Genomic DNA, 56,012 nt, shown 5'->3' with positions numbered 1-56,012 from the left:
TTCAAGGGCTCGACCAGCGTGACGTCGATGGCCGGGTTGCGGCGCTTGATGTATTTCGCGGCGGTCGCGCCGCCGAATCCGCCGCCGATCACGACGACGCGGCCGGCGGACTGCCGTGCGTAGGCAGGCAGGGCGAGGAGGACCGCGCCGGCGGCGCCTGCCTTGCCGACCGTCTTCAGCCACTGGCGGCGGGATGCTTTTACGGAGCTGCTCATTTCGATGGGTCCTTTTTGTTCTCTTGCGCTTTGATTTCTGAAAAATACTTCGCCAAGGCATGGATCTGGGCTTCGGTATAGCCTTTCGACAGACGGTTCATGATGGTGGTGCCCGCCGGGGGGGCGTCGGACCGGAATGCGATGAGCTGTGAGCGCAGGATGCTTTCGGGGCGGCCGGCGATGGAAGGTATGCCGCCCGGCGAGCGGCCGTCGGTGCCATGGCAGTTGGCACAGGAGGCCGCGAGGATGGAGACGTCGAAGGTGGTCTGAGCCGCGGCGGCGGCCGGCGACAATGCGAGGCCGGCCAGCGCGGCGGCCCACAGCACGCTGGCGGACGCCAGCTTCTGAGCGATATGCATGATTCCCCTGTAACCTTATGTATGTTGGTGGACGAAATGGTAGCGGGCCGCTACATTTCTTCAAAAGACCTTTTTGGCTTTTGTTTATAACTTCAGGTTTTATGGGGTGAAGGCGGCCGTGGGAGGCGGTTTCTCGCGGGGCTTGCTTGCTGACCGCTGTGCCGTTGTTGTATTTTTGGCGGCCTGCTATGTGTGGTTGCCGTGCCGTTGTTTGATTTCTTTAGACGGCCTGCCAGGTGCCAAGCGGGTGCTGTTGCTCCCGTGACCCGGTCCCGCTGCGCTGGACTGCCCGGCCAAAGCCCGCCTGGCGGGGCGGTCGCAGAACTCGCCCGCCCGGCTAATCCTGAAAAGCGCCCAGCTTCGCCGCATTCAAGATGGTGATCTCCCGCCCATTGACCTGGATGAGCCCATGGGCCGCCAAATCATGCAGGATGCGGGAAAAATGCTCCGGGGTGAGATTCAGCCGCGAAGCGATGACCGTCTTGCTCGTCGACAACCGGAACTTGTGTCCGTCCTCGCACTGCTGGTCCTTCAGCAAATAACCGATGACGCGTTGCGTCCCCGAACGCAGGGAATACGCCTCGACGTCGCCCATCAGCGAATGCAGCCGCTGGCTCAGGCTGGCCAGCATCTTGCGCGCGAAGCCCGGCTGGCGTTCGATGCCGTTGAATATCACGTCCTTGCTCACGTGCAGCAGCATCGTGTCGGCCAGCGCCTGCGCCGAGACGATGTAGTTCCTTTCCATGAACATCAGCGCTTCGCCGAAGCTGTCGCCCGGGCCGATGATGCGCACCACTTTTTCATCGCCGCCGGGCGACACGAACATCAGCTTGATCTGCCCATAGACGACGGCATGCAGCCCGACGCAAGGCTCGCCCCGGCGGAACAGCACTTCACCGCGCGCGATCTGGACTTCCGTCGTGCCCGAGGCCAGGGTGTCGAGCTCCGACTCCGACAAACCCGAAAACAAAGGTAACCTTGCCAAAAAATCCTGAGTTCGTGCCTTGCCTGTCGTCATATTGCTAGAATCCTGTAACGGTATTGTTGCCATGCTATCGTGATCAAAATCCTGTTCAACATCGCTGGAACGCTGGCCTTGATCCTGGGCATACTGGGCATATTCCTGCCACTGCTGCCCACGACGCCCTTCCTGCTGCTTGCTTCGGCCTGCTACCTGCGCGGGTCCGAACGCCTGCACCGCTGGCTCCTGGGGAACCGGGTGCTGGGACAATACCTGTCAAACATCCAGACCGGCCAGGGTATCCCCATGCGGGCCAAGGTCTTTACCCTGATCCTGATGTGGCTTTCTCTGGCCGTCTCGGCCTGGTACGTGCCGCTGCCCTGGGTCCGCCCGCTGCTGCTGATTCCCGGCATAGGCGTCAGCTACTACCTGCTCCGGATGAAGACCCTGCCGCGCTCCCCGAAACAGCCTAGATGAGCTTGGAATAGGTCGACACCGTCGGCTGCCCCAGGTATTTGTCGAACACCATGCCGATGGCCCGCACGAACAGCCGTCCCTTTGCTGTAATGGCGATGCCTTCGGCGTCCAGTTTCATCAATCCGGCCTCCTGGAAGGGGGCGAGCTTTTCCAGCTCCGCCTCGAAGTACGAGTTGAATTCGATGCCATGCCGCGCGTTGAGATCGGAAAAATCCAGCGGCATGCTGCACATCAGCGTCATGATGACCTCGCGCCGCAGCAGATCGTCGGCGGAAAGGTCGCAGCCGCGCTCGATGGGCAGCTTGCCTTCGTCGAGATACTGGTAATAGGCGTTGATGCTGCGCACCGACTGGCTGTAGGACGCCCCTACCTTGCCGATGGCCGACACGCCGAATCCGATCATGTCGCACTCCGCCCGGGTCGTGTAGCCCTGGAAATTGCGGTGCAGGCTTTTTTCCAGGCGGGCCTTGTTCAGCTCGTCGTCCGGCTTGGCGAAGTGGTCCAGGCCGATATACACATAGCCGGCATCCAGCAGGCGCTGCGTCGACATCAGGAAGATCTGCAGGCGCTCTTCGGCGGAAGGCAGGTCCTCGGCCTTGATGAGCCGCTGGGCCTTGAACCGGCTGGGCAGGTGCGCATAGTTGTACAGCGCGATGCGATCGGGCGAAATCCGGATCACGTGGTCCAGGGTGCGCGCGAAACTGGACAGCGTCTGCTTGGGCAGGCCGTAGATCAGGTCGGCGTTGACCGATTCGAACCCGGCCTTGCGGCTGGCTTCCAGCGCCCGTTCGACCATGATGAGCGGCTGTATGCGGTTGACCGCCGCCTGGACGTCGGGGTCGAAGTCCTGGATGCCGAAGCTGGTCCGGTTGAAGCCCAGGCCGGCCAGCATGGACAGCGTGGCGTCGTTGACGGTGCGCGGGTCGATCTCGACGCCCAGTTCGGCGTCGTCGGTGAATTCGAAATGGCGCCGGATGGAAGCCATGAGCGAGGTCAGCTCGCTTGCGCTGAGGAAGGTCGGCGTGCCCCCGCCCAGGTGCAGCTGCGCGGTCTCGCGGTCGTCGCCCAGGCGGGCGCCCACGAGCTCCATTTCCTTGTCGAGGTATTGCAGATACTGGGCCGCCCTGCCGTGGTCCTGGGTGATCACCTTGTTACAGGCGCAGAAATAGCAAAGCTGCTCGCAGAACGGCAGATGGACGTAGACCGACAGCGGCGGCCGGGCCGGCGCGCGCGCCCGGACATCGAGATAGGCCAGGTAGTCTTGTTCGGTGAAGCCGGAACGGAAGCGGTCGGCGGTGGGGTAGGACGTATAGCGCGGCCCGGATTTGTCGAAGCGCCGGATCAGCCCTTCGGAAATTTCTATTTCAGGAAAAACGGCGGCATTCCCGCCGGCCAAGGGTTCGTAGGCATTCATTGCCTTTCTCCGATCGTGCCGGCCCGCCGCCCATGAGATGCGCATGGCGGACGAATGCCGGCTTGAATAGCACATTGTGCAAGCATGCCGGAAAATCGGTCTTGACGTAAGTCAAAGCCATACCCGGTATGGAAAACAATAGCTTTCGCGAGCCTTAACGAAACATATCGTATTATTGAGGCTAGATTCACGCAAACTCACACCATCCCGCCCTGATGCCGCTCGTATTCGTCCTTGCCCTGCCCTTCGCAGGCAGCATCATCGCTGCGCTGTTGCCGTCCAACGCGCGCAAACTCGAAGCATGGCTGGCCGGCGCGATCGCCCTGATCTGCCTGGCCATCGTATTTGCACAATTGCCGCAAATGTTCAACGGCCACGTCGTCAAGACGGTGCTGCCCTGGATGCCCGGTTCGGGCGTGGACTTCACCCTGCGCATGGACGGCTACGCCTGGCTGTTCTCGGTCATCATCACGGCCATGGGTGCGCTCATCGTTCTATATGCGCGCTATTACCTCTCTCCACAAGACCCCGTCCCGCGCTTTTTTTCGTTCTTCCTGGCCTTCATGGGTTCGATGCTGGGCGTGGTCCTGTCGGGCAACCTGATCCAGCTCGTCATCTTCTGGGAACTCACCAGCCTGTCGTCCTTCATGCTGATCGCCTATTGGCATCACCGCCTGGACGCCCGGCGCGGCGCGCGCATGTCGCTCACCATCACCGGCGCCGGGGGGCTGTGCCTGCTGGGGGGCGTGCTGATGATCGGCCACGTGGTGGGCAGCTATGACCTCGACAAGGTCCTGGCCGCCGGCGACGTCATCCGCACCCATCCCTGGTACATGGCCATACTCGTCCTGGTCGCGCTGGGCGCCCTCACCAAGAGCGCCCAGTTTCCCTTCCACGTCTGGCTGCCCAACGCCATGGCGGCGCCCACCCCGGTCTCGGCCTACCTGCACTCCGCCACCATGGTCAAGGCCGGCGTATTCCTGCTGGCGCGCTTCTGGCCCATTCTGGCGGGCACCGAGGAATGGACCTGGATCATCGGCGGCGCCGGGCTGTGCTCGCTGGTGCTGGGCGCCTACGCGGCCACCTTCCAGATGGACATGAAAGGCGTGCTCGCCTATTCCACCATCAGCCATCTCGGGCTCATCACCCTGCTGCTGGGCATGGACAGCAAGCTGGCCCTGGTGGCGGCGCTCTTCCACATGATGAACCATGCCACCTTCAAGGCATCGCTGTTCATGGCCGCCGGCATCGTCGACCATGAAACCGGCACGCGCGACCTCAGCCGGCTGTCGGGGCTGTATCGCAGCATGCCCCTCACCACCGCGCTGGCCCTGGTCGCGGCCGCCTCCATGGCCGGCGTGCCGCTGCTCAACGGCTTCATCTCCAAGGAAATGTTCTTCGCCGAGACGGTGTTCGTGACCGGCAACTGGTTCAGCCGCGTGGGCCTGCCCACCGCCGCCGTCATCGCCAGCGCGTTCAGCGTGGCCTATTCGCTGCGCTTCGTGATGCAGGTCTTCTTCGGGCCCATTCCGCGCGACCTGCCGCGCGCGCCCCACGAGCCGCCCAAGCTCATGCTGATCCCCAGCGCCGTCCTGGTGTTCACCTGCCTGGTCGTCGGCATATTCCCCAGCTACACCGTGGGCCTGTTCCTTCACAATGCCGCGCAGGCCATACTGGGGCCGGAAGTTCCCGTCTACGACTTGCGCGTCTGGCACGGCTTCAATCTGCCGCTGCTCATGAGCTTCATCGCCCTGCTGGGCGGCATCGTGCTGCTGTGGCTGCTGCGCCATCGGCACCGTTCCCGCCCCGGGATGGCGCCCTTCATCTACCGCTTCGACGGGCGCCGCGGCTTCGAGACCATACTCGAAGGCCTGGACACGCTGGCCGCCTTCCTGCTGGACCTGACCCGCTCCCCGCGCCTGCAGCCGCAGTTGCTGCTGATCGTCGTCGTCACCTTCGTCGTGGCCATGCTGCCGCTCACCGCCGGCGGCTGGCTCAAGCCCGAACTCCATACCCCGGTGAACCCCTTCTTCGCGCTCATGTGGGTGGCGGGCGCCGCCTGCGCCATCGGCGCCGCCCGGCAGGCCAAGTACCACCGGCCCGCCTCGCTGCTGCTGACCGGCGGTGCCGGCCTGATCACCGCGCTCACCTTCGCCTGGCTGTCCGCGCCCGACCTGGCCCTGACGCAGCTTGCGGTCGAGGTCGTCACCGTGGTGCTCATCCTGCTGGGGCTGCGCTGGCTGCCGCCCCGGGTGGAAGGCGACGACGAGCAGCCGCCGCCGCTCACCAGCTCGCTGCGCGCGTTCGTGCGGCGCTTCCGCGACCTCATCATCGCGATCATCAGCGGCGCCGGGCTGACCGCCATCGCCTACGCCGTGCTGACCCGGCCGCGCCCGCAAGGCATTTCATCCTTTCTGGTCGAACAGTCCCTCCCGCTGGGGGGCGGCGCCAACGTGGTCAACGTCATCCTGGTGGACTTCCGCGGCTTCGACACCTTCGGCGAGATCACCGTGCTGGGCATCGTGGCGCTGACCGTCTACGCCCTGCTGCGGCGCTTCCGCCCGCCCCTGGAAACCATGGCGCTGCCCAAGGCGCGGCAACGGCTGCCGGCCGGCGGCAGGCTGCTGGACGCCTTTGCCGACCCCGACCCCAGGACGCTGATCCCGGACGGGGTCATGAAGATACCGGCGGTGCTGGTCCGGCTGCTGCTGCCGATGGCGGCGCTGGTGTCGCTGTATTTCCTGATACGCGGCCACAACTTGCCGGGGGGCGGCTTCGTGGGCGGGCTGATCATGGCAACGGCCATCATCCTGCAGTACATGGCCGGCGGCGTGATCTGGGTGGAAGCGCGCCCGCGCATCCACCCGCAAACCTGGATCTCGCTGGGGCTGCTCGCGGCCGGGACGGCGGCCATGTCGGTCTGGTGGGCCGCCCGGCCCTTCCTGTCGGCCTACAGCGTCGACATCCTTCTGCCGCTCATCGGCCACATCCATCTTTCGACCGTGCTTCTTTTCGATATCGGGGTCTATATGCTCGTCGTGGGCGCCACGGTCTTGATGCTCGTCGCGCTGGCGCACCAGTCGCTGCGCCTGTATCGCAAGCCGGCGCACGGCCCGGCCGCCACCCTGTCCACCGACGAAGGAAACAGCTGATGGAACTCGTACTCGCCATGGCCATAGGCGTGCTCGCCGGATCGGGCATCTGGCTCTTGCTGCGGCCGCGCACCTTCCAGGTCATCATGGGCCTGTCCCTGATCTCCTATGCCGTGAACCTGTTCATCTTCGGCATGGGCCGCATCAAGCTGGCCGCGCCGCCCGTCATCAACACCGGCCTGGCGGCCGACGCCGGCCAATACGCCGACCCCTTGCCGCAGGCGCTGGTGCTCACCGCCATCGTCATCGCCTTCGCCACGACCGCGCTGTTCCTGGTCGTGCTGCTGGCCTCGCGCGGGCTGGCCGGCACCGATCACGTCGACGGCAGGGAGACGCCGCTGTGACTGAATGGTTGAAGCATCTGCCCATTCTTCCCGTCGCCGTGCCGCTCCTGGCGGGCGCGGCCATGCTGCTGCTCAATGATTCCCATCGCCGCGCGCGGCTGGCGCTCAGCTCGCTGTCCATCCTGGCGCAAATCGTCCTGGCCATCACCCTGCTGCGCATGACGGCGGGCTACATTCCCACCGACTGGCCCGACGGGGTCGGCGTCTACTTGCTGGGCGACTGGCCGGCGCCCTTCGGCATCGTGGCCGTCGTCGACCGCCTGTCCACCACCATGCTGCTGCTCACCGCCGTCCTCGGCGCGGCGACCTGGGTCTACGCCACCGCCCGCTGGGATCGGGCCGGCGTGCATTTCCATCCGCTGTTCCAGTTCCTGCTGATGGGGCTCAACGGCGCCTTCCTGACCGGCGACCTGTTCAACCTCTTCGTGTTCTTCGAAGTGCTGCTGGCGGCTTCCTACGGGCTGATGCTGCACGGCTCGGGGCGCGCCCGCGTCGCCGCCGGCCTGCACTACATCGTCGTGAACCTCGTGGCGTCCTTCCTGCTGCTCATCGCCATGGCGTTGATCTACGGCGTGACCGGCACGCTCAACATGGCCGACCTCGCGCAGCGCGCCGGCCTGCTCGCCGGTTCCGAACGCCTGCTGTTCGAAGCCGGCGCGGCCATACTGGGCATCGCCTTCCTGACCAAGGCCGCGGCCTGGCCCTTGAATTTCTGGCTGCCCGCCGCCTACGCCAACGCGGCCCCGCCCGTGGGCGCCGTGTTCGCCATCATGACCAAGGTCGGCATCTACGCCCTGCTGCGCATCGGCTCCCTGCTGCTGCCCAGCGGCGCGCCCGCCGCCTTCGGAGGCGAATGGATGTTCCCGCTGGGCATGGCCACGCTCATTTTCGGCACCATAGGGCTGCTGGCCGCACCCCAGGCGGAACGCCAGGCGGGCTACTGCATCATCATGTCCTCGGGCACGCTGCTGGCCGCGCTCGGCATGCCCGGCGTCACGCTGACCGGGCCCGCCCTGTTCTACCTGATCGTTTCCGTGCTGGCGCTGGGCGCGCTGTTCATGCTGCTGGAAATGGTCGAGCGCACCCAGGCCTTCGGCGCGGAACTGCTGGCCGTCAGTATCGAAGCCTTCGACCTGGAAGACCCGGAACCCTCCGACCGCTCCGACGACGTCATCGGCGTGGCCATTCCGGCGGCCATGGCCTTCCTGGGCATGTCCTTCATCGCCTGCGCGCTGCTCATCACCGGCCTGCCGCCGCTTTCCGGCTTCGTGGCCAAGTTCTCGCTGCTGTCCGCCGCCTTGCAGACCTCGGCCATCGACACCCCGTCGCTCTCGGCCTGGTCCCTGGTGGCCGCCGTGCTGCTTTCCGGCCTGGCCGGCATCATCGCCCTGGGGCGCACCGGCATCCGCCTGTTCTGGAGCTCCGAAGATTCCATCACGCCGCGCCTGCGCGTGACGGAAGCGGCCCCGGTCGCCGCCCTGATCCTGAGCTGCGTCGCGCTCTCGTTCTGGGCCGGCCCCACCATGACCTATCTGGAGCGCACCGCCAACTACCTGGACCGCCCCGCCATCTACATCAATGCCGTGCTGACCCAGAATTCGGGCAAGCCCGTCGACCCCGCGGGGGCCAGCCAATGAGCCGCCAACTGAAGAAACTGACCCTGCCGGCGCTGCTGCTGGCCTTGTGGCTGCTGCTGAACGATTCGCTTTCGCCCGGCAACCTGGCGCTGGGCGCGGCGCTCGCCGTGCTGCTGGCCTGGCTGGCGTCGGCCTTGCGCCCCTTGCGCGCCTATCCCAAGCATCCCGCCGCCATCCTGCGCCTGATCTGGCATGTGGCCGTGGACATCACCAAGTCCAACATCGCGGTGGCGCGCATCGTATGGCTGGGCCGCCGCGCGAACGCGACGCCCGGCTTCATCAAGATTCCCATCCGCATGCGCGACCCCCACGGCCTGGCCGCCCTGTCCTGCATCATCACGTACACGCCCGGAACGGTATGGAGCGATTTCTCCGAAGCCGACGGCCAATTGACCCTGCACGTGCTCGATCTTAAAGACGAAGCCGCCTGGATCGAACTCGTGCAGCAACGCTATGAACGCCCCCTGATGGAGATCTTCGAATGACCGGCCTCGTCTATTGGGCTGCCACCTTCGCCCTGGGCTGCTATGTGCTGGCCCTCGCCTTCGCCGCCCTGCGGCTCTTGAAAGGCCCGAACGCCGCCGACCGCGTCCTCGCGCTCGACACCATGTACATCAACGGCATGCTCATCCTGCTCGTGCTGGGCCTGATGTTCACCTCGGGCATCTACTTCGACATCGCGCTGATCATCGGGATTTTCGGCTTCGTCGGCTCGGTGGCCATGGCCAAGTTCCTGCTGCGCGGCGAGGTGATCGAGCCATGACCCACGCCCTGCCCCTCTGGGTCGCCATCCCCGTCGCGGCGCTGCTGGTCATCAGCGGCTTCATCACGCTGACCGGCACGATAGGCCTGCTGCGCCTGCCCACGTTCTTCAGCCGCATCCATGCGCCCACCCTGGGCAACACGCTGGGCGTCTTCTGCGTGCTGGTCGCGTCCATCCTCGCGGCCTCCTACATCGAACAGCGCATCGTCGTCCACCCGATCCTGATCACTTTCTTTCTCGTCATCACCTCGCCCGTGACGGCCATGCTGCTCATGCGCGCGGCCATCAAGCGCCAGGCCCGGGCCGACCTCGAGAAACAGCTGGACAGCGAGCGCGCGGGCGCCGGCCATGCCGCCCGGGACTCGAAAAGCTGATCCGTTTTTGATACATTTCGTTATGCCCGGACGGCCCCACACTTCTATACTGAACCAAAGCCTCCCTGCCAGGAAGGCGATCATCTAGAAAGGAGTACGTCAATGAGTCAAGCTCGAACAACGACACTTTCCCGGACCTTGTACGGCATGCTGGCGGCCGCCGCATGCCTTGCGGTCACCTTGCCCGCCGCGGCGCAGTCCGCTCCGTCCGCCGCCGACGCCCAGGCGCAGTACCGGCTCGACGTCGAGCGCTGCAACGCCGGCCAAACCAGCCAGGACAAGGCGACCTGCCTGCGCGAAGCCGGCGCCGCCCTCGAAGAGGCGCGCCGCAACCGCCTGATGCGCAACGACGCATCCTACACCGCCAACCAGACGGCGCGCTGCGAATCCCTGCCCGTCGGCCAGCGGGAAGACTGCCGCCTGCAGATGTCGGGTCAGAACACGCGCGTGCAGGGCAGCGTGGACGGCGGCGGCATATTGCGCGAAACCACCATCACCATCCCCGCCTCGCAATAGGCGGGCGGCGCAGGCGCATCGCCTGCGCCGCCCCGCCCTCACAATTCCATCTGCATGCCCATTTCCACCACCCGGTTCGGCGGTATCCGGTAGAACCGGGTGCTGCGGCTGGCGTTGCGCGCCATGAAGGCGAACAGGCGGCGGCGCCAGGCGCGGTGCAACGGCAGCTTGCGAACCACGATGATGGTCTGGCGCGACAAGAAATAAGACACCCGCATGGGGTCCAGATTCAATTCCGGGTGCTGCTGGCCGACATACTTCAGCAGCACGGGAACATTGGGCTCCTCTTTGAAGCCCCATCGCCCGATAGCCTGCCAGCTGGTCTCGCTCAAACGTGTCAAATTGCAACGTTCTGCAAGCGGGACGTACGGCACGTCCGCGCTTTGCACGGTCAGGAACAGGATCTGCTCGTGCAAGACTTTGTTGTGCTTCAGGTTGTGCAGCAGCGCCGGCGGCACCGTCCCCGCGATCATGCTCATGAAGACGGCGGTGCCCGGCACGCGCATGGGCGGGTTCGCCTCCAGCGCCTCCATGAAGGACGCCAGCGGCGGCTGGTCGGCCGCCAGCGCCTCGTGCAGGCTTTCCCGGCCCTGTTTCCAGGTCGCCATGAGCGTGAAGAGCGTGCCGCCTATCAGCAGCGGGACCCAGCCGCCGTCCAGCAGTTTCAGCATATTGGACGAAAACAGTACGATATCGATCAGCAGGAACATCACCAGCGGCGCCGTCCAGAGCACCCGGCCCCAGGGGCCGCGCCCGTGAGGCAGCACCGCGAAGGCCAGCAGCGAGGTCATCAGCATGGTGCCCGTCACCGCCAGCCCGTAGGCATGCGCCAGCTTGTCGGACGAGCCGAAAGACAGCACCAGGATCGTCACCGACACGAACAACAGCACATTGACGCGCGGCAGGTAGACCTGGCCTTCCTCCTGGGCCGAGGTATGCAAGATGGCCATGCGCGGCCAGAAGCCCAGCTGCACCGCCTGGCGCGTGACGGAGAACGCCCCCGAAATCACCGATTGCGAGGCGATGACGGTCGCCGCCGTGGCCAGCGCCACCAGCGGCGCAAGCGCCCAGGCCGGGGCCATCAGGAAGAAGGGATCGGCCATCGCGCCGGGCTGCGACAGAATCAGCGCGCCCTGGCCGAAATAGCACAGCAGCAAGGCCGGCAGCACGATGCCGAACCAGGCGCGGCGCACCGCGGAACGGCCGAAATGGCCCATGTCGGCGTACAGCGACTCCGCCCCCGTCACGGCCAGCACCAGCGCGCCCAGCAGCACGTAGGCGGTCCAGGGCGCCTTGGCGATGAAGCCGATCGCCCAGGCGGGGTTCACCGCCTGCAGTATCTGCGGCGCCTGGGCGATGTGCCAGGCGCCCAGGCCGCCCATCACCCCGAACCACAGCAGCATGACGGGCCCGAACAGCCTGCCCACCGCGCCCGTGCCGCGCGACTGGATCAGGAACAGCAGCGCCAGCACGGCCACCGATACGGGCACGATCCAGGCATCCAGCGTATGCGACACCAGGCGTATGCCCTCGATCGCGGAGAGCACCGAGATGGCCGGGGTGATGACGCTGTCCCCGTAGAACAGGCAGGCGCCGATCAGGCCCGGAACGATGAAGAGCCAGCGCCTGCGCCCCGTGACGCCGCGCAGGGCGAGCTCCAGCAAGGCCAGCGTACCGCCCTCGCCCCGGTTGTCCGCGCGCACGATGATCATGACGTATTTCAGCGACACGACGATCATCAGCATCCAGAACAGCAGCGACAGCAGGCCCAGCACGTCCGCCGGTCCGGGACGCTCGAGAAAGGTCAGCGAGGCCTTGATCGCGTACAGGGGGCTGGTGCCGATGTCCCCGTACACCACGCCCAACGCGCCCAGCAGCAATGTCCTGGATGAGGTCGCCACGGTGGCCTCGCGCCGGTTTTCAGATGCCATGTCCATGCCGCTCGCTTCAATCCTGCCGGCTCAGCCGGGCGCCTATGCGCGGCCCGGGAAAGACCACGGTGATGCGCGTTCCCGGGAAGTCCGGGCGACTCGCCAGGCTCCACCAGGCGCCGTGCGCCCGCGCGATCTCCCGCACGATGGCCAGCCCCAGGCCCGAACCCGCCGCGCCGGCGTTGGGCGAGCGGTAAAAGGCTTCGAAGACGCGCTCGGCGTCCTCCGGCACGATGCCCGGGCCGTCGTCCTCGACGGAAAGCGTCGGGGGATTCGCGCCCACCCGCAACGTGATCACCGAGGCGCCCACGCCGTAGCGCAAGGCGTTGTCGATCAGATTGCTGAGCATTTCCTCCAGCAGGACCGGATCGGCGTCGACCCAGACCGGGTGGTCCGGCGCCTGCAGCTGCAGCTCCACATTCCTGGCGCGGGCGGCGGGTATCCATTCGGCGCCGCTGCCCTGCACCCATTCGCACAGATCCAGGCGCTGGAAGCTGTCCCGCGGCCGGGTGGACGAGTCGGCCTTCGCCAGCACCAGCAGCTGCTGGCCCATGCGTATCATGCGGTCGGTGACCGACTTGATGCGTTCGGCCCGCTCGCGCACGTCGTCGGGCAGGCCGCTGCGCGTCAGCATGAGTTCGGATTCCAGCTTCAGGCCCGTCAGCGGCGTGCGCAGCTGGTGCGCGGCATGGCCGACGAAACGCCTTTGCGCCTGCATGGAATCATCCAGGCGCAGCAGCAAATCGTTGAAGTGCGCCACCAGCGGGGCGACTTCCGTGGGCAGGCCGGCGGTGTCCAGCGGCTGCAGGTCGTCGACCGAACGCTGGCTGATTTCCTGCGACAGGTGATTGATGGAGGCCAGGCCGGAGCGCACGCCGGACACCAGCATCCAGGCGAAAATGGACACCAGCAGCACCTGGCTGAGCACCATCATCCAGAAGATGTCGCGCAGCAGCCAGGCCTCCAGCGTCATCTTGCGGGTCATCAGCCAGGTGATGCTGATGTCGAGCAGGATCAGCACGACGACGGCCGGAAACAGCCGCAGCACCAGGTGCCGTGCCAGCGAGCCGCGCGGCATCAGCGTCTTATGAAGTCTGGGCAGCACTTTCTACGTCGAGCAGGTAGCCGAAGCCGCGCACCGTCTGGATGCCCGCCCCCGTGCCTTCGAGCCGCTTGCGCAGCCGGTACACATAGACTTCCACCGCGTTCTCGCTGAAGTCGGCATCCCAGGCCGACAGGGAATTGACGATCTGGCGCTTGGTCACGACGCGCCCCGCGCGGGCCATCAGCATTTCCAGGACCGAGAGTTCGCGCACGGACAAAGCCAGGCGCTCGCCGTTGACGCGGACTTCGCGCCCGACGGTGTCCAGCTGCAGCGGCCCCGCTTCGATGAGCGGCTGCTTCTGGCCGCTGCGGCGCCGCCCGAAGGCGCGCACGCGGGCGGCCAGTTCGGCGAGTTCGAAGGGCTTGGTGACGTAGTCGTCGGCGCCGGCATCCAGGCCGGCCACCCGGTCTTCGACGCCGTCGCGCGCGGTCAGGATGAGCACGGGAAGCTGTTCCTGGCTGGCGCGCAGGTCATGGAGGATTTCCAGCCCGCTCTTGCCCGGCAGGTTGAGGTCGAGCAGCAGGAGATCATAGCTTTGCCCCGCGATTGCGCTCAGGGCGGTTTCGCCATCGGCCAGCCAATCGACCGCATAGCCCTGCTGGGCCAGGAATTCCTGCAGGGCGTGGCCCAATGTGGTGTCGTCTTCGATAACTAGAACTCGCATCCGAAGATTCTATATCGAAGCGCGCGGGAATGGTTCCCGCCCCGCCGGGCGTGTTACAACCCTGACGGCTTGCTGTCTTGCGCAGTGGCGGGCTCCGCGCCCGGCGTGCCGCCTTGCGCCGCGGCCGGCGCGCCGGACGTGCCCGGCCGGGTGATGAAGCCGATGCGCTTGAGCCCGCCCGCTTTGGCGCTGCTCATGACTTGCGCCAGCGTCTCGTAGCGGGTGTTCAGGTCGGCGCGGATCCGCAGCTCGGGCTGGGGATCCAGGACGGCTTCGGCGGCAAAGCGCGCTTTGAGTTCGTCCGGGTTCACGGCGGTTTCGTTCCAGAACAAGGCGCCGTCCGCATTGATGGCCAGGTCGATGACGCGCGGCTCCTGCTCGACCGGCTGGGCGGTCGCCTGGGGCACGTTGATCTTGATGGAGTGGCTGAGCAAGGGAGCGGTGATGATGAAGATCACCAGCAGGACCAGCATCACGTCGATCAAGGGCACCATGTTGATCTCGGAGACCGTGCCGCCCGCGCCCTTGTTGTTGTCGAAACTGCCGAAAGCCATGGTTTATTCGCCCTTGGTGCTTGCTATGGTCACGCGTCGCACCCTGCCCGAGGATTCGAAGGCCTGCTGGCCGGTCGACAGGAAGGTGAACAGGTCGTGCGCGAAGGCGTCCAGGCGCGCCAGGTAGACGCGGTTGCTGCGCACGAAGCCGTTATAGGCCAGCACGGCGGGAATCGCGACCGCCAGGCCCAGGCCCGTCATGATGAGCGCTTCGCCCACCGGGCCGGCGATGCGGTTCACCGTCACGCCGTCGGACAGCCCGATGCCCACCAGCGCATGATAAACCCCCCACACCGTGCCGAACAAGCCGACGAAGGGAGCCGTGGAGCCGATGGAGGCCAGCACCGTCAGGCCGTTCTCGAGCCTGGCGGTTTCCTCGTCTATGACCTTGCGTATCGTGCGCGTGACGAAAGCGCCCGTCGAGCCTTTTTCCTCCAGCTTCATCGCCCCGTACTTCGCATGATGGTTCTGCGCGTGGATGGCGTGGCTGGCCAGGTGGGCGAAAGGTTCGGAGGCGCCATGGGTGGCGATCTCGTTCTCGACCTGCTCCAGCGAGCTGGCCGCCCAGAATTCGCGCAGGAAGTGATTGGAGCGCCGCCGGATCCGCATATTGGTGAACGACTTCACGAAAATGAGATACCAGCTGGTCAGGGACATGAGCACCAGGATGCCGAACAGGGTCTTGCCGACGATGTCGCTCTGCGAAATGAAGTGCAGCATGCCGCCCGCGTCGGCAACCTGCTGCGCCGTCATCGCGGCCGGCTGTACGGCGCCCGCGACGGCCGGCGCGGCGGGGGCGGCCGCCCCGGCTTCGCTCAGTTGCGCCAGCACGTGCAGGGCGCTATCCAGTAAATCGAACATTCATTTTGTCCTATAAAACGAAATCAAACGGTATGTCGGCCATGGCTTGATACGCGATGCCATTTTCGGTGTAGGGCTTGAAGCGCGCCGTGCGGGCCGCCTTGACCGCGGCTTCGTCCAGGCGCTCGTGCCCCGACGAAGAACGCACGCTGGCCTGAAGCACCGTGCCTTGCGGCGAAATGAGCACACGCACCACCACCCTGCCCTGCTCGCCGCGGCGCTCGGACGCCCGCGGGTAGACCGGCATGGGCCGCTTGCCCAGGTAATCGACCTTGCCGATCATGCGCGGCCGGTCGGGATCCACCGGTTTCGCGGGGGCCTGCGGCACGGCGGGCGCGGCCGCCTTGCCCGCGGGCGCCGCGGCTTCGACCTTGGGCGCCGGAGGCTGGGGCGCGGGTTTCGGTGCCGGCTTGGGAGCAGGCTTGGGTTTGGGCGGAGGCTCGGGTTTAGGCTTGGGCTTGGGCGGCGGCTCCGGCTTGGGGGGCGGAGGCGGCGGCGGGGGCGGCGGAGGCGGAGTGATGGCTTCCGGCTGCGGCTCCTCGATGACGGGCTCCGGTTCGGGCTCGGGCTCGACGACGGGCTCGGGCGGCGGCTCGACCACCGGCTCCGGTATCGGTTCGGGAATGGGTTCGGGAATGGGCTCTGGTTCCGGCTCCGGCTCGGGTTCCGGTTCGGGCTCCGGAATGGGCTCGGGTTCGGGAACGGGTTCGACGACCGGCTCCGGCTCCGGCGGAGCGGCCACCGCCACCTGTTCGGTTTCGGGCTCGGGATTTTCCGCCGCTTCGACCACGTCATCGGCGATTTCCACGAAACGGACTTCGACCGTTTCGGGCATTTCCAATTCAGGCTTGACTGGGGGCGCCGACAAGATGGCGCCAAGCACGGCTAGGTGCAGGCCCAAAGCCGTTGCCCCCGCCGCGACTCGGACGAGGGCGGCGCGATTGACGAACTGGACACGAGAACGCGGCATGAATCAGGCCAAAGATAAAGTTGCACAGCTGCACAGCGTTAGTATCGTGCACAAAAGGCTGCTGCTCCAAACGAGTTAAGCATATTAACAGTAATGCGAACTATTCGCAATAATTCAGGTATAAAGCTTGCTGCCTCGCCCGTGGATCATGCGTTGTTTCGCTTAACTCGGGAGATTCAAATGAACAAAATCCTAACCGCCGCAGCATGCTGCCTGCCCATGCTGCTGGCGCCCGCCAGCTGGGCGCAAGACGCCGGCAGTTCCGGCAAGGGGCCGGGGGCGGGCGCTTATCCCAACGCCGGCACGCAAGCCGGCCCGCGCGACGGCAGCCGCGACCGGCCGTCCCCCTACCACCCCGGGCGCTCCGGCGCGCGTCCCGAGCGCGACGCCTGCGTCGGCCCGGGCGCCCAGAACAACCCCCGCTGCGCGGACTCGCAAAGGCGCAGCAACCCCGGCGGCCGCTCTACCCCGCCCGGCAGCCCCGACTTCGATTCCGGACGGACTCCGGGGCCGCGCGCAGCGCCCGATGCCGGACAGCCTTCCAGGCCTGGGCAGGTTCGCGAACGCCGGCAGCCGTCCTGAAGCAATCCCGATGCCGGGAAAGGGTCGGGAAAGGGAAGGCCTCTTGGAACAGGCGCTTCCCTGCATCATCTCTTCTTCAGGATATTGATGGTGCCGTCCGCTTCGAGAATCACGCATTCCATTTCCTCGTAGCTGACGTCCATTTTGTGGAAGGCATTGTCGAGCTCGTTCCGGCTGATGCGCTGGGCCTTCAATACGTCGTCGAATATCTTGCCGTTGCGGCCAAGCAGCACTTCCCTGCCTTCCAGGATGGCTTCGATGCGGCTGCTGTGCGAGGTCCCGAGCGCGATCAGCATGTTCAGGGCCACCAGGGTTGCGGCGACGATCAGCCCGCCCGGAACGGATTCGTCGCCGCCGCTCAGGCCGTTCGATACGGCTTCGCTCAGCAGCATGACGACCAGCAAATCGAAAGGGGTGAACTGGCCCACCGTGCGCTTGCCGGACACGCGCACCATGGCGAGCATCACCAGGTACACCATGGCGCCGCGCAGGACGAATTCCCACCAGGGAAGGCTCATATCGAACATGGAAGGCTCCCACTCCGTGCAGACGGGCTTCGGGGTGCAATTACCGTGCCGGCGCGGGGCGCACAAGAAACCGCCAACAAAAAACCCAGCTAAACACGAACGCTTAGCTGGGTTCTCTGTACATAGCGGTGGTGCCCAGGAGAGGACTCGAACCTCCACACCTTGCGGCACATGGACCTGAACCATGCGCGTCTACCAATTCCGCCACCTGGGCACTTGTTTCTTCGCTTGAAGAAGGCACGAATTATAGGCCTGATTTACAGCGGCTGTCAAATGAGCCTTCCATGGCCACGCGGCCCCGGGCAAACCGCGTTTCAACGCAAGTCCAGCCACAACAAAAAACCCAGCTAAACGAACGCTTAGCTGGGTTTTCTGTACATAGCGGTGGTGCCCAGGAGAGGACTCGAACCTCCACACCTTGCGGCACATGGACCTGAACCATGCGCGTCTACCAATTCCGCCACCTGGGCATAAAGTGTATGCTATCGACTTGCAGCAGATACTGCCGGTACCCGCGCTACACTTGAAGGCACGAAGTATAGCGCGCTTTTTGATGAAATGGAAACCACCTTTGACACGCAAATCTAAGAACGACAGCAACAACAAGGAAATCGTGGCGGGCCTGCAAGACCCGCCGCCCGATTTCGACCCGGACGTACCCAGTCGTGAAGTCATTTTGCAGTATCTGCGCAGCGCCGAAAAACCTATCGCCCCCAAGGCGCTGGCCGCCGCCGTCGGCGCCTCTTTTCCCCTGTCCGTGGGCTTCGAGCGCCGCCTCAAGGCCATGGAGCGCGACAACCAGATCCTCTTCAACCCCCAAGGCCGCATCCTGCTGAACAACCAGCTCGACTTCATCGCCGGCAAGGTCCAGGGCCACCGCGACGGCTTCGGGTTCCTGCTGCGCGACGACGGCGGGCCCGACCTCTTCCTGCCGCCGCGCGAAATGCTCAAGGTGCTGCACGGCGACCGGGTGCTGGCCAAGCAAGACGGCGAATACCGCGGCAAGCCCCAGGGCGCCATCGTCGAAGTGGTCGAGCGGCGCACCAACAAGCTGGTCGGGCGTTTCCTCAAAGAGCGCGGCGCCTTCATCGTGGTGCCCGAAGACCAGCGCATCAAGCACGACATCCTGATCCCCGCCTCCGATACGGGCGAGGCCGAGCACGGCCAGGTCGTCACGGTGGAGATCGTGCAGCAGCCCACCCGGCATACGCAGCCCCTGGGCAGGGTGGTCGAAGTCCTGGGCGAAATCGACGATCCCGGCATGGAAATCGAAATCGCCGTGCGCAAGTTCGACGTGCCCCACGTCTTTTCCGAGGCCGCCGTCGAGCAGGCGGCCAAGGTGCCGCCCACGGTCAGGCCGGCCGACCTCCGCGGCCGGGTCGATTTGCGCGACGTCCCCTTCATCACGATAGACGGCGAAGACGCGCGCGACTTCGACGACGCCGTGTTCTGCATGCCGGTCGAACTGGGCACGGAAAAGCGGCGCCGCCCGGGCTGGCGGCTGTTGGTCGCCATTGCCGACGTCACGCATTACGTAAAGCCCGGCGACGGCCTGGACGCCGACGCCCTCGAGCGCGGCACCAGCGTGTATTTCCCGCGGCGCGTGATCCCCATGCTGCCCGAATCCCTGTCCAACGGCATCTGCTCATTGAATCCGCAGGTCGACCGGCTGGTCCTGGTCTGCGACATGGTCATCGCGGCGAACGGCAGCAAGGCGGGCAGCATCACGGCCTACCAGTTCTATGATGCCGTCATCCATTCGCATGCGCGCACCACGTACACCGACGTCTGGGCGGCCTTGCAGCAGCCCGCCGGCCCGGCCGCGCAGTCCATGCACGAAGTCATGCCCCACGTGCGGCATCTGTACGAACTCTATCAACTGTTTGCAAGCGCCCGCCTGAAACGCGGCGCCATCGACTTCGACACGGTCGAGACCCGCATCGTCTGCAATCCGCTCGGCAAGATCGAGCGCATCGAGGCCTACCTGCGCAACGACGCGCACAAGCTGATCGAAGAATGCATGCTTGCCGCCAACACCTGCGCCGCCGAATTCATGAAGCGCAACAAGCGGCACGGCCTGTATCGCGTGCACGAAGGGCCCACACCCGAGAAGCTGCAGGCGCTGCGCGACTACCTGCGCAACCTCGGCCTCACGCTCGAAGGCGGCGACGATCCCAGCACCCAGGACTACGCCCGCCTGCTCAAAGAAGCGCGCAACCGGCCCGACTTCGAGATCATTCAAACCATGTGCCTGCGATCCCTGCAGCAGGCCATCTACAGCCCCGAGCACACCGGCCACTTCGGGCTGTCCTACGAGCACTACGCGCATTTCACGTCTCCCATCCGGCGCTATCCCGACCTGCTCACGCACCGCGTCATCAAAGGCATATTGCAAGGCCGGCGCTACGTCCCCGAAGTCGACGACATCTCCAGCCTGGCCGCCCTGCCGCAAGGCGAACGCGAACACGCCGCCTGGGAAAAGCTGGGCTTGCTGCTGTCCGCCCGCGAACGCCGGGCCGACGACGCCTCGCGCGACGTCGAAGCCTGGCTCAAGTGCTGGTTCATGAAGGAGCGCGTCGGCGAGGTCTTCAGCGGCCGGGTCACGGGCGTTGCAAGCTTCGGCATCTTCATCACGCTCGAAACCCTGTTCGTGGAAGGCATGGTGCACGTATCCGAGCTGGGTTCCGATTACTTCCAGTACAACGAGTCCATGAACGAACTGCGCGGCGAGCGCACCGGCATACGCTTTCGCCTCACCGACCAGGTGCAGGTGCAGGTCGCGCGCGTCGACCTCGAAGCGCGGCGCATCGAATTCAGGCTGGTCAAGGGCACGGGGTTCAAGGCCTTGAAGGCCGAATCGGAACCCGCTCCCACGGAAGCGCGCAGCAAGGTGAAGCGGGCGGCGCCCACCAAGCCCGCCGCGCTCAAGGGCACCACCTCGCGGCAGCGCCGGGCGGCGGCCAAGCGCGGCGCCAAGGCCGAAGCGCCCCGGAAATCCGGCCGCAACCGCCGATGAAAACCGGCCCGTGAGCGCGCGCCGCGCGACGGCGGCGCGCGCTCACGGGCGGGATTAAAATCAGGCCATACACACTTCAAGGAACACCATGTCGTCCCACCAGGTCCTGGCCGGCTTTCACGCGGTAACGGCCCGCTTGCGCCACGCGCCCGAATCGATCAAAGAACTCTACGTCGAGGCCTCGCGCCGCGACAAGCGCATGCAGGCGCTCATCGAGCAGGCACAGGCGGCCAAGGTCCGCGTCCGCCCGGTTCCCGCCGAAAGGCTGGACGGGCTGGCCCACGGCACGCGGCACCAGGGCGTGGTCGCGCTGGCCCAGGCCCATGCGCTGGCGGTCGACGTCGACGAAGTGCTGGACTTGCTTGAAGGGAAGGAGCCGGCCCTGCTGCTGATACTGGACGGCGTGACGGACCCGCACAACCTGGGCGCATGCCTGCGGACCGCCGATGCGGCCGGCGTCCATGCGGTGATCGCCCCGCGGGACCGTGCGGTGGGCCTGAACACCACGGTGCAGCGCGTCGCCTGCGGGGCGGCCGACACCGTGCCCTACATCATGGTGACCAATCTGGCGCGCACCATGCGGCGGCTGAAGGAAAGAGACGTATGGCTGGTGGGCGCCGACGACCAGGCCGAGGCCGGCATCCACCAAGTGGACGCGCGCCGGCCGATGGCGTGGGTGATGGGCGCCGAGGGCGAGGGCATGCGCCGCCTGACGCGGGAAACCTGCGACGAGCTCGTCAGCATTCCCATGCGAGGCTCGGTCGAAAGCCTGAACGTCAGCGTGGCCAGCGCCGTCTGCCTGTACGAATCGGTGCGGCAGCGCCGGCAGCCCTAGGCCCGTCGGCGCCGTCCCATTCTTCCGCCGGCGCTTGCCGGAGCACTCATTCAATTCAATCACACAGACTGATCGTCATCATGGCCAATAACGGATTCACCACAACCATCGTTCATTCCGACCGGCGCGCGTCGGTCGAGCACGGCGCCATCCACAAGCCCATGCACCCGTCGTCCGAGTACGCCTTCGCCGATTCGCGCGAGCTGGCGGCGGTGTTCCAGGGCAAGGCGGGCTTCACCTACGCGCGCCAGGGCACTCCCACGACCGCCGCGCTGGAAGACAAGATCACGGTGATGGAAGGCGGCACGGGCACGGTCAGCTTCGCCACGGGCATGGCCGCCCTGGCCGCCACCTTCCTGACCTTGCTCAAGGCCGGGGACCACCTGATCAGCAGCCAGCACATATTCGGCAACACGAACAGCCTGCTCGGCACGCTCAGCGACCTGGGCGTCCAGGTGACGCTGGTCGACGCCACGGACGCGCGCAACGTCGAGGCCGCGGTGCGCCCCGAAACCAAGATGGTGTTCACCGAGACGCTGGCCAATCCCGGCACGCAAGTGGCCGACCTGGAAGCCATAGGCCGGTACTGCGCAAGCAGGAAACTGGTGTATGTGGTCGACAACACGCTCACGTCGCCGCTGCTGTGCCAGGGCGTGAAAGTCGGCGCGTCGCTGGTGGTCAATTCGCTGTCCAAGCATATCGGCGGGCATGGGAACGCCCTGGGCGGGGCCGTGACGAACACCGGCCTTTACGACTGGAGCGGCTATGCGAACATCGCCGAGCCCTACCGGAAGGGAAACCCGGTGTCGTGGGGGCTGACGCAGATCAAGAAAAAAGGCCTGCGCGACATGGGCGGCACCTTGTCGGCGGAAGCGGCGCACCGGCTGGCGGTGGGCGCGGAGACGCTCGCCCTGCGCATGGACAAGATCTGCTCGAACGCCCTGGCGCTCGCCCAGGCCTTGAGCCGGCATCCCAAGGTCGCCAAAGTGCATTATCCGGGCCTGCCGACGCATGCCCAGCATGAACGGGCCGCGGCGCTCTTCGGCAAGCGCTACGGCGGCCTGATGGGCATCGAGCTGGTGCCGGAAATCGACGTGTTCGATTTCCTGAACCGGCTCAAGGTGCTGGCGCTGGCCACCCACCTGGGCGACAACCGCACGCTGGTGCTGCCGATGGCGCACACCATTTATTATGAAATGGGTCCGGAACGCCGCGCGCAAATGGGGATTTCCGACAACTTCCTGCGCGTCTCCATCGGCATAGAAGACATCGAGGACTTGATCGGCGATTTCGAACAGGCGCTGGCGTAAGCGCCGGCCGCCGCCGGTTCCGGCAAATATCACAAAACGAAGATCCGCGGGCGGGTTCCGCGGCAAACTTTACAAAATTAACTATTTCCGCGGCATAAAAACACAACAGCCAACAACCGCGCGGGTTTTGAGCCGTTTTTTCTCTTGACAGCCCTTTCGTTCAAAGGCTTAATACGCGTTAGCCAGCCGAGTGAGCTTGCGGGCTGTCATGCCACCCGGTTGCGCCTGCTTTGTCCATGGCGGGTCATACGGGCAGTGCCGCGCATGCTTCGTATCTTTCCATCGAATGTCCAGCCGCCTTTCCGGGCGGCTCGACCACAATAATTTTTAGGGGTAATCCTTAATGAACAAAACCGAGCTTATCGAACATATCTCCACTAAAGCCGATTTGTCCAAGGCTGATGCTGGCCGTGCACTCGAGGCTTTCATCGGTGCTGTCAAGACGACACTAAAAAAGAAAGGCACCGTCACTCTCGTAGGCTTTGGTACGTTTGCGGTTTCCGAGCGCGCGGCCCGCACCGGGCGCAATCCGCGCACCGGCGAGGCCATCAAGATCAAGAAAGCGCGTGTGCCCAAGTTCCGCCCCGGCAAGGCCCTGAAAGACGCGGTCAACTGAAAGCGCAGTTGCAAGTTGCCAAGCGGCACGGGCTTGGGATATAATTTTCGTCTTGATTCGTAGTAGTCGTAGCAGCAATAGTGGTGGCCCCAGTGTTGTCAGCCGCAAGGCGTTGACCACAAGAGCAATGGGTGCTTAGCTCAGCTGGTAGAGCGGCGCCCTTACAAGGCGTAGGTCGGCGGTTCGAACCCGTCAGCACCCACCAAGACTTGCCAAGAGCAACTTGCCGAAGAATATTGAATGATCAGGCATCCGGAGCAATCCGGATGCCTTTTTCATGTGCGCTTTTTGGCCTGAGCGTCAGGCCCCGGCGCCCGCGTCGCTTTTCGCGCTCATGTCAACGACCCGCCCTTCGGGCAGCATGGCGCGCGCGCGGCCCAGTTCCTTGGCCTGGTACATGCGCTCATCGGCCAGCTGCACGAGCCTGGCCCAGTCGGCGCAGTGGTCGGCCGCGCTTTCGGCGATGCCGATCGACGCTTCCAGCGGCTTGCCGTCCACCCGCAGCCCCAGCCCATTGGCGCGCATCTTTTCCAGCAGCGCCGGCACGGCATCCATGGGCATGCCGGGCAAGGCCGCCACGAACTCTTCCCCGCCCCACCGGATCAGGACGTCGTCGCGCCGCATGTTCTGGCGCAGCGCCTGCGCAAACGCGATCAGGGCCCGGTCGCCCGCGTCGTGGCCGAAGGAATCATTGATCTGCTTGAAATGGTCGATGTCCAGGAACATGATGGTCAAAGGCCGGCCCTGCAATTGCGCGCGCTTCATGGCCTGCTCGATCGCTTCGATGCCCGCGCGCCGGGTCTGCACGCCGGTCAAAGGGTCCATGCTTGCATGGTGCACCAGGCTTTCCATGTAGTGCGACTGGCTCATTCCGGAAATCATGGCCACGCCGATCATCATGAACATGAACCAGTAGATGGGGCCGTGCCGCAGCAGCGACAGGCCCACGTCCGGATCCATCAGCCCCCAGGAGGCAATGCCCAGCACAGGGACGGAATACAGCAGGATTTCGAGCGCCGACAGAGGAAAAATCGCCAGGCCCGCCAGCACGATGGTCGGCATCAGGCCGTAGAGCTGGACCGCCAGCAGTTGTGCGCGCGTGAGCTCCAGCCCGCTCGTGATATGCAGCACCGCAAGATAGAACACCGTGGGAACCAGCAGCATGGCCAGGAGCCGCAAAATGGCCCAGGCATAGCGGTGGGCGCCTCCGCGTTCGCCCGACCAGGCGATCGCCGCGAACGCCGCGCCCGCCGCGACACGCAGGCCGGTGAGCAGCGAGCCCGTTTTCCAGTCGAACAGCGCCAGGTCGATGATGGCGCAGGCCGGCACGAGAACGGCGAAAATCAGGCTCAGGAACTGCACCCTTGCCGTGATGACCAGCGCCGCCTGGCGGCGCACCGACGCGCCGCGGCCGAACGGAGTGGCCAGCCTTACCAACTGATGCGACGACGGCCGCGTGGGCGCGACGATGTCATGCAGTATGTGCTCCCAACAACGCTTCAAGAATGCAATGCTCATGGGGTCTCGAATCAGAATGCGGAATGCGGCGCCGCCGCCGAAAAACGTGATGCGTCGGCGCGCAGCGGCCGCCGGCGGCAACGAAAAACGAAAGCGTCCATTCTAGAGCCTGCCGGCATCAAAAGGTAGGTGAAGTGCATGGTTATGCCTCGCTTGCCGCGCCGCCCTGTTACTATGCGCGCACACCTCGTTCTCCTGAAGCACTCTCCCCCATCATGCCCCAACCCCAGCAGGAACGTTTCCGCTTCCCGGCCTTGAACCGTCAGGAGCTGGCCCTCATCGCCGTCACCATGGTGTGGGGCGGAACCTTCCTCGCCGTCCAGACCGCCCTTACCGCGAGCGGCCCCCTGTTCTTCGTCGCCCTGCGCTTCGCCATGGCCGCCCTGCTGGCGGCGCTGCTCTCCTGCAAGGTCCTGCGCGGGCTGACCCTGCGCGAAATCCTGGCGGGATCTTCCATCGGCGTATGCATTTTCTTCGGATACGCCCTGCAGACCTATGGCTTGCAGACCATCAGCAGCAGCAAGTCCGCATTCATCACAGCCATGTACGTCCCCATGGTCCCCCTGCTCCAGTGGTGCGTGCTGAAGCGCCCGCCCAGCCTCATGAGCTGGATCGGCGTTGCCCTGGCCTTCACCGGCCTGGTCCTGCTGACCGGCCCCGACGCCGGCGCGCTGGAACTGGGCAAAGGCGAACTGCTGACCCTCATCGGCGCCCTGTCCATCGCCGCCGAGATCATTCTCATCAGCCGATACGCCGGCACCGTCGACAGCCGCCGCGTGACCGTCGTGCAACTGGCCTGCACCTCGCTGCTCGCGCTGCTGGGCATGCCCCTCACCGGCGAATCCGTGCCGCCCTTCTCATGGCTGCTGGTCGGCATCGCCACGGCGCTGGGCTTGGCAAGCGCCCTGATCCAGCTCACCATGAATTGGGCGCAGAAGTCCGTCTCGCCCACGCGAGCCACCGTGATCTACGCCGGCGAACCCGTCTGGGCCGGCATCATCGGCCGCCTCGCGGGCGAGCGCCTGCCCGGCCTCGCCCTGCTGGGCGGCGTCCTCATCGTTGCCGGCGTCATCGTCAGCGAACTCAAGCTTCCAGGCAAAAAGGCCGGGCGGATCAAGAACCGTAAGTGAAAACCCTAGTTCTTTTTCCAGCGGATCGGGGCTACTGTTAAGTCACTGCCGCAAGGCAGTGCGACTACCCCTCAGGTGGTCCAAACTGCACTACCTTCGTGTACGTGCCCACTGCCCCGAAGGCAGTAAGGCCCCGCCAAGAGGCGGGGCCTTTCCATTTCTGCTCGTATAGCGGTGGCTGCTGGAGGAAACAACGGGAGCGCGGCCGGGATTCGCACCCAGGAACTCCGGCGTATTGAGCGGCCGCCAACCTCATTCCGGAATCTTGTGCGTGTAACTAAATACTGCTAATCTCATCTGCCTACTACCAACAACTCGGAGCGGATAGGAAATGAGACGAACCCTGACTACGCTGCTGTCCGGATTTGCTTTAGCCCTTCCCCACATGACGAATGCCATGGATGGGGTTGAATGGCGTACCTGGAATGGGCGGCTGCCCGCCGGAGCAATCCGGGGCGGGGTTGATCAAAATGGCACGGTTCCGTTGTACATTTGCCGTGCGCACTACATCAATGGCGTTCACCCCGGAAAGCTGCTGAATGGGCGCTGCAATATTGGATGGGGCGGCGACGAGATTGTGCTTCGCCACTTCGAGGTGCTGGTCTCTATCGATCGATACTACCGCGAATTTGATAGGCGCCATCGTGATGATTGGCGTAGGTGATAATAACAAGGCCCCGCGATCCTTCGATGGCGAGGCTTAATTTCTTGGCTGGCTTCTCGACAGCCCGCGGGGTTTATTGTGATTCAGTCCGGACCGCTCTGGGCGTGGCGGATTCGTTGTGCTCGGGTCATAGGAGAGAACGAATATCGACCTCCATCACAGGAAGACGTCATTTTCGCATCAACTTAGCCGCGGACCTTTCGGCTGGCGGGCTGCGTTTCTGTGATCGCTAAACCCTTGATATTCCTTGGCGGCGCATCCCTGATTCGAACAGGGGACCTGCGGAATGGCATTTGATCTTCAGTTTTTTCGGACACAGTTCGGACACGGACTCACCTGACGGCCTCTCGCTGGCTGGCTGGCAATCCGGCCGCGAAGACATCCATGCCTGCTTTGACTGCTCGTGCTGTTGACGCTCACAAACCTGAATCCCGTTCGTACAAGATCACCATAGATCGAGGTATTCAGCTTCGCCTTGCGCCCGATGGCCTGCGAACGATGCTGGTGTGGTGCGCCATACCGTAAAGGGAACGGACGATGAGCGCCAATACACGCTTCCACAGGAATACGAGGATGGCCCAGGCCAGATCAAGCTAGTTGACGCTTGCGCGGAAGGCCAGCGCCTGATCCTGATCCGGTACTGACCACTGAGCAGGCGGCACGGTTGGCCGGCGTCAGCCGACCGTATATGGTCAGGCTGATCGACTCCGGGGCGTTGGAACTGCATATGATGGCAGGCAATCGGCGGCGTGTGCGACATAGCGCCGTCATCCGATGACAAGAGAAGGAGCGCACGCAGCAGGCTCATGCGCTCAAGCGGCTGGCTTTGGACAGAGAACGGAAAACTCACGGCCCGAAGCCGAGTTCGCACGAGGGTGGATGTATCCCGGTTGACAACTGGAGCATTGCATGAAATACAGTTTTGTAGTAACGTTTTCGTATGTTGACGCGCTTTGAATGGGATGCCGCGAAAGCGGCTACCAATCTGCGTAAGCATGGAGTGAGAGCTTCGAGGTCAACGAGAATGACCAGGTTGTCGAGATCATCCGTATCATCTCGGCCAGAGCGGCCGACAGGAAAGAAAGGCGACGTTATGAGCAAGAAAGCCGTTAAACACAAGGTGGATCTGACCAAGCTGCCGCCCTTGACCGAAAAGCAGAAGGCCGAGTTGGCGGCCTTGGCGGAGCGCGCCGACAAAGACATTGATTACAGCGACGTGCCGCCGCTGACGGCGGAGTTCTGGAAGAATGCCGAGCGCGGCAAGTTCTACAAACCCACCAAGACCTCCACGACCATTCGTATTGACTCGGATGTCCTGGCCTGGCTGCGGTCGCAGGGCAAAGGCTATCAGTCGCGCATCAATGCGATTCTGCGGCGGGAAATGCTCGAATCGCTGAAATAGCGCTGCAGTAGATGCTTAGCCTTTAACCGAAGCAAATTGAGTTTCGGCGGTCAAGCACACGCGTCAGGGCAACCAACTGGTGGTGCTGCACCTGAGCGTACCCAAGTCCCACTGCACCGACAGCAACCGCTATTTTCGCCACCGATTTGCCGGTATCCGGCCGTGTCTGAGATCAACCGAGACCTACCGTCTGGAGGTGTTCGAGGCCCACACGGCGGCGGCGTGCGCCAACGCAAGCTGACGCACACGCATCGGATTGGAAGTGACTTTTGAGAATTACCGCATGAGAGTCTTGGCTCAATGCGGTTGGAATGGTGTGATCAACCGAGTCTGACGAATGCCCTGATTCCCCGAAAATGGGGAAGAGCCCGGAAAAAGAAATCGCCACCGTCCAGGGTGGCGATAGAGCCTTGATAAACAAGGAAAATTCTGGTGGCGCATCCCTGATTCGAACAGGGGACCTGCGGATTATGATGCCTCGAATACCGTATTTTATGAGATCGAGCGAGACTTAGTGAGACAAAAAATACTCTTTAATATCAACTAGATATTGATATATTTTGATTTAAGTGTTCTCATATATCATCAATCAAGCGCAGTATTTTTGGGACACCAGCGGGACACGGGAAGCATTGAAGCCATCCCAAGCAATCCAAATCGCTAGGTGGAAATCTTGAGAGACACTTGTCATGACCCTTCTTACAAGCCGAGCTGTTGATGCTCTGAAACCCAAGGATCAGCCTTACAAGATCGCGATAGATCGCGGCCTTCAATTGCGGGTTGCCCCGGATGGGGTCAAAACGCTTCTCGTCCGTTATACCGTACAAGGCACCAGCGCTGTTCGTCAGTACCGCCTCCCGCAAGATTATGGCAATGGCACCGGTCAAATCAAGTTGGCCGATGCAAGGGCAGAGGCGCAGCGCATCCGAGCGCTTGCCCGTGCGGGGGTTGATTGGCCCGCTGAAGAAGAAGCGCGTTTGCAAGCTGAAGCACAGGCCCGTGAGACGCAGGCTGCCACGGATGGTCAGACGCTTGCCGAAGCCTTGCGCGAGTATGCTGAAGAAAAGCGGCGGGCCAAAGATGGCTTGCCCCTCAAGGCTCGGACCAAGTCTGAATACACCAAAATGGTCGAGCCGGGCAAGATTGCCAAGAATGGCAGAAAATTCGCGGATGGTGAGTTGATGACCTTGGCTGACAAGCCGTTGTCTACGATTACGGCCACGGACATCAAAGATACCTACACCAAACTGCTTGGTCGTTCCAAGCGGCGGGCTGACTATGCCATGCAGGTTTTACGTGCCGTTCTGCGCTGGCAAGGAATCAAGATCGACGACAACCCGCTAAGCCAGGAAACGGCTGGCCGCAATCGTATTGTGCTGGCGCCCCCGAGGGGCGATCCCAAACCGATTCCTGCCGAGAAGCTGGGTGCCTGGTGGCTGGCAGCGTGCGCCAGCCCGCGTCGGGTGGCTGCGAACTACTACCGTTTTCAACTGCTGACGGGTTGTCGTGGCGTCGAGATCCTTGGTGAGAAGAAATACGATTACGAGCCTATCAGGGTTCGAGACGTGAACCTCGAAACCGGCCGCATATTGCTGATTGACACCAAGAACCGCAGCAACCACCTGTTGCTGTTGTCGCGGGAGGCATTGGCGATTGCAAAAGAAGCGTGCGAAAGACGCAAACCCGAGGAGCCCTTGTTTCCGATTACGGATGCCCGCAAGACGCTCGCCTGGATCAACAAGCAGGCAGGAACAACTGTGCAGGGCCATGACATGCGAGCGACCTTCACCACTATTGCCGAAGAACTGGTGTCCGGCGGTGTGCTCAAGCGCATGATCAATCACGCTACCAATGGCGACGTGACCCTGGGCCACTACGTCGGAAAAGGTGAGGCGCAGTTACGCGCGGGCTGGCAGACCGTGGCGGATTTCATTGGCAATGCCGCCGCAGAAGAAACTGCTCGGTGCACTATCCCGGACGCTATGCCGGTTTCGGATTCTGACGAGCATGACATGGCTGCTGTCCCTGACGCAGCGGTGGAAATGGCATGATGCTTGTGGGTAACTGGGCGGTCGTGTCATGAAGTGGGTGAGCTGTATCAGCCAAGGTTTCATCGAAGTGAGCGGCCAGCGCTACGATCTCTCGCATATGCGTGGCCCGACCTTCGAGCTCGCCATCGCCGCGACAGCCCGTTTCCCGGCCCTGACACTGCGCATCGAAGTTGAGTTCACTTCGCATTGCGTATCTTTTGGCCCGAAGGAAGGTGAAACTCTTGATTTTGATGCCTTGGGGCAGGATCGACGGATACTCGATCATCGGCAGGTAGCACGGGCTTTCTGCTTTGACCGCTACCGCTGGTCGCTGTCATTGCCGACGTTGGTACGAACACTGGATGGGCACTTCTGCAACTTCACCGGGCAGGGAAACTGGCTGGTCATCCGGGCGATTGACGACCAAGGCCGGGAAGTAGACTACGAAATCTACTTTCGGTTGCGTCGGCACGATAAGGATGCCCTGCGTATGGTGGTGGAAAGCGCCTACGTTCGCGCGCTTGGCACGCCTGGTCCCGGTGTCCCGCACGACCGCAAGGGCAGGATTCGCTTTCAGGTGATGGCGGCCAAGGTATTCCGGGGAGAGCCGCTGCGCGACCCCAGCCACAATCGTAGGTAACTGAATAGGCGCTGGAAAAGGCGAAGCGCCGCATAGCGGCGCTTCGTTTCGCGGGTGCTCTTCAATATCAGCACGGCTGAACCCTGTTTCCAGGAGGCAGATAGACACCTTTGCAGGCCCCGGTACATCTATCTGAGGTCAAGCATACTCGCTTAGAGATCGCGAGTCAAGACTGACCGACTGTCTGCTAGACTGGCGGACCATATAGTGGCCAGACAAGGATCGCCAAAGTTGATTACCGAATCACAGCGGGTCGGTGAGGCTCTGGCTGAGCCACATCGCATTCAATATGGACTATTCGGCTTGCAGTGTTGCAGGCGCAGCACTGAGGGCCGGGCCGATGCGCAATTGATCGAGTACCGCCTGAAGCCGCGCCAGCAGATCGTCATAGGTGATGATGTCGACGATACCCTTGGAATCACGGCGCAGCACTTCAAACTCACGTCTTTGCACCTCAGATAGCGTGTTACAACGCCCCATAATCACAATGCCTAGTGGGTTGGTTATCTGGATCCTGAAGCCCGCAGGCAAGTCAGCTCCCAACAATTGGGTCAAGTAGTCCTCGCCACGCAGTCCCCACCGGTTCAAATATCTTAGGTAATGAGTAACCTGACCCATCGCGCCAACCAAGTCGCGCATCGGCAGGTGGTGGTCGCGGTAGCGCGCTGGTAGCATGATGGGCTTGCCCATTGGCTTCTTGATCTCGATGACGTCAACGTTGCCAGATGCATCTACCAAGAGGATGTCGATGCGGCGCCAGGTGGAGTTGTCGGTATCCAAAAGCCTGACCTCGGTGAATGCCTTGATGTACCTGGGATTCAGCAGCAGGATGATTTCCACAATCTCTAATTGCCACTGCGCTTCAGACGTCCCGGCCTCGTTAGCCAGCATGGCCCGCAGCCGGTCCAGAGCAAAGGCGTACTTGGCAATGTCGAACTGACGAAAAGGGTTCTCCAAGTTCGGCACGGTCACAGCAGTGCGTTTGTTGACATATGCATTTAGCAGTGCTTCCGCATCAACAGCCGGCTCTGTGTACTGGCGAATCACAGTGCCGACGCGTGCCTGGACATAGCGGCGCAGCTCGTGCGGCGTCGGAAATTGGTGCAACAGTCGTTCATACTCGCTGATCGGGATAGCATCTGGGTCTGGACCGCCGATGACGATACGTTCAAGGTCGAGGCTCTGCATAATGCGTAAGATGGACACATTGCGCTCTGCACTGAACCATTTCCAGTTAGGTCGCGTATCCCGATGCAGTAGAACTTGCGTATTAAATTCGAGAACTTCCGGTTTGAACCTGAAGTATTCGCCTTCTCCCGTCGCGATGGCAAACACCAATCGATCGTCGTCGACGCCTATCCACACGCTGTCATCATCGCTGGCGGAATTTTCCCCCTCTGAACCGTCCTCCACGAGATCTCGCAGGGTGAGGTGGAACGTTCCCTTCACTACTAAATCCTCGCCGCGTGCGAACCTGTCGTGAACCCAACTAGTACCGTCGCGTGGGCGGTAGATGAGGCAGAACTCGTCATCGAATACCTCGAACTCAACAGCAGGCTTGGTCATATATGTTTCTAGAAAAGGACGCTTCATCGCATCTGACAACCAGTTGCGACTCTATTTTGGACCTATCAAGGTTATCCAGGAAACGCCAGCTAGCTGGGCCACGTGAATCACCCCGGGAATTGCGGAGGCTGTTTGGTTAAAGTGAAACAGGTTCCGCAGCGGGTGCTGCAAGTTGTCGATAGTATCGCTCTTCAGCTTCTGCCGGCGGTATGTCGCCAATAGATCCGAGCAGGCGTTGGTGGTTGAACCACGAGACCCATTCTAGGGTGGCCAGCTCTACGGCAGCCTTGGTCTTCCAGGGGGCTCGTCGGTGAATCACCTCCGTTTTGTACAGGCCGTTGAGGGTTTCGGCCAAGGCATTGTCGTAAGCGCTGCCGGTGCTGCCCACTGACGGGTTGATCCCTGCTTCGTTCAGCCGCTCGGAATAGCGGATGGAAACGTATTGGGCGCCGCGGTCCGAATGATGAACAAGCCCGTCCGCCTCCGTGGGTCGGCGGTCGTAGACGGCTTGCGCCAGCGCGTCCAGCACCAAGTCGGTCGTCATGCTGCTGGCGGCGCGCCAGCCTACGATACGCTTGGCATACGCATCAATGACGAAGGCAACATACAGCCATCCCTGCCAGGTCGACACGTAGGTGAAGTCCGCTACCCACAGTTGATTGGGACGCTCGGCCTCAAAGTGCCGCTTCACCAGATCCCTCGGGCAGGCTGCTGCGCCGTCTGGCACCGTGGTGCGCACACGTTTACCACGCCGGACTCCCTCAATGCCGAGGCGCCGCATCAGGCGCTCGACCGTGCAGCGGGCCACGGTCACGCCTTCCCGATTCAATTGCTTCCAGACCTTGCGCGCGCCGTACACCCGAAAGTTCTGCTCCCAGACTCGCTGGATCTGCACCATGAGCCGTTCATCCTTCTTGGCTCGTTGGCTTCGTCGTTCTGGATTGCGGCATCGTGCGGCGTGGCGCCAGTACGCTGACGAGGCGACCTGCAACACCTTGCAGATCGGCTCGACCCCATACAGATCCCGATGCTGGTCGATGTAGGCGTTTACTTCTTCAGGTCGCGGTCGAGCGCCGCCTGGGCGAAAAAAGCGCTCGCGGACTTCAGAATCTCATTGGCCCGGCGCAGCTCCTTGACCTCGCGCTCCAGCGCCTTGATGCGTTCGCTCTGCTCGGTGCTCACGCCAGGACGTACACCGCTATCGACCTCGGCACGCTGCACCCACTTGAGCAGCGTATAAACCGAGCAGCCGATCTTCGGCGCGATGGACTGAACTGCCGCCCACTGGGAGGGATACTCGTCACGGTGCTCCTGCACCCAGCGCACGGCGCGCTCACGGACTTCAGGGGAAAACTTGTTGTTCTGATTGCTCATGGCTCCATTCTCTCAAGAATTAGAGCCTCCTCAAAATCCGGTTCGATTCAGTGGCCACTTACGCGCCGCCCGGTATCGACGCTGACGCGGCCGAACGGGAAGCGCGGCGCAAAGAAGCCGACGCGGCCGCCGCATCATCGGTATTCTTCCGTACCGGGCAGGGCCAGTCCAGCCAGCCTACGGCAACGGTCGCACAGGCCATGCCTGTCGCGCCGGGTATGGATAACTCCTTGGTCGCCTTCGACCCGCTGGCTGCAGGCCCGGCGTCCACGGCAGCGCAACTCACCGACCCCACCGCAGCACAGAACCGGCAAGACCAGAAAGAGGCTTTCTTGCAATCGGGTTCCACGGAAACCCGCAATTCCGGCAATCTGCAAATGCCCGCCTCGCCATATCAGGTCATGGCCGGAACGGTCATCGCCGCCGCACTGGTCACAGGCATCAAGTCCGATCTACCGGGCGATGTGATCGGCACCGTCACCGAGCCCGTCTACGACTCTGCTACCGGAAGACATCTGTTGATTCCGCAAGGCTCGCGCATCCTGGGCCGCTATAACAGCCAGGTGAGTTACGGTCAAAGCCGGGTGCAGGTTGTATGGAACCGAATCATCCTGCCCGATACCTCGTCGCTCATGCTGGCCAACTTAGTCGGCTCCGACCCGGCAGGCTATGCCGGTCTGGAGGACGATGTGGACTGGCATTGGGATCGCATCATCGGCGGTGCCGTGCTGACCACGCTGCTGGGTGTCGGGGCCGAACTGGCTGCACCAGAAAACCGCCAGGACGGCGACCGCATCATCATCGCCGGACGCGACAGCGCCCAGGACAGCATCAATCAGGTGGGGCAAGAGATGACCCGCCGCAACATGAACATTCAGCCGACTTTGACCAGCCGCCCCGGGCTGCCGGTGCGCGTCATCGTGAATCGGGATCTGGTGCTGCGACCTTACCAGCCGATTTTTTTCAACAAGGGAGTCTCGCAATGAGCACCATCAAAAAAATGCGTTTAGGTCCACTGCCCACGACTCAAACGGTAAAAATAACCTTCGCATGTCCAGCCAGCCTGAAAGCGGAACTCGACCGTTATGCGCAGCAACATGCGCAGACGTATGGTGAAGCAGTCGATGCTGTGATGCTGATTCCACATATGCTGGAGGCGTTCATGGCGGGGGACCGAGGGTTTAAACGGCCAACGCGGTAAGGTGTTACTAAACCCTAGTTGAAATCTTACAATGACGGATATCGGCCAAGAACGGCCACTCGCCATTGGCTGCTTGTTGGCACTTCCGCGCCACACTCAGGCTACAGAAGATTCGAACCGAAATCTGCACCATCGCAGTGGCCTCGCCGGTCTTACTCAACACGGTTTTTTCGCCGCTATGGGCGAAGGGATCTGGCAACTGCTGTTGACGGACGCGGACCTGTCGAAGGCTTGATACCGCACAATATGAACAAACAGGTCGGGATTCAAGGAGCCCCGCTTTCGAGGCTATTGAAGATCCGTTAGGCGGTATTGGCCAGTGCCAATTCTCAGCAGTAGCTTCTGGGCGCAGAGACTACTGATCGTGCGGCCCGCAAGGCTCTCGATTGAGCCATCTAAATCGCTGGCCACCAACATCTCTCGCAGCCACTGCTCCATCTGGGATTTGGTGGCAACTGTCGCCCCTTGGCGCATCCGAAACTCGACGATCGTAGTGGCGAGGAACAGGACAGGCATTTCAGTCTGCCCATGCACAGCGTCATTAGAGCGAGGAAATTGGAAATCACCGACCAATGCCGCCACTTTAATCAGAGATTGCCCCCACGTTCCTGACCGCGCGATGCAAAATTCGGCCGCCTGCAGGACGATCTCAGTGGCCCTGGATTCGTCCAATGGTACGGCCAGGCAAGTCAAACATGTACGAAACGCCATATGCGGTGTCATGGTGTTGCATTCGACGCAGTGGTGGAGATAGCACCCGGTCGGCTCGTTACGCTCAGGGTCGATCCCGGAGATAGGAAGGCTTGTCGTTAGTGAGAGCCACCAGCCCCAGAGCTGAACTCCACGGTTGCTCCATCTAGCTCCACCTTCATAGACCCATCGCCTCCATCGACTTGCATAGGAGAATCCTTCACCGAATATCTCGTGTCTTCCGACTAAGCCTGCGTATTTCTTCACCCTGTTGGTGATGATTCGTGGTTCCGGATCACGTTCATCCTGTTCGAGCAGCGATGCGAGATCGATCGTCTCCAAGCCCTTGCGCAGGAAATCCGACTTCACGCGGCTCAGGCATGTGATCAGTTCGATGGGCACGATAATGTAAGCGCGCGTGGTTGCCCGCCCGAGAGCGCAAGCCAATGTGGTGTCATCCATGTCGATACCCGCCACGACGATGACGACGGGCTTCTCCATGCCGCGATACGCCGAGATTGTGGATTGTGAGACATCAATCCCCTCAAGCGACGAGGAGAACTGACTGAGCACGATCATGTCCTGCCTCATGACACCGGCCTTCGAGAGCTCCGCCGTCAAGGTCTGGATCCTCTTGGAAACATCCCAACTGATGCCTCTGGACAAGTCCTCCTTGGCGATCGGACGAGGGCAGTTCACCTCATGCCGTGGCGGTCGCATCTCCACCATCGCCTGAGTAATGCCTCCGGGATTCCGGTAGACCGTCGCCAGATAGAAGAATCGCTCTCCGTAGGTGTCCTCTAGGAATCGATAGAAGCTGCCCTTCTCGATACCGGGAAGCACCTGGAGCTCATCAGCAAAGACGAACTTGCGCGCATTCGAAAAATGGTCGTGCAGCGCCAAATGATCCGCCTCGTTGAGCGCCTGGGCTTCATCGACGATCAGCACCGCGTACTGGCGATCTACCTTCCCACGCAGGGCCAGATAATGCTCGTCATAGTTGGTCTCGCCAGAGCTGCTGTCCCTGTTCCGTGTGCCCAGGGACTCACAGTAGGAATGGAAGGTCTGAACTGTGACCGCCTGGTCGAGATGGTTCAATTGAGCGGCCACCTTCTGCGTGATCTGACGGTTCTTCAGAAGGAAGAGTACCTTGAGGTCCTGAGACGCGAACTGCTCGGCAAGGGAGCGCGCAATGAGCGTCTTGCCGCTGCCCGAGAAACCCGCGATCAGCCTCCGATCGGAGTCGAGGCACAAGGTCACTTGATTCGCTTGCTTGTCGTCTAATCGAAGCCACAACTCGCCGTCAGCAACGATCTTGCGTCCGAGATGGCCTTCCCGCGCTTCCCGCGGCCAGACGGCGTCGAGGAATTGATCGATTTCACGACTGAAGTTGTTCTGGCTGCCATAGTTCAGTGCGGTCTTCCAGTGCGCCATCAGTTGCACGATGCGCGAAGGTATGTCCCGACGATGCTTCTGTAGGATCAGGATGCCGTCGGGGAGCGGCCGGCCGAGCGGCACGTACGCGCTGGCGATCTGTGAGCTCTCGATATCGAAGTCCGGAAAGTGTACTGCGTAGCCGACCGGACACTTCATCTGCCACGACTGCAGCATCTCGGCGAGGACGAAAGTGTTGTCCTTGACCTGAGTCAGGGGATCGATTTCGTATCCGTCACGTTCGTGAATGAATCGAACACCCGAAGGCTTGTACAGACCCGACTTCGTCTCGATGCAAAGCATACCCAGTTCCGCATGCAGGATTACGAAGTCCACTTCTCCGGACAGGTGCTTCTTTTCCAAGGAGACCTGCAGGTACTTCTGCAGCTCTTGCGAGTACACCCGCTTGGTCCTGCCTCGCAGCCAAGGAAGCGAGTGAATGACGGTGAACCCATCGTCGAGTGCCGCCAGTTCCTGAAAGAGGGTGAATTCGCCTTGGCTGCGAAATTCCGTGTGATCGAGTGTTGGAAATAATCTAGCCATGAACGGAGGAAACGCTGAGCTGGTTTAAAGCATCCAGTACGGTGCTGATTGTTTTGGCATAGTAGCTTCAAACGCCTCGGGGCCGAGCTACGAAAGACGGGCAGCTTGTGGGGACGAGATCTTGTCGAGGTATGTCTCTTCAGGGTCGCAAGCTGCCCGATCCGTTGTATCCAAGCGTGCTGGTTTCCGCGCCAGTTTCTGGCTGACACACTGCTCGTGGCGCGAAGAGCTCAAAAAGCCAACAAACTCATGCGTCGGGCCTGTATGGCTCAGTTGCCACAAGTCACCTACGCTCCACCACGCCCTGACAAGTTTAGTCCTGAGACCATCTGAGGCATCCTAAGGCCATATCAATCCACTGCGGAGATGGCCATGTCCGACGAGCAAGGAATCGCCAAGCGATCGGCACACGCTGCTTTCCCTGTAGCGCCCGCGTTCTATCGCATCGCCGATGTAATACGCATCACTGCACTCAGCCGCGCCACCATCTATCGCCGCATATCAGAGGGGCGCTTCCCACGCCCGGTCAACCTGGGCGGTCGCGCATGCGGCTGGACGCCGACGGCCTTGAATGAGTGGATAGGGAATCCTCAGGGATACAGGAGCCAGGAAGAGCAACAGGAGCCTGCCGCCACCAGCCCGGCGAGGCGTCGTCGCAACACCGATCGTCTCAACTTGTCTCGCATCCGCCGCCGGAAATTTCGGACACAAGTCGGACACGAAGCCAAAACAGGGGCTCAAGAAACAGAAAAGGGCTTAGCGAGTGATCGCTAAGCCCTTGATATTCCTTGGTGGCGCATCCCTGATTCGAACAGGGGACCTGCGGATTATGATTCCGTCGCTCTAACCGACTGAGCTAATGCGCCAAAGAACGTAACTTTAACATATTTTTTTTCGCGTGTGTAGGCGGGGGCATCCAATATGCCATGGGAACGCTCCCCTCGCGCCAGCGACAAACCAAGCGGCCGCATCACGCGGCAATAGGCTCCAGCGATGACTGAAAATGGCGCAGTATGGGCGGCTCCCAGGTGATGCGGTAGCCGCGCCTGATCTGGTGCGCGCGGTGCTTGATTTCGGCCAGCGCTTCGGCGACGACGTCCAGGTGGGCCTGGGTGTATACCCGCCGGGGTATGGCCAGCCGCGTGAATTCGAAGCTGGCTTGCAGTTGCTCCCCGGTATCGGGGTCGTTCCCCAGCATGTAGGATCCGATGTCGCAGCTGCGGATGCCGGCTTCCCGGTACAGTTCGATGGCCAGGACTTGGCCCGGGTATTCGGTGTAATGGATGTGCGGCAGCAGCGCGGCCGCGTCCACGAAGATTCCATGGCCGCCGGCCGGGGCCTGGTAAGCAATGTCGGCCTGGTCCAGCAGCCCGCCCAGGTATTCCATCTGGCCGATGCGATAGCGCAGGTAGTTCTCGTCTATTCCTTCGCGCAGCCCGATGGCCAGCGCTTCCATGTCGCGGCCGCTGAGCCCGCCATAGGTGTAGAAGCCTTCGTAGGAAATGCAGTTGGCCTTGATGCCCTGGATCAGGCCCGAGGCGCCGTCGCGCACGCCGAGCAGGCCGCCCATGTTGACGATCGCGTCTTTTTTGGCCGACATAGTGAAAAAGTCGGCGTGGCTGAACATCTCGCGCACGATCCGGCTGATGGGCACGTCTTGGTATCCGGTTTCGTCCCTCTGGATGAAATAAGCGTTCTCGGCGTAGCGGGCGGCGTCGATGCAGACCGGAATCCCGTATCGGCCGGCCAATGCCGAGACCTCGCGCAGGTTCCGCATGGAGACCGGCTGCCCGCCGGCCGAGTTGTTGGTGATCGTCATGACGATCAGGCCGACGCGCTCGGGGCCGTATTCGCGCAGCAGCTGCTCCAGGCGCGCAACGTCCATATTGCCCTTGAAGCTGGCCCGGTCCGCCGGCCGCCTGGCGGCTTCGACGACGCAATCGATGCAACGGGCGCCGGCCAGTTCGACGTGGGCGCGCGTCGTATCGAAGAACATATTGGAAATCGCCACCTTGCCTGACGACAAGAGCAGCGGAAACAGCACCTTCTCGGCCGCGCGCCCCTGGTGCACGGGCTGGACGTAGTCATAGCCGAAAATGTCGCGGGCCGTGCCGACCAGTTTGTCGTAGCTGGCCGCGCCGGCATAGGCTTCGTCGCCGCGCATGATGCCCGCCCATTGCTCGGCGCTCATGGCGCCCGTGCCGGAATCGGTCAGCAGGTCGATGTAGCAATCCTCGCCCTTGAGGCCGAAGAGATTGTATTTGGCGGCGACGAGCCGCGCTTCGCGTTCTTCGCGGCTGAGCATGCGCAGCGGCTCGACCGACTTGATGCGAAAAGGTTCGGGGAAATATTTGATCGCCATGAGAGGCCTCCGTAAGCGGATGGACGGGAGGACACCCCGGTCGTCGCACGGCGCCTCGGGGCGGCCACGGACAGGCGGACAGTGCGGAAGATAAGGATTTCTTATTTAATTAAGAAATTATTATCATTCTTCAGGCATAATTACATGCCTTGCGAAAAATTATGCCAATATATCGCTGCGCTCGCAAGAACAATTCGAAACAAGCGACTTTATGACGAGAATAATTTCTCGCTGCAAGAGTCCAGTTCTTATCTCGATCATCATCGGCAGGCTTTCAGCCCCGCGTTCGGGATTTTTCGACGACACCGAGAGGCTGCCATGCAGAAACCCTGGCTACAAAACCAGATCGCCTTGACCGGTTTCCTGGGCAAGACCCTGGGGCCGGATTATGAAATCGCCCTGTACGACCTGACCGAAGCGAGCGCTGTGGTTGTGGCGATCGCCAACGGCCATGTCACCCAGCGCACCCTGGGGGCGCCGCTGCCCGCGCTGCTCAAGCAGCGGCTGGACGAATTCCGCCGCCAAGCGGAGGACACGCCGGCCGACGAATGGATACAGATGGCCGACATGACCTCGACCGGCAAGCTGCTGCGCACGTCCTCGCGTGTTCTCGCCAATGAGGCCGGGCGGCGGGTCGGGCTGCTGACCATCAGCTTCGACGACAGCCGCTATCGCGATCTGAGCGAACGCATTCTACGGCTGCGCCACCCCGATTCATTCGTCGACTCGCATTTCGTGTCCCGGCCGCCGACGGATGCGCCACCGGCCGGCCTGGCTTCGGCGGGCGCGCCGCCGGTCGCGCGGCAAGGGCTGGCGGCGGACCTCCTGGCCCGGGCCAAGGCCGAGCTGGCCGGCGAACCCCGGCGCCTGAACCACCGCGAGCGCATGGCCTGGGTGCGGGCGCTGGACGCGCAGGGTTTCTTCGGCGCAAAAGGCGCCGTGGGCCTGTTGGCGGAGGAATTGAACTGCTCGGTGGCGACGGTCTACCGCTACCTGAGCTCTCTGCATGCTGGTGGACCGCGACGGCCCTCAGGGCTGGAATGAATGTGGCGGTTCCTGGCCGGATCGGCCGCCAAGCAAAGCCTGCCGCGGGCCTCGACCGCTCCGGTCAGGTCGCCTTGGCATCGGGCGGCGCGGAGGCGCTCGCGGCTTCAGCCGGCGACGCCTCGGCGCCCGCCGGCGGTATGGACCGCAGCTTGATGTCCCGCTTGCGCAATCCGGCCAATATCTCGAACATCAGCTCGCTACGCACCCTGCCGGCCTGGCGCGGCGAAATCACATAGCAAGTCGCTGAAAACGTCAAGGTCGCTTCGCTGAAGGCGTCGAGCATGACCGAGGGCGCGGGCTCGTCCAGGACGTCCGGCTGCGCGCGTATGGCGCCCAGCATGATCTCGCGCACGGCCTGGGCGTCGACGTCCAGCGCCATGTTGAACTTCAGCGTGACCACGCCCAAAGGGTTGGCCATCGTCACGTTGCGCACCTTTTTCGTGATGAATTCCGAATTGGGCACGATCATCGTCGAACGGTCGAACATCTCGATTTCCGTCGCGCGGGCGCTGATCTTCCGCACATTGCCCTCGACTCCGTCCAGGCTCACCCAATCGCCCACCCGGATGGGCCGCTCCGCCACGAGGATCACGCCGGACACGAAATTCTGCACCACGGCCTGCAGGCCGAAACCGATGCCGACCGACAGCGCGCTGACGATCCAGGCCATGCGCTCCAGGCCTATGCCCAGCGACGAAACAGCCATCATGATGACGGCGAAATAGCCAAGGTAGCCCAGCAGGTTCGCCGTCGACGTGCGCATGCTCTCGTCCAGCCGGGTGACGGGCAGGAACTGGTCCGATATCCAGGACCGCATCACCCTGACCGCATAGACCCCGGCCGTCAGCACCACCACGGTCAGGGCGATCGAGGCCGGCCTGATCCGCGCCTCGCCTACATGGAAGCCCGCCATCAGAAAGCCCAGGCGCCGGTGCAGCCAGTCGCTCGGATCCTCTCCGAAAGGCAGGAGCACGAGCGCGATGGCAAAGAGAATCAGCGTCAGCCGCAGCACGCCGGATGCCAGCACCAGCAGCTGGCAGCGAGTGCGCGCCTGCTGCGCGGCCAGCACGTCCGCCGCGCGCTCCTCGCGCACTCGGGCGACGAGGCCGTCGAAGACGTCGGTCACCAGCACCACCAGCAGGTAAGCGGTGCTGCCGACCAGGGCCAGCCAGATTATTTCCTGCGCCACCAGGCTGCTCAAGGCAATGAAGCCCAGCAGGAAGGCGGCCAGGCTTGCGACGATGACCAGCACCAGGATGGACGGCACCGCGCGCACCCACGTCGCCGGCGGCGCCTCGGCGCCGGCCGGCCCGTTCCGCCCCCGCTCGTGCAGGCTGGACCGCAGGCTCAAGGCCGTGAACCCGATCAGAATATTGAGCACCACCGTCATGGCGCCGTTGACCAGCAGCGTGGTGCTGAGCGTGGCGTTGATCAGCTCGAGCACCCGCTGCGCCGACCACGCCAGCATGATCGTCACCGCGAACACCAAGGGAACCCATGACAGTTTCATGGCCAGGCGATCCGTCAGCGTCGGCAGCCGCCAACTGGGGCGTCCGGGCGAAAGAAGCACCATGCCCAGCCCCGCCACGAATCCCGCCACGTGGACGATGGTCACGCTTTGGTCCAGGAAGGCGTTCAGGCCCGCATCCAGCCCGCCCTCCCAGCGCAGCACGAACAGCATGACGCCGGCAAGCAGACCCGGCACCACGGTGTAAAGCGCCACCATCAGCACGGCGTAGATCGAGCGGCGCAAGCGCGCCGGCTTGGTATGCCTGACGGTGAAGGCGCCCAGGCCGCGCCGCCCTGCTTCCCCGATGGCCAGCAGCAGCAAGGCCACGGCCAGCGCCCCGGCCCAGACACGGGCGGGTACGGCTTTCAGGCTGTCGCCCAACTGGTCCAGCAAGCCGTCGAGCCGCCGCATGTCGCGCGGCGCATCGCGCACAACGTCGCGCCAGAACCCCGGCGCCAGCAGAGACTGCGAACGCGTGCCCAGCTCCGCCTGGAAGCGCGCCCGCCGCAACAGGGAGACCTGGTCCTGGCCTTGCCTGGCGTCCACGCCCATCAGCCGGGCCAGCTTGATCTGTGAATCGAGCAAGGCCTGGCGTTTCTTCAGTTGCGCCCGCTGCTGGGCGATATCGGCCGGCTCGGCCGCATCGGCGGCGGGCTCGCCCAGTTCCTTCAAGCGCGCCTCGACGCCGGCCAGCTCGGGCTCGAGCTGAGCCACGATATCGTCGGCCAGCGACTGGGCCGCCTGCAAAGCGTCGCGCATGCCCACCAGGCCCGCGTCGTCGATGCCTTCCGGCTTTTGCTTGAGCCGCTCCTGGATGCCGGTGACGGATTGCCGGGCCTTGTCCAGCAAGGCGCTTTGGTCTTGCGCCGCGGCGGCCTGGGCGAAAGCCCGCGGCGCAATCCCGCCCAGCGCCAGCGAGAGCGCCAGGCAGAGCAGCCAGATAACGGCAAGTCGGCGGTGAAACAGCTGCGCCATGCGGGCCCGTCTTGCTGAAATGATTGGAAATCGGCATGGTAGCAAATTACTTGCCCGAATGGCGCACGCGCGCATCGACGAGCGCCAAAACCCGTGACGCGGCGGCACGCCGCTTGCTGACAGCATCCTCCCAAACACCTGGAGCCCATCATGACCCGCAAGCCAGAGAATCCGCAAAAAGACGATCCCCCCAAGGAAAGCCAGCGCAGCCACGGCGACCAGCAGCGGCGCAGCAAAAAGGACGGACACACCAGCCAGATAGGCAGCAGCCAGGACCAGGTCAGCCAGCGCCCGCGCAACCCCAACCCGAACCGGCAGCCTCCCGGCTAGCCCGTGCAACGAACGCCGCCGGCATCCCGGATGAGCCGTTCATCCGGATGCCAATTGTCACACGCCCGTCAAATTTTGCCGCCATACTGTCCAGCATGAACACAGACACGCAAACCGACTTCGATTTCCCTGCAGGGCCCAGTGACGAAGCGCTCGCCACGTCGATACGGCGCATGCTTTCCGTAACGAAAGACTCCTGGCAGGTCAGCGACGCGCCGGCTCCGAAACGCAGGCGCAAGATGCGCAAATCCGGCCTGCCCGCGCAAGGCCATTTCCCCTGGGTGCACGGCCGCATGCGCGGGTTTGCCTGACCAGGGCCTGCCGACGCCGAAAGAAGCGGTTGGCGCCGGCCCGCGGGCGGCGCCGTGAAAAGCCCGGTTCCAAGCCAAAAAATAAAAACCGGCACTACGTAATAACCCTGCAAGCGCATCCCGGCGGCCCATCCGCGCTTGGGCCCCGCATTTCTTACCGTACGCTGAAAACCCGCATGAACATTGAAGTTTTGCTTCTTTCCTTATTGTTTGAAGCCTAAAACAAATTGCCTCTTAGGGGTTTCCATATTATTGACTGTAACGCTTGCTATCGCCTATAAATGCCACGGCAGTCAATTTGCATGCACGCATCGCATGCGGCCCCGAAGCACAAAAAGCCAGGAGACAAACCAATGAACAACAGCAAGAACGCGGACAGCACAACCGTCCTTTCCAAACCCACCCGCCGCCAGTTTCTGGGCGGCGCCGCGGCCGGTACCGCCGCCGCGGTCACCATGGGCTTTCCCGCCATTGTCAGCGCTCAAACCCCGGTCAATTTCCGCTTCCAAAGCACATGGCCCACGGTGGACATCTTCCACGAGTACGCGCTCGACTTCGCCAAGAAGATCAACGACATGACGGGCGGTGAGCTGAAAATCGAAGTTCTGCCCGCCGGCGCCGTGGTCCCGGCTTTCGCCCTGCTCGACGCCGTCTCCAAAGGCACGCTGGACGGCGGCCACGGCGTGCTCGGCTACAACTACGGCAAGCAGAACGCGTTGGCGCTGTTCTCGTCCGGCCCAGCCTTCGGCATGGACGCCAACATGGTGCTGGCCTGGCACAAGTACGGCGGCGGCAAGGAGCTGCTCGACAAGCTCTACTCGCAAATCGGCGGCAACGTGGTCACCTTCCTTACAGGCCCCATGCCGACCCAGCCCTTCGGCTGGTTCAAGAAGCCCATCACCAAGGTCGAAGACCTGAAAGGCCTGAAGTTCCGCACCAACGGCTTGGCCATCGACCTGTTCACCGCCATGGGCGCGGCCGTGAACGCCCTGCCCGGCGGCGAAATCGTGCCGGCGCTCGACCGCGGCCTGCTGGACGGCGCCGAATTCAACAACGCCACCTCCGACCGCCTGCTGGGCTTCCCCGACGTGTCCAAGGTGTGCATGCTGCAAAGCTTCCACCAGTCCTCCGAAACCTTCGAGATCATCTTCAACAAGGACAAGTACAACGCCCTGCCCGACAAGCTCAAGGCCATCATCGCCAACGGCGTCGAAGCCGCCTCGGCCGACATGTCCTGGAAGGCGGTCGACCGCTACTCGCAGGACTACATCAAGCTGCAGAAGGAAGACGGCGTGCGCTTCTACAAGACGCCCGACTCGATTCTGTCGCAGCAACTGGTGGTGTGGGACCAGATCATCGCCGAAAAGAGCAAGACCAATCCGCTGTTCAAGGAAATCGACGAATCCCAGCGCGCCTTCGCCGCCCGGGCAATGGCATGGGACATGGACACCAACAATAACCGTCGCATGGCCTACAACCACTACTTCGGCAGAAAGCCCGCTCCGAAAAAGAGCTGAACACCCTTAGCTCTGCCTCGCAGCGACACCGCCTGACGATCCGGGCGGTGTCGCCATCCCCTCCAGCAAGGTGAGTCTTTCCATGCAAAAATTCTTGCGCGTTGTTGATCAGGTCAATACCTGGATCGGACAGCTATTCGGCTGGTTCGTCCTGGCATTGACCTTATTCGTTACCTACGAAGTCTTTTCCCGCTACGCCCTGGGGGCGCCCCACTCATGGGCGTTCGATGCCATGAACATGATGTACGGCACGCTGTTCATGATGGCGGGCGCCTACACGCTTTCCAAGAATGGCCACGTGCGGGGCGACGTACTCTACGGCTTCTTCCCGCCTCGCCTGCAAGCCGGGCTGGATCTGTCCCTGTACATTCTGTTCTTCATTCCGGGCGTGGTCGCCCTGGCCTGGGCCGGATACAACTATGCGTCCGAGTCCTGGGTCATCAACGAGCATTCCACGATCACGGCCGATGGTCCGCCCATCTATCCCTTCAAAGCCATCATTCCCCTGGCCGGCGTCACGCTGCTGTTCCAGGGCTTCGTTGAAATGGTCTATTGCGTCCAGTGCCTGAAACAAGGCGAGTGGCCCAAGCGCGACAAGGACGTCGAGGAAGTCGACGTAGACAAGCTCAAGGACATGGTCCACGTCAGCGAAGAAGACATGAAGCAGCTCGGCATCGAGCCCGATGACCAGAAACGTGAAGGGAACCAACAATGAGAAAAGAAGTCTGGTTCGGCCTGTCCATTCTGGCCGCCGTCATTATCGCAATCTTCGTCCTGATGCCGGCTCCGGCCGACATGACCAACGGCCACCTGGGCCTGCTCATGCTGGCGCTCATCGTCGTGACCATCATGCTCGGCTTTCCCACGGCGTTCACGCTCATGGGCATGGGGGTGATGTTCACTTATCTCGCGTACCGGAACATGGGCACGCAGGTGGCCATCGAGCAGACCCTGGACCTGATGGTGCTGCGCACGTACGCCGTCATGACCAACGACGTGCTGATCGCGGTGCCCCTGTTCATTTTCATGGGCTACCTGGTCGAACGCGCCAACCTCATCGAAAAGCTGTTCAAGAGCATGCACCTGGCCATGGCGCGCGTGCCGGGCTCGCTGGCGGTCGCGACCATCATCACCTGCGCGGTGTTCGCCACGGCCACCGGCATCGTGGGCGCGGTCGTCACGCTGATGGGCCTGCTGGCACTCCCGGCCATGCTCAAGGCGGGCTACAGCATCAGGCTGTCGGCGGGCGCCATCACCGCCGGCGGCTGCCTGGGCATCATGATCCCGCCCTCCGTGCTCCTGATCGTATACGGCGCGGTGGCCGGCGTATCCGTCGTCAAGCTGTATGCCGGCGCCTTCTTCCCGGGCATCATGCTGGCGGTGCTCTACGTCATCTACGTGATGATCGTCGCCAAGATCAGCCCCAAGTCGGCGCCGCCGCTATCCCAAGAAGAACGCCGCGTGACCCTGCCCGAATTCGCCCAGACGGTGAAGGACACCGTCAGCAACCGGGCGCTGCCCGGGCTGATCGGCGCCATGAAGGGCAAGCGCAACGTCGGCGTGCCCATGAATACGCTGCTGTGGCAGTCCTTCATCGCCCTGCTTCCGGCGCTGGTCTTCGTAGCGGCCATGGGCCTGACCTACAAGATCGTCACCGCGCCCGCGCCCGCCGAAGTCACCGGCCTGGTCGAAATGGGCTTCTCGGCCGAATTCGACAGCCAGGACCAGTATTCGGGCGGCCTGGCGGAGCCCGAAGGCTCCGAACAGGCGGCCGAGCCCGCGGGCGCGCAAACGGCTGAAGCCGCATCCGACGCGGCCGAGGAAGCTGCGGAAGAATCGGCGGCCGAAGCCAGGCCGGCGCCCCAGTCCTTCTGGATCACGCTCGCCATCGGGACGATCCTGCTCATCATTTTCTACGCCTTCTTCACCTTTGCGCGGCTTGAAATCTTCAAGATGCTGCTCAGCTCCTTCTTCCCGCTGGCCATCATGATCCTGGCCGTGCTGGGCAGCATCGTGTTCGGCTTGGCCACGCCTTCCGAGGCCGCCGCCATGGGTTCGTTCGGGGGCATCCTGCTGGCCCTGGCCTACCGCAAGCTGAACATGGAAATGATGAAGGAATCAGTGTACCTGGCGGCCAAGACCAGCGCCATGGTGTGCTGGCTGTTCGTCGGATCCAGCATATTCTCGGCGGCCTTCGCGCTGCTGGGCGGGCAGGAAATCATCAACAACTGGGTGCTGAGCATGAATCTGACGCCGGTCGAATTCATGATCATGGCCCAGATCGTGATCTTCCTGCTGGGCTGGCCGCTGGAATGGACCGAGATCATCGTGATCTTCATGCCCATCTTCCTGCCGCTGCTTGCGCACTACCAGATCGACCCGCTGTTCTTCGGCCTGCTGGTGGCGCTCAACCTGCAAACGGCCTTCCTGTCGCCGCCCGTGGCCATGTCCGCCTTCTATCTGAAGGGCGTTGCGCCGCCGCACGTGACGCTGAACCAGATCTTCGCGGGCATGCTGCCCTTCATGGGCATACAGATCATCGCCATCGTGCTGCTGTATCTGTTCCCCGCCATCGGCATGTGGCTGCCGCAAGCGCTGTATTGATGCCGTGAAAGCCAGGGGGCCGTCCCGCGGGGGGCGGCCCCTTTTCATTCATGGCGCCCCATGGCGCATGCATTGGCGGCCCTGGAAAATACCCGCATCATCCGCGCAAATACCCATGTCGTAGGCATGGTTTTATGAGCTAGAATGAACAAATTAACGCTGCTCACGACAAAACGTAAGCAAGCCGCCGCAGAGCCCTGGGCAACCAGGGCTTTTTCATAAGCGCAGACCACCGCAGCCTGCCCCCGCTTCAAGAGACATCGCCAACCATGCGCAAGAATTATCCCGTCTACGATGTAGAAACCAAGCTGCGTCCGGATCAGTACCTGATCTCGAAAACCGACAAGAAAGGCCGTATCACCTACGCCAACCCCGCCTTCTTCGAAGTCAGCGGCTACACCCGCGAAGAATTGATCGGCAAGCCCCATAACGTGATCCGCCACCCGGACATGCCCCCCGAGGCCTTCCAGGATTTATGGGACACGCTGCACGCCAAGAAGCCGTGGCTGGGCCTGGTCAAGAATCGCCGGAAAGACGGCGGCTATTACTGGGTGCTGGCCAACGCAGCCCCCATTTTCGAAGGCGGTGAAGTCACCGGCTACGCGTCCGTGCGCATCAAACCGACCGACGAGCAGATCGCGGCCGCCCAGGAATTCTATGATCAAGTCAATGCCGGACGGGCGCGCGGCTACGCCATCAAAGGCGGGCAACGCGTGCGCACCGGCTGGCGCCGGCTCGTGGACCTGGCCTGCGCGCCCTTCAGCAACACGCTGCGGGCGGGCATGCTGCGCATGGCGGCGCTCACCACCGCCACCATCGCCGCCACGGCCTGGTTCGCCCTGACGGGCGGCGTGCCCGAGCCTCATCGGTGGTGGGCGCTGGGCGGCATCGCCGCGGCCACCATCGCGAGCCTGGTCTACGGCTGGATCATCGCCCAGCGCGTCGTCCGGCCGCTGGAAGGCGCCGCCAAGATCGCCAGGCAAATCTCCGCCGGCAACCTGCAGATAGACATCGACGCCGACCAGAAAGGGGAAGTCGGCAACCTGTATTTCTACCTGGACATGATGCGCAAGAGCCTGCTTGGCATCGCCATCGACGTCCACAACGGCGCCCGCGTCACCGCCAGCACCGCCCAGGTGCTGGAAGCCAGCAACACCAATCTTTCCGCCCGCACGGAAGACCAGGCCGCGTCCCTGCAGGAAACGGCCGCCAGCATGGAACAGCTGACCGTCACCGTCAAGCAGAATACCGACAACGCCAACCTGGCCAGCCGCCTGGCCGATGCCAGCATGCAGACCGCCCAGCGTGGCGGCGGCGTCGTGAACGAGGTGGTCGCCACCATGCACGGCATACATGAAAGCTCCCGCAGGATCGGCGACATCGTTTCCCTGATCGAGGACATCGCCTTCCAGACCAACATCCTGGCCTTGAACGCCGCCGTCGAATCGGCCCGCGCCGGCGAAGCCGGCAAGGGGTTCGCCGTCGTCGCCGGCGAAGTGCGCAGCCTGGCCCAGAAGAGCTCCACCGCCGCCAAGGAAATCAAGGAACTCATCAAGGCCTCGGTCGAACGCATGGCGGCCGGCTCGGAACAGGCGGCCCGGGCCGGCGCGACCATGGACGAAATCGTCGAGTCCGTGCGCAAGGTCACCGACATCATGGCCGAGATCTCCACCGCATCCGCAGAACAATTCGGCGGACTGCAACAGATCAACCAGGCCATCACGCAAATGGACGGCGCCACGCAGCAGAACGCGGCCCTGGTTCAGGACCTGGGCCACACCGTGCGGGCGCTGGGCGACGAAGCCAGGAACCTGCGCCTGTCCATCGATGTGCTGAACACCGGCGGAAAAAAGCCGGCGCAAGCATTCGCTGACGCCGCTTATGACGCAGCGCCGGCCCTTGAACCCCAGGAACGGAAGGCTCGCGGCGGCGCCATCAGGCTCATCCCCGCCGAGCGCGAGGCCGTATCGGCCTAGAGCGCTTCACCGCCTGCATGCCCGCGGGCGGTGAAACGCTCTACACCGTCGGCACGGGCGAAGCGCCCGGCGTGCCCATGGACAGCGCCTTTTCCCTGCCCCCGAACGACGCCACGAGCGCCGCCTGGTCTTTTTTCGCGCGGGCATCGGCCGCCACCGGATCCAGGATGGCGCGCAGCTTTTCGGCGTAGCGGCTGATGACTTCCCGATACTCCGGCTTGCCGGCAAGATCGACGGCCTCGCCGGGGTCGCTCCGCAGATCGAAAAGCTCCGGCGGATAGCCTACGTATTCATGGTATTTGTACCGAGCATCGGCGACCATGTAGCCGGCCGAGTCCGAGCCGATGGCGTGATATTCACTGAGTACCACGCGATCGGGATCCTCTTTTTCATTGGCCAGCTTCACCAGCGAGGCGCCCGGCAGATCGGCGTCTTCCGCATGCCGGCCGGCGCCGGCCTCCTCCGTGATCGTCGGGTACAAATCGACCAGGCTGACGGGCGTGCCGCACACCTTGCCCGCCGGCACGTCCGGCCCGCATAGAATCATGGGGACCGCGGTCGACTCCCGGTACAGCAGGCACTTGTTCCAGGTGCCGCGCACGCCCATGTTGTCGCCATGGTCGCTGGAATACACGACCGTCGTGTCGCCGGCAAAGCGCGTGTCGTCCAGCGCGGCCAGAATCTTGCCGACCTGCTCATCCATGAAAGTGGTCAGCGCATAATAGGTCGCAATGGCAAGCCGCTTGCGCTCGTCGGGGCCCACCGCCGCGTCATGATCCGAATACCTGACCTGCCGCTCCACCCACGGGTGGCGCACATAGCCGTCCCTGGGCAACAGCCTGGGCAGCGGGATCTTGTCCAGCGGATAGAGGTCCAGGTAGGCTTGCGGCACGATCAAGGGGAAATGCGGCGCGACCAGGCCGACGAACAGCACCCAGGGCCGGCCGTCTTGCGATTTTTCACGATCGCGCAGCCATTGCACGGCCAGCTCCGCCACGCTCCGATCGAAACGGTTGTAGCTCGACTCGCCCGCCCCGATCTTGTCGAACAACGGCATCTTGCCGATGGTTTCAGGCAAGGGATCGCGCACCGATCCAAACACCTGCCCGATGCCGTCCATGATGTGCACCGGCAGCTGCTGCCGGTCGAACCCGGTCGGGTCCTCTTCCTTGCGGTAATGCAGCTTGCCTATGGACTCCACGGGTATGTTCGCCTGCTGCAGGCGATGGCCCCAGCTGGGGGTGCGCCCATCGTAGGCGATGGCATTGTCCCAGCAGCGGTGCTCATGCACATGGCGGCCGGTGGCGATGCTGGCGCGCGCCGGCACGCAGATCGGCGAAGGCGTATAGGCCGCGGTATAGCGTGTGCCCTTCTTGGCGAGCGCATCCAGATTGGGGGTCTGGACCATGGCATGGCCCGCGCAACCCATGACGTCGGCATTGTGCTCATCCGACAGCAAGACGATGACATTCCTGGAACCCATACCGACCCTAATTGCCTTTGAAATCCAACGCCTTGACGAGCGTCTTCCATTGTTCGTAGTCGGACTTCAACAGCGCCGCGGCGGCCTCGGCCGCCAAACCGGCCGGATAGAAGCCCTGCTGCTTGAATTGCTGCTGCAGCTTCGGGTCGGTCAGGGATGCGAGCACGGCCTTGCTGAGCGCATCGACCACCGGCGCCGGCGTCCCCGCCGGGGCGCTCATCACCGCCCAATCCTCGATGACCAGGTCTTTCAGCCCCGACTCGGTGAAAGTGGGGACATCCGGCAGGTCGGGATTGCGCTGGGAGCCGGTCGTCGCCAGGACGCGGATGCGCCCGCTCTTGTGGCCGGCGACCAATGCGGGCGCGGTCGCGCAAACGGCTGGAACCTGGTTCCCCATGGCGTCCTGCAGCGCGGGCGCCGTGCCCTTGTAAGGCACGTGCAACAGTTCGATGCCCGCCTCGCGCCCCAGAATCATCCCGACCAGATGCGGCGTCAGCCCGACGCCCGGCGACCCGTATGCGCCCAGCTTGCCGTCCTTGCGCACGGCGTCGATATAGTCCTGCAATGTCGAGACATTCAATGCCGCGCTTACCGCGAAGCCGTAATCGAACGAGGCCAGACGCGCGATCGTCACCAGATCGCGCAGCGGGTCGAATGCGACATCGCTTTCCGTATGGGGCGCCAGCGTCAGCACCGGAGACGGCGTCACCAGAAGCACCGAGCCGTCCGGCGCCGACCGCCGGACCGAATCGACCGCCAGCCGGCCGGCCGCGCCCGGCTTGTTTTCAACGATGAAGGTCTTGCCTTCGTGTTTCTGCAACTGCTCCGCCACGATGCGCGCCAAGGCATCGAACCCGCCGCCGGCCTGGAAACCGACGAACAGCTTGGTGACGCCCGCCTGCGCGGCGGCCGGCCGGCCCCAGCCCAAAGCGGAACCCGCGGCAGCCGCCGCGGCGAACGAAAGAAAGTGTCTCCGTGTGGTCATTGATAATGGCCCCTGCGTAATATTCATATGGATCAAGAAGCTCACTATAGCAGCCGGGCCCGTTGCTTCGAAATTACTTTTCAGGCTCGAACCGGGGCGCATCCTTCCATCGGACATCTTGTTGCGCGGATTCCACGAATACCTCGAGCCGGCGCAAATGTGTATATTGGCGCATACGCACGCCAACCATCCCGCCCAATCCATCGTTACCCGCCATGGCAACCAGCTTGCTGACCGTACGGAAAATCGAAACAGCCACTCCCCAACCCAAACCCTATTCGCTTAAAGACGGCGGCAGCCTGTACCTGTACGTCACTCCCGCCGGGGGCAAGCTTTGGCGCTATCGCTACCGCATCGGGTCGGTGTCGCAAGTATTCTCCATAGGAAAATACCCTGAAGTCAGCCTGCAAGCCGCCCGCCTGGAACGCGACAAAGCCCGCGAACTCGTCAAGCAAGGCATCCATCCGCTCATCAACAAAAAAGCCCTTCTCAGCCAGCAAATCCAAAGAAACGGCCATACTTTCGAAGCGGTGGCGCACGATTGGATGAAGTCCAATAAATCATGGAGCGACACCTACGCGAAGCAAGTAAAAAGCTATCTCGAACGGGACATCTTCCCCGTCATCGGAAAGCTGCCCATCACGGCGGTCGGCGTGCTGAACATCCGCCCCCTGATCCTGGACATCTCCGAACGCGGCGTCAGCGCCGCAATGGCGGTGCGCCAATGGATCAGCCAGATCTTCAGCTATGGCGCACAGCAAGGCCTGTGCGAACACGACCCGGCCGCCATGCTGAAACGCCTCGTCAAGCGCCCGCCCATTCGCCATAACCCCCCCTTGCCCTGGCAGGAAATCGCGCCTTTCATGCGCAAGCTGGATGATTGGGACGGTTTTTTCACGACGAAGACGGCGCTGAAGCTGGTTGCATTGACCTTCGTCCGCACCGTGGAAATCCGCCGCGCCACCTGGGACCAGTTCAGCCTGGAGGACGCAACCTGGTCGATTCCCGCGGAAAACATGAAAATGCGCCGGCCCCATCTTGTGCCGCTGTCCCGGCAGACGCTCGCCTTGCTAAAAGAACTGCATGCCGTCACCGGCCACGGCAAATACCTGATTCCGAACAGCCGCAGGCCAAACCAGCCCATCGGCGTAACGACGCTGAACCACGCCATCGAATCACTGGGATACCGGGGCAGGTTCTCTACACACGGCTTTCGCTCCACCGCCACCACCTTGCTCAGCCTGCTGAGCTACCCGGACAACCGCGTCGACCTGCAGCTGGCCCACACCAAAAAAGACCCCTCGCGGGCCCCTTACGAACATACCAAATACGTCAGTTCGCGCCGCATACTGATGCAAGACTGGGCGGACATCCTGGACGCCTTGACGCAAGGCGCCACCCTGCAGCAGATCACAGAGGAATTCGGGCCCATGTCGGAAAGAAGATCCGCTTTCCTGAAGGTGGTCGAACGCGAATACTGAGTCAATCGCAATTTTTCAGGGCGAAGGCGACAGATCCAGCACCACTGTCCGCTTACTTTAGCCATAAGTTTTTGCGGCAGCGAAATAACGGACGGGCTATACCGTTTACACCTGAGCTGCCCGAGGGTCATGGATGGCAGTCGGGACGTTCCTTGCTGGATGCAGGAAAGCAATCAAACATAAATCGTATGGTTTACGACGAAGGGCTTTGTGTCGAAGCAAATACCTGCACGATGGAATCGGCGTCGACAAAGTTCAGGGCCCAAACCTCCAGCTCGGCAGCGCTGCCTGTGTGGATGCGCTGAACCAGGGTGTCCGGCAAAGGGCCGAACTTTCGGATCAGCAGACGTTCCAGCAGCGCTGCTTGGCCAGACAGCTCGCCTTGCCGCAACCCCTCCAGGATCCCCTCGCGCTTCCACTGCCGGGCCCACATGCCCGGCTTCTCACTGATCAACATGACAAGCTCCTGCAAACTCGTGACCTGGGGCACCGCCTCTTGCGGCTGGGCCCGCGACAGCACCAGGTGCTGGATATAGGCGGCAAGGCTGCGGTTCAACTCCTCAAACCCCTCCCCTTGCACCGCGTCCATCAAAGTGTGCAGTATTTCCGGGATTTGCTCAATGGCCGTGCTGTGCTCCAGCCGAAAAAGCAGCCCCGCCAGGTTCGCATCGGGCAGGCCGCCCGCGCGCAGCAGCGCGCCTTCGTCGATCAGCACGTAGCGCAGCTGCAGCTGGTAGCTCGATAAGTCCGGCACCGACGGCTCGATCAGCCCGGCCAGGTCCCGCTGCGCGCGCCAGGGACGCCGCCCGCTATAGAGCACCACCGGCAGGATGGGCGGCAGCAGCCGCCTGACCTGCTTCTGGCGCAGCAGCGACTGGTACAACAAGCCGGCGTAGGTCGCCATGCGCAGGGCCATGTAGGCGTCGGGCCGGCTTTGGTGCTCGAGCATGAGCAGCACGTACAGCGCGCGGCCCGAACGCCGGGGGATCTTCCAGGCGCCGTCGCCCACGCGCCGCTGCAGGCGCTCGGCCACGTACTGCGTGTTGACCTCGCGCAGGCCCGCCCAGTCCAGGTCCCGCAGCCAATCGGCCTCCAGCACGCAGGCCAGCAGGTCGCGCAGCATCTGGGGGTGATGGAACACGCGCCGGTAGGCGGCATCGCGCTCGCTCATGGCGGCCTCCCTGAAGTGGATGTCAGGAGACCATCATGGCTTGGATCACGGCGCGGGGGCAGCGGCTGTCGAGGGAATGACCATCGCGACAATCACGCATGGACGAGCTGCTGCAGCGGATCATGCCATTGCTTTGAATTGAAGGCCTATGTGGTATTTTGCCAAATTATGCCTCTGATTTAGCTCAGAAGGTTCGTTGTTAACACCAACTACCTGGCTCAGGTCTCGCAGAATAACCTGCAAAAGTCGCAAGGCGCCCTGGGCACGGCCATTGAGCGCCTGTCGTCCGGCCTGCGCATCAACAGCGCCAAGGACGACGCTGCTGGTCAAGCCATCGCCAACCGCTTCACGGCCAACATCAAGGGTCTGGGCCAAGCCACTCGTAACGCCAACGACGGCATCTCCATCGCGCAAACGACCGAAGGTGCGCTGAACGAAATCAATAGCAATCTGCAACGCATTCGCGAACTGTCTGTGCAAGCAGCGAATGGTTCAAACTCGGATTCTGACTTGAACTCGATTCAAGCAGAAATTCAGCAGCGTCTGGATGAAATCGATCGTGTCTCGGCGCAAACGCAATTCAACGGCGTGAAGGTTCTGGCTAAGGACAATGAACTGAAAGTCCAAGTAGGAGCCAACGACAATGAGACTATTTCCATCAATCTTAAACAGATTACCGCCAAAACGCTGGGCTTGAACGGTTTTAACGTTGACGGCGAAGGCTCGATCGCTAATAAGCAGGCGACTGCCGATGATCTTGACCTGTCCCGGCTTTTTCGATCCAAGGTAACTTGAGACAATGGCCTCTCAGAGAGTGAGAGGCATATGAAGAAGACGCGATACAGCGACGAGCAGATAGTCCGGATCCTGCGCGAAGCCGATAGG

The 56,012-nt window shown here is 62.9% G+C and carries 50 protein-coding genes, 4 tRNA genes, 2 pseudogenes and 1 other annotated feature (1 of these 57 running past the window's edge); of the genes and pseudogenes, 33 read left to right on the top strand and 23 right to left on the bottom strand.

Going from position 1 to position 56,012, the window contains the following annotated elements:
• The 3 genes from H0A72_RS16530 to H0A72_RS16520 form a co-directional block, all read right to left on the bottom strand.
• Positions 1-215, bottom strand: partial view of an NAD(P)/FAD-dependent oxidoreductase gene (locus H0A72_RS16530; protein WP_180157335.1) — the start only. The gene continues 1,087 nt to the left of window position 1, outside the view; the window shows 215 of its 1,302 coding nt (coding positions 1-215); its start codon is at positions 213-215; the stop codon falls past the left edge of the window.
• Complete coding sequence (locus tag H0A72_RS16525) at positions 212-574, bottom strand: c-type cytochrome (protein ID WP_180157333.1); 363 nt, start codon at positions 572-574, stop codon at positions 212-214. The genes H0A72_RS16530 and H0A72_RS16525 overlap by 4 nt, the downstream gene beginning before the upstream one ends.
• Positions 575-911: 337 nt before the next feature.
• Positions 912-1,592, bottom strand: coding sequence for a Crp/Fnr family transcriptional regulator (locus H0A72_RS16520; protein ID WP_180157331.1), 681 nt, complete (start codon positions 1,590-1,592; stop codon positions 912-914).
• A gap of 39 nt (positions 1,593-1,631) precedes the next feature.
• On the opposite strand from H0A72_RS16520, the gene H0A72_RS16515 reads away from it, so the two are divergent.
• Positions 1,632-2,012 carry a YbaN family protein gene (locus H0A72_RS16515; RefSeq protein WP_343060256.1) on the top strand — a complete coding sequence of 127 codons (381 nt, stop codon included), beginning with the start codon at positions 1,632-1,634 and terminating at the stop codon, positions 2,010-2,012.
• Here H0A72_RS16515 and hemN read toward each other — a convergent pair.
• Positions 2,005-3,426, bottom strand: a complete 1,422-nt coding sequence (gene hemN / locus H0A72_RS16510; protein WP_180157329.1) for an oxygen-independent coproporphyrinogen III oxidase — start codon at positions 3,424-3,426, stop codon at positions 2,005-2,007. The two genes, H0A72_RS16515 and hemN, sit on opposite strands and share 8 nt — an antisense overlap.
• 215 nt (positions 3,427-3,641) lie before the next feature.
• Between hemN and H0A72_RS16505 the strand changes: the two genes are divergently transcribed.
• The 7 genes from H0A72_RS16505 (at position 3,642) to H0A72_RS16475 (ending at position 10,212) form a co-directional block, all read left to right on the top strand.
• Positions 3,642-6,578, top strand: a complete 2,937-nt coding sequence (locus H0A72_RS16505) for a monovalent cation/H+ antiporter subunit A (RefSeq protein ID WP_180157327.1) — start codon at positions 3,642-3,644, stop codon at positions 6,576-6,578.
• Positions 6,578-6,922, top strand: coding sequence for a Na+/H+ antiporter subunit C (locus tag H0A72_RS16500; RefSeq protein WP_180157325.1), 345 nt, complete (start codon positions 6,578-6,580; stop codon positions 6,920-6,922). Before H0A72_RS16505 ends, H0A72_RS16500 begins: the two co-directional genes overlap by 1 nt.
• The gene (locus H0A72_RS16495) at positions 6,919-8,559 is read left to right on the top strand and encodes a monovalent cation/H+ antiporter subunit D (protein ID WP_180157323.1); all 1,641 of its coding nucleotides are present in this window, start codon (positions 6,919-6,921) and stop codon (positions 8,557-8,559) included. Before H0A72_RS16500 ends, H0A72_RS16495 begins: the two co-directional genes overlap by 4 nt.
• Positions 8,556-9,044, top strand: a complete 489-nt coding sequence (locus H0A72_RS16490) for a Na+/H+ antiporter subunit E (RefSeq protein WP_180157321.1) — start codon at positions 8,556-8,558, stop codon at positions 9,042-9,044. The genes H0A72_RS16495 and H0A72_RS16490 overlap by 4 nt, the downstream gene beginning before the upstream one ends.
• Positions 9,041-9,322 carry a K+/H+ antiporter subunit F gene (locus tag H0A72_RS16485; RefSeq protein WP_180157319.1) on the top strand — a complete coding sequence of 94 codons (282 nt, stop codon included), beginning with the start codon at positions 9,041-9,043 and terminating at the stop codon, positions 9,320-9,322. The genes H0A72_RS16490 and H0A72_RS16485 overlap by 4 nt, the downstream gene beginning before the upstream one ends.
• Positions 9,319-9,696 (top strand): monovalent cation/H(+) antiporter subunit G, encoded by a 378-nt coding sequence (mnhG, locus tag H0A72_RS16480; RefSeq protein ID WP_180157317.1) that lies wholly within the window; start codon positions 9,319-9,321, stop codon positions 9,694-9,696. The genes H0A72_RS16485 and mnhG overlap by 4 nt, the downstream gene beginning before the upstream one ends.
• Before the next feature lie 102 nt (positions 9,697-9,798).
• Positions 9,799-10,212 (top strand): hypothetical protein, encoded by a 414-nt coding sequence (locus tag H0A72_RS16475; protein ID WP_180157316.1) that lies wholly within the window; start codon positions 9,799-9,801, stop codon positions 10,210-10,212.
• A gap of 38 nt (positions 10,213-10,250) precedes the next feature.
• Here H0A72_RS16475 and H0A72_RS16470 read toward each other — a convergent pair whose 3' ends face one another.
• The 6 genes from H0A72_RS16470 to H0A72_RS16445 are packed head-to-tail and all read right to left on the bottom strand — an operon-like array spanning position 10,251 to position 16,297.
• A complete protein-coding gene (locus H0A72_RS16470; RefSeq protein WP_246437078.1) occupies positions 10,251-12,143 on the bottom strand; it encodes a potassium transporter Kup in 1,893 nt (630 codons plus the stop codon).
• A 16-nt stretch (positions 12,144-12,159) separates the two neighbouring features.
• A complete protein-coding gene (locus H0A72_RS16465) occupies positions 12,160-13,221 on the bottom strand; it encodes a sensor histidine kinase (RefSeq protein WP_180157312.1) in 1,062 nt (353 codons plus the stop codon).
• 7 nt (positions 13,222-13,228) lie between these two features.
• The gene (locus tag H0A72_RS16460) at positions 13,229-13,912 is read right to left on the bottom strand and encodes a response regulator transcription factor (protein WP_180157310.1); all 684 of its coding nucleotides are present in this window, start codon (positions 13,910-13,912) and stop codon (positions 13,229-13,231) included.
• Positions 13,913-13,965: 53 nt separating this feature from the next.
• The gene (locus H0A72_RS16455; protein WP_180157308.1) at positions 13,966-14,466 is read right to left on the bottom strand and encodes an ExbD/TolR family protein; all 501 of its coding nucleotides are present in this window, start codon (positions 14,464-14,466) and stop codon (positions 13,966-13,968) included.
• 3 nt (positions 14,467-14,469) lie between these two features.
• The gene (locus tag H0A72_RS16450) at positions 14,470-15,327 is read right to left on the bottom strand and encodes a MotA/TolQ/ExbB proton channel family protein (protein ID WP_180157307.1); all 858 of its coding nucleotides are present in this window, start codon (positions 15,325-15,327) and stop codon (positions 14,470-14,472) included.
• Positions 15,328-15,337: 10 nt separating this feature from the next.
• Positions 15,338-16,297 carry an energy transducer TonB gene (locus H0A72_RS16445; RefSeq protein WP_180157305.1) on the bottom strand — a complete coding sequence of 320 codons (960 nt, stop codon included), beginning with the start codon at positions 16,295-16,297 and terminating at the stop codon, positions 15,338-15,340.
• A 180-nt stretch (positions 16,298-16,477) separates the two neighbouring features.
• On the opposite strand from H0A72_RS16445, the gene H0A72_RS16440 reads away from it, so the two are divergent.
• On the top strand, positions 16,478-16,879 hold the full coding sequence (locus tag H0A72_RS16440) for a hypothetical protein (RefSeq protein ID WP_180157303.1): 402 nt from the start codon (positions 16,478-16,480) through the stop codon (positions 16,877-16,879).
• A 65-nt stretch (positions 16,880-16,944) separates the two neighbouring features.
• On the opposite strand, the gene H0A72_RS16435 is transcribed toward H0A72_RS16440, so the two are convergent.
• The 3 genes from H0A72_RS16435 to H0A72_RS16425 form a co-directional block, all read right to left on the bottom strand.
• The gene (locus tag H0A72_RS16435) at positions 16,945-17,406 is read right to left on the bottom strand and encodes a DUF421 domain-containing protein (RefSeq protein ID WP_180157301.1); all 462 of its coding nucleotides are present in this window, start codon (positions 17,404-17,406) and stop codon (positions 16,945-16,947) included.
• Between the two features lie 129 nt (positions 17,407-17,535).
• Positions 17,536-17,620: transfer RNA gene (locus H0A72_RS16430), tRNA-Leu, on the bottom strand.
• A 171-nt stretch (positions 17,621-17,791) separates the two neighbouring features.
• A tRNA-Leu gene (locus tag H0A72_RS16425) sits at positions 17,792-17,876 on the bottom strand.
• Between the two features lie 101 nt (positions 17,877-17,977).
• Here H0A72_RS16425 and rnr point away from each other — a divergent pair.
• The 5 genes from rnr to H0A72_RS16400 all read left to right on the top strand — a co-directional run bounded on the left by rnr (position 17,978) and on the right by H0A72_RS16400 (position 23,388).
• A complete protein-coding gene (gene rnr / locus H0A72_RS16420; protein ID WP_180157299.1) occupies positions 17,978-20,422 on the top strand; it encodes a ribonuclease R in 2,445 nt (814 codons plus the stop codon).
• Positions 20,423-20,510: 88 nt separating this feature from the next.
• Complete coding sequence (gene rlmB / locus H0A72_RS16415; RefSeq protein WP_180157297.1) at positions 20,511-21,257, top strand: 23S rRNA (guanosine(2251)-2'-O)-methyltransferase RlmB; 747 nt, start codon at positions 20,511-20,513, stop codon at positions 21,255-21,257.
• Positions 21,258-21,337: 80 nt separating this feature from the next.
• On the top strand, positions 21,338-22,567 hold the full coding sequence (locus H0A72_RS16410; RefSeq protein ID WP_180157295.1) for a cystathionine gamma-synthase family protein: 1,230 nt from the start codon (positions 21,338-21,340) through the stop codon (positions 22,565-22,567).
• A gap of 343 nt (positions 22,568-22,910) precedes the next feature.
• The gene (locus H0A72_RS16405; protein WP_093970339.1) at positions 22,911-23,183 is read left to right on the top strand and encodes an HU family DNA-binding protein; all 273 of its coding nucleotides are present in this window, start codon (positions 22,911-22,913) and stop codon (positions 23,181-23,183) included.
• 129 nt (positions 23,184-23,312) lie between these two features.
• Positions 23,313-23,388, top strand: a tRNA-Val gene (locus H0A72_RS16400).
• A gap of 95 nt (positions 23,389-23,483) precedes the next feature.
• On the opposite strand, the gene H0A72_RS16395 is transcribed toward H0A72_RS16400, so the two are convergent.
• Positions 23,484-24,701 carry a GGDEF domain-containing protein gene (locus H0A72_RS16395; RefSeq protein ID WP_180157294.1) on the bottom strand — a complete coding sequence of 406 codons (1,218 nt, stop codon included), beginning with the start codon at positions 24,699-24,701 and terminating at the stop codon, positions 23,484-23,486.
• Between the two features lie 215 nt (positions 24,702-24,916).
• Here H0A72_RS16395 and H0A72_RS16390 point away from each other — a divergent pair, with 215 nt between their 5' ends.
• From H0A72_RS16390 to H0A72_RS16365, 6 genes are all read left to right on the top strand, one after another.
• Positions 24,917-25,831 (top strand): DMT family transporter, encoded by a 915-nt coding sequence (locus H0A72_RS16390; protein ID WP_180157292.1) that lies wholly within the window; start codon positions 24,917-24,919, stop codon positions 25,829-25,831.
• 331 nt (positions 25,832-26,162) lie between these two features.
• The gene (locus tag H0A72_RS16385) at positions 26,163-26,495 is read left to right on the top strand and encodes a DM9 repeat-containing protein (RefSeq protein WP_180157290.1); all 333 of its coding nucleotides are present in this window, start codon (positions 26,163-26,165) and stop codon (positions 26,493-26,495) included.
• A gap of 604 nt (positions 26,496-27,099) precedes the next feature.
• Positions 27,100-27,273, top strand: a complete 174-nt coding sequence (locus H0A72_RS22520) for an excisionase family DNA-binding protein (protein ID WP_425502551.1) — start codon at positions 27,100-27,102, stop codon at positions 27,271-27,273.
• Between the two features lie 315 nt (positions 27,274-27,588).
• Positions 27,589-27,897: a BrnA antitoxin family protein gene (locus H0A72_RS16375; protein WP_180157286.1), complete on the top strand. Its 309-nt coding sequence runs from the start codon at positions 27,589-27,591 to the stop codon at positions 27,895-27,897.
• Between the two features lie 689 nt (positions 27,898-28,586).
• Positions 28,587-29,948, top strand: a complete 1,362-nt coding sequence (locus H0A72_RS16370) for a tyrosine-type recombinase/integrase (RefSeq protein WP_180157284.1) — start codon at positions 28,587-28,589, stop codon at positions 29,946-29,948.
• A 28-nt stretch (positions 29,949-29,976) separates the two neighbouring features.
• A complete protein-coding gene (locus tag H0A72_RS16365) occupies positions 29,977-30,567 on the top strand; it encodes a hypothetical protein (RefSeq protein WP_180157282.1) in 591 nt (196 codons plus the stop codon).
• 294 nt (positions 30,568-30,861) lie between these two features.
• Here the strand turns inward: H0A72_RS16365 and H0A72_RS16360 are convergent, their stop codons facing one another.
• A complete protein-coding gene (locus tag H0A72_RS16360) occupies positions 30,862-32,133 on the bottom strand; it encodes a Shedu immune nuclease family protein (protein ID WP_180157280.1) in 1,272 nt (423 codons plus the stop codon).
• A gap of 136 nt (positions 32,134-32,269) precedes the next feature.
• A protein-coding gene (locus tag H0A72_RS16355; protein ID WP_425502552.1) for an IS3 family transposase occupies positions 32,270-33,507 on the bottom strand; the annotation gives its coding sequence in 2 pieces (ribosomal slippage) (positions 32,270-33,225 and positions 33,225-33,507; 1,239 coding nt in all).
• Positions 33,110-33,226 (bottom strand) — a sequence feature (AL1L pseudoknot). It overlaps the preceding gene by 117 nt.
• Before the next feature lie 47 nt (positions 33,508-33,554).
• Between H0A72_RS16355 and H0A72_RS16350 the strand changes: the two are divergent.
• From H0A72_RS16350 to H0A72_RS16340, 3 genes and pseudogenes are all read left to right on the top strand, one after another.
• Positions 33,555-34,493, top strand: a pseudogene (locus H0A72_RS16350) (TraB/TrbI/VirB10 family type IV secretion system protein); the annotation flags it as partial.
• Positions 34,490-34,708: a DUF2274 domain-containing protein gene (locus H0A72_RS16345; RefSeq protein ID WP_180157276.1), complete on the top strand. Its 219-nt coding sequence runs from the start codon at positions 34,490-34,492 to the stop codon at positions 34,706-34,708. The pseudogene H0A72_RS16350 and the gene H0A72_RS16345, both read left to right, overlap by 4 nt.
• Positions 34,709-34,739: 31 nt before the next feature.
• Positions 34,740-34,943 (top strand): hypothetical protein, encoded by a 204-nt coding sequence (locus H0A72_RS16340; protein WP_180157274.1) that lies wholly within the window; start codon positions 34,740-34,742, stop codon positions 34,941-34,943.
• A 53-nt stretch (positions 34,944-34,996) separates the two neighbouring features.
• Here H0A72_RS16340 and H0A72_RS16335 read toward each other — a convergent pair whose 3' ends face one another.
• Positions 34,997-37,375 (bottom strand): AAA family ATPase, encoded by a 2,379-nt coding sequence (locus tag H0A72_RS16335; protein ID WP_180157272.1) that lies wholly within the window; start codon positions 37,373-37,375, stop codon positions 34,997-34,999.
• Between the two features lie 372 nt (positions 37,376-37,747).
• On the opposite strand from H0A72_RS16335, the gene H0A72_RS16330 reads away from it, so the two are divergent.
• Positions 37,748-38,149 (top strand): helix-turn-helix transcriptional regulator, encoded by a 402-nt coding sequence (locus H0A72_RS16330; protein ID WP_180157270.1) that lies wholly within the window; start codon positions 37,748-37,750, stop codon positions 38,147-38,149.
• A 15-nt stretch (positions 38,150-38,164) separates the two neighbouring features.
• Here H0A72_RS16330 and H0A72_RS16325 read toward each other — a convergent pair.
• Together H0A72_RS16325 and H0A72_RS16320 are read right to left on the bottom strand one after the other, a co-directional pair.
• Positions 38,165-38,241 (bottom strand) — tRNA-Met (locus H0A72_RS16325).
• A 104-nt stretch (positions 38,242-38,345) separates the two neighbouring features.
• Entirely contained in the window at positions 38,346-39,737 is a 1,392-nt protein-coding gene (locus H0A72_RS16320) for a tryptophanase (RefSeq protein ID WP_180157267.1), read from the bottom strand.
• A 318-nt stretch (positions 39,738-40,055) separates the two neighbouring features.
• Between H0A72_RS16320 and H0A72_RS16315 the strand changes: the two genes are divergently transcribed.
• Positions 40,056-40,781: a helix-turn-helix transcriptional regulator gene (locus H0A72_RS16315; protein WP_180157265.1), complete on the top strand. Its 726-nt coding sequence runs from the start codon at positions 40,056-40,058 to the stop codon at positions 40,779-40,781.
• A 64-nt stretch (positions 40,782-40,845) separates the two neighbouring features.
• Here the strand turns inward: H0A72_RS16315 and H0A72_RS16310 are convergent, their stop codons facing one another.
• Entirely contained in the window at positions 40,846-43,269 is a 2,424-nt protein-coding gene (locus tag H0A72_RS16310; RefSeq protein WP_180157263.1) for a DUF3772 domain-containing protein, read from the bottom strand.
• Between the two features lie 150 nt (positions 43,270-43,419).
• Here H0A72_RS16310 and H0A72_RS16305 point away from each other — a divergent pair, with 150 nt between their 5' ends.
• The 6 genes from H0A72_RS16305 to H0A72_RS16280 all read left to right on the top strand — a co-directional run bounded on the left by H0A72_RS16305 (position 43,420) and on the right by H0A72_RS16280 (position 50,007).
• The gene (locus H0A72_RS16305) at positions 43,420-43,599 is read left to right on the top strand and encodes a hypothetical protein (protein WP_246437079.1); all 180 of its coding nucleotides are present in this window, start codon (positions 43,420-43,422) and stop codon (positions 43,597-43,599) included.
• Between the two features lie 95 nt (positions 43,600-43,694).
• Positions 43,695-43,910 carry a hypothetical protein gene (locus H0A72_RS16300; RefSeq protein ID WP_180157261.1) on the top strand — a complete coding sequence of 72 codons (216 nt, stop codon included), beginning with the start codon at positions 43,695-43,697 and terminating at the stop codon, positions 43,908-43,910.
• A 353-nt stretch (positions 43,911-44,263) separates the two neighbouring features.
• A complete protein-coding gene (locus H0A72_RS16295) occupies positions 44,264-45,427 on the top strand; it encodes a TRAP transporter substrate-binding protein (protein WP_180157259.1) in 1,164 nt (387 codons plus the stop codon).
• Between the two features lie 82 nt (positions 45,428-45,509).
• The gene (locus H0A72_RS16290; RefSeq protein WP_180157257.1) at positions 45,510-46,142 is read left to right on the top strand and encodes a TRAP transporter small permease subunit; all 633 of its coding nucleotides are present in this window, start codon (positions 45,510-45,512) and stop codon (positions 46,140-46,142) included.
• Entirely contained in the window at positions 46,139-48,031 is a 1,893-nt protein-coding gene (locus H0A72_RS16285; protein ID WP_180157255.1) for a TRAP transporter large permease, read from the top strand. Before H0A72_RS16290 ends, H0A72_RS16285 begins: the two co-directional genes overlap by 4 nt.
• A gap of 269 nt (positions 48,032-48,300) precedes the next feature.
• Positions 48,301-50,007, top strand: a complete 1,707-nt coding sequence (locus H0A72_RS16280) for a methyl-accepting chemotaxis protein (RefSeq protein WP_180157253.1) — start codon at positions 48,301-48,303, stop codon at positions 50,005-50,007.
• 40 nt (positions 50,008-50,047) lie between these two features.
• Here H0A72_RS16280 and H0A72_RS16275 read toward each other — a convergent pair whose 3' ends face one another.
• Together H0A72_RS16275 and H0A72_RS16270 are read right to left on the bottom strand one after the other, a co-directional pair.
• Entirely contained in the window at positions 50,048-51,490 is a 1,443-nt protein-coding gene (locus tag H0A72_RS16275; protein ID WP_180157251.1) for a sulfatase-like hydrolase/transferase, read from the bottom strand.
• Positions 51,491-51,497: 7 nt separating this feature from the next.
• On the bottom strand, positions 51,498-52,475 hold the full coding sequence (locus H0A72_RS16270) for a Bug family tripartite tricarboxylate transporter substrate binding protein (RefSeq protein ID WP_180157249.1): 978 nt from the start codon (positions 52,473-52,475) through the stop codon (positions 51,498-51,500).
• A gap of 215 nt (positions 52,476-52,690) precedes the next feature.
• Here H0A72_RS16270 and H0A72_RS16265 point away from each other — a divergent pair, with 215 nt between their 5' ends.
• The gene (locus H0A72_RS16265) at positions 52,691-53,956 is read left to right on the top strand and encodes a tyrosine-type recombinase/integrase (protein ID WP_180157247.1); all 1,266 of its coding nucleotides are present in this window, start codon (positions 52,691-52,693) and stop codon (positions 53,954-53,956) included.
• A 193-nt stretch (positions 53,957-54,149) separates the two neighbouring features.
• Here the strand turns inward: H0A72_RS16265 and H0A72_RS16260 are convergent, their stop codons facing one another.
• A complete protein-coding gene (locus H0A72_RS16260) occupies positions 54,150-55,127 on the bottom strand; it encodes an Rpn family recombination-promoting nuclease/putative transposase (RefSeq protein ID WP_180157245.1) in 978 nt (325 codons plus the stop codon).
• Positions 55,128-55,340: 213 nt separating this feature from the next.
• Here H0A72_RS16260 and H0A72_RS16255 point away from each other — a divergent pair.
• Positions 55,341-55,886, top strand: a pseudogene (locus tag H0A72_RS16255) (flagellin N-terminal helical domain-containing protein); the annotation flags it as partial.
• Between the last annotated feature and the right edge of the window lie 126 nt (positions 55,887-56,012).

The sequence above is a fragment of the Parapusillimonas granuli genome, from assembly GCF_013416525.1.
In the GTDB taxonomy this organism is placed as follows: domain Bacteria; phylum Pseudomonadota; class Gammaproteobacteria; order Burkholderiales; family Burkholderiaceae_B; genus Parapusillimonas; species Parapusillimonas granuli.
The sequence above is the reverse complement of the archived record's forward strand: the minus strand, read 5'-3'. Positions and strand labels throughout refer to the sequence as shown.

What these genes read in the sequence shown, in the direction of transcription:
- H0A72_RS16525 (WP_180157333.1), bottom strand. Translation starts at nt 574, where the DNA reads ATGCATATCGCTCAGAAGCTGGCGTCCGCCAGCGTGCTGTGGGCCGCC.
- H0A72_RS16520 (WP_180157331.1), bottom strand. Translation starts at nt 1,592, where the DNA reads ATGACGACAGGCAAGGCACGAACTCAGGATTTTTTGGCAAGGTTACCT.
- hemN (WP_180157329.1), bottom strand. Translation starts at nt 3,426, where the DNA reads ATGAATGCCTACGAACCCTTGGCCGGCGGGAATGCCGCCGTTTTTCCT.
- H0A72_RS16505 (WP_180157327.1), top strand. Translation starts at nt 3,642, where the DNA reads ATGCCGCTCGTATTCGTCCTTGCCCTGCCCTTCGCAGGCAGCATCATC.
- H0A72_RS16500 (WP_180157325.1), top strand. Translation starts at nt 6,578, where the DNA reads ATGGAACTCGTACTCGCCATGGCCATAGGCGTGCTCGCCGGATCGGGC.
- H0A72_RS16490 (WP_180157321.1), top strand. Translation starts at nt 8,556, where the DNA reads ATGAGCCGCCAACTGAAGAAACTGACCCTGCCGGCGCTGCTGCTGGCC.
- H0A72_RS16485 (WP_180157319.1), top strand. Translation starts at nt 9,041, where the DNA reads ATGACCGGCCTCGTCTATTGGGCTGCCACCTTCGCCCTGGGCTGCTAT.
- mnhG (WP_180157317.1), top strand. Translation starts at nt 9,319, where the DNA reads ATGACCCACGCCCTGCCCCTCTGGGTCGCCATCCCCGTCGCGGCGCTG.
- H0A72_RS16475 (WP_180157316.1), top strand. Translation starts at nt 9,799, where the DNA reads ATGAGTCAAGCTCGAACAACGACACTTTCCCGGACCTTGTACGGCATG.
- H0A72_RS16470 (WP_246437078.1), bottom strand. Translation starts at nt 12,143, where the DNA reads ATGGCATCTGAAAACCGGCGCGAGGCCACCGTGGCGACCTCATCCAGG.
- H0A72_RS16465 (WP_180157312.1), bottom strand. Translation starts at nt 13,221, where the DNA reads ATGCCGCGCGGCTCGCTGGCACGGCACCTGGTGCTGCGGCTGTTTCCG.
- H0A72_RS16460 (WP_180157310.1), bottom strand. Translation starts at nt 13,912, where the DNA reads ATGCGAGTTCTAGTTATCGAAGACGACACCACATTGGGCCACGCCCTG.
- H0A72_RS16455 (WP_180157308.1), bottom strand. Translation starts at nt 14,466, where the DNA reads ATGGCTTTCGGCAGTTTCGACAACAACAAGGGCGCGGGCGGCACGGTC.
- H0A72_RS16450 (WP_180157307.1), bottom strand. Translation starts at nt 15,327, where the DNA reads ATGTTCGATTTACTGGATAGCGCCCTGCACGTGCTGGCGCAACTGAGC.
- H0A72_RS16445 (WP_180157305.1), bottom strand. Translation starts at nt 16,297, where the DNA reads ATGCCGCGTTCTCGTGTCCAGTTCGTCAATCGCGCCGCCCTCGTCCGA.
- H0A72_RS16440 (WP_180157303.1), top strand. Translation starts at nt 16,478, where the DNA reads ATGAACAAAATCCTAACCGCCGCAGCATGCTGCCTGCCCATGCTGCTG.
- H0A72_RS16435 (WP_180157301.1), bottom strand. Translation starts at nt 17,406, where the DNA reads ATGTTCGATATGAGCCTTCCCTGGTGGGAATTCGTCCTGCGCGGCGCC.
- rlmB (WP_180157297.1), top strand. Translation starts at nt 20,511, where the DNA reads ATGTCGTCCCACCAGGTCCTGGCCGGCTTTCACGCGGTAACGGCCCGC.
- H0A72_RS16410 (WP_180157295.1), top strand. Translation starts at nt 21,338, where the DNA reads ATGGCCAATAACGGATTCACCACAACCATCGTTCATTCCGACCGGCGC.
- H0A72_RS16405 (WP_093970339.1), top strand. Translation starts at nt 22,911, where the DNA reads ATGAACAAAACCGAGCTTATCGAACATATCTCCACTAAAGCCGATTTG.
- H0A72_RS16395 (WP_180157294.1), bottom strand. Translation starts at nt 24,701, where the DNA reads ATGAGCATTGCATTCTTGAAGCGTTGTTGGGAGCACATACTGCATGAC.
- H0A72_RS16390 (WP_180157292.1), top strand. Translation starts at nt 24,917, where the DNA reads ATGCCCCAACCCCAGCAGGAACGTTTCCGCTTCCCGGCCTTGAACCGT.
- H0A72_RS16385 (WP_180157290.1), top strand. Translation starts at nt 26,163, where the DNA reads ATGAGACGAACCCTGACTACGCTGCTGTCCGGATTTGCTTTAGCCCTT.
- H0A72_RS16375 (WP_180157286.1), top strand. Translation starts at nt 27,589, where the DNA reads ATGAGCAAGAAAGCCGTTAAACACAAGGTGGATCTGACCAAGCTGCCG.
- H0A72_RS16370 (WP_180157284.1), top strand. Translation starts at nt 28,587, where the DNA reads ATGACCCTTCTTACAAGCCGAGCTGTTGATGCTCTGAAACCCAAGGAT.
- H0A72_RS16365 (WP_180157282.1), top strand. Translation starts at nt 29,977, where the DNA reads ATGAAGTGGGTGAGCTGTATCAGCCAAGGTTTCATCGAAGTGAGCGGC.
- H0A72_RS16360 (WP_180157280.1), bottom strand. Translation starts at nt 32,133, where the DNA reads ATGACCAAGCCTGCTGTTGAGTTCGAGGTATTCGATGACGAGTTCTGC.
- H0A72_RS16345 (WP_180157276.1), top strand. Translation starts at nt 34,490, where the DNA reads ATGAGCACCATCAAAAAAATGCGTTTAGGTCCACTGCCCACGACTCAA.
- H0A72_RS16340 (WP_180157274.1), top strand. Translation starts at nt 34,740, where the DNA reads ATGACGGATATCGGCCAAGAACGGCCACTCGCCATTGGCTGCTTGTTG.
- H0A72_RS16335 (WP_180157272.1), bottom strand. Translation starts at nt 37,375, where the DNA reads ATGGCTAGATTATTTCCAACACTCGATCACACGGAATTTCGCAGCCAA.
- H0A72_RS16330 (WP_180157270.1), top strand. Translation starts at nt 37,748, where the DNA reads ATGTCCGACGAGCAAGGAATCGCCAAGCGATCGGCACACGCTGCTTTC.
- H0A72_RS16320 (WP_180157267.1), bottom strand. Translation starts at nt 39,737, where the DNA reads ATGGCGATCAAATATTTCCCCGAACCTTTTCGCATCAAGTCGGTCGAG.
- H0A72_RS16315 (WP_180157265.1), top strand. Translation starts at nt 40,056, where the DNA reads ATGCAGAAACCCTGGCTACAAAACCAGATCGCCTTGACCGGTTTCCTG.
- H0A72_RS16310 (WP_180157263.1), bottom strand. Translation starts at nt 43,269, where the DNA reads ATGGCGCAGCTGTTTCACCGCCGACTTGCCGTTATCTGGCTGCTCTGC.
- H0A72_RS16305 (WP_246437079.1), top strand. Translation starts at nt 43,420, where the DNA reads ATGACCCGCAAGCCAGAGAATCCGCAAAAAGACGATCCCCCCAAGGAA.
- H0A72_RS16300 (WP_180157261.1), top strand. Translation starts at nt 43,695, where the DNA reads ATGAACACAGACACGCAAACCGACTTCGATTTCCCTGCAGGGCCCAGT.
- H0A72_RS16295 (WP_180157259.1), top strand. Translation starts at nt 44,264, where the DNA reads ATGAACAACAGCAAGAACGCGGACAGCACAACCGTCCTTTCCAAACCC.
- H0A72_RS16290 (WP_180157257.1), top strand. Translation starts at nt 45,510, where the DNA reads ATGCAAAAATTCTTGCGCGTTGTTGATCAGGTCAATACCTGGATCGGA.
- H0A72_RS16285 (WP_180157255.1), top strand. Translation starts at nt 46,139, where the DNA reads ATGAGAAAAGAAGTCTGGTTCGGCCTGTCCATTCTGGCCGCCGTCATT.
- H0A72_RS16280 (WP_180157253.1), top strand. Translation starts at nt 48,301, where the DNA reads ATGCGCAAGAATTATCCCGTCTACGATGTAGAAACCAAGCTGCGTCCG.
- H0A72_RS16275 (WP_180157251.1), bottom strand. Translation starts at nt 51,490, where the DNA reads ATGGGTTCCAGGAATGTCATCGTCTTGCTGTCGGATGAGCACAATGCC.
- H0A72_RS16270 (WP_180157249.1), bottom strand. Translation starts at nt 52,475, where the DNA reads ATGACCACACGGAGACACTTTCTTTCGTTCGCCGCGGCGGCTGCCGCG.
- H0A72_RS16265 (WP_180157247.1), top strand. Translation starts at nt 52,691, where the DNA reads ATGGCAACCAGCTTGCTGACCGTACGGAAAATCGAAACAGCCACTCCC.
- H0A72_RS16260 (WP_180157245.1), bottom strand. Translation starts at nt 55,127, where the DNA reads ATGAGCGAGCGCGATGCCGCCTACCGGCGCGTGTTCCATCACCCCCAG.